58 protein-coding genes and 1 tRNA gene (1 of these 59 cut by a window edge) are annotated in these 54,949 nt (G+C 64.4%); 21 read left to right on the top strand and 38 right to left on the bottom strand.

The window, feature by feature from the left end; genetic code table 11:
• Both C7449_RS10435 and C7449_RS10430 read left to right on the top strand, forming a co-directional pair.
• Positions 1–107 carry the end of a bifunctional 2-C-methyl-D-erythritol 4-phosphate cytidylyltransferase/2-C-methyl-D-erythritol 2,4-cyclodiphosphate synthase gene (locus C7449_RS10435; protein WP_108002761.1) on the top strand. 1,105 nt of this gene lie to the left of the window's left edge, so the window shows 107 of its 1,212 coding nt (coding positions 1,106–1,212); its start codon lies beyond the left edge, outside the window; the stop codon is at positions 105–107.
• Positions 108–109: 2 nt separating this feature from the next.
• Positions 110–604: a CinA family protein gene (locus C7449_RS10430; RefSeq protein WP_108003178.1), complete on the top strand. Its 495-nt coding sequence runs from the start codon at positions 110–112 to the stop codon at positions 602–604.
• 47 nt (positions 605–651) lie between these two features.
• On the opposite strand, the gene C7449_RS10425 is transcribed toward C7449_RS10430, so the two are convergent.
• The 18 genes from C7449_RS10425 to C7449_RS10340 all read right to left on the bottom strand — a co-directional run bounded on the left by C7449_RS10425 (position 652) and on the right by C7449_RS10340 (position 19,233).
• Entirely contained in the window at positions 652–1,101 is a 450-nt protein-coding gene (locus C7449_RS10425; protein WP_108003177.1) for a type II toxin-antitoxin system RatA family toxin, read from the bottom strand.
• Between the two features lie 70 nt (positions 1,102–1,171).
• Positions 1,172–2,581, bottom strand: coding sequence for a pyridoxal phosphate-dependent decarboxylase family protein (locus tag C7449_RS10420; RefSeq protein WP_108002760.1), 1,410 nt, complete (start codon positions 2,579–2,581; stop codon positions 1,172–1,174).
• A gap of 150 nt (positions 2,582–2,731) precedes the next feature.
• Positions 2,732–3,703: a lipoyl synthase gene (gene lipA / locus C7449_RS10415; RefSeq protein WP_108002759.1), complete on the bottom strand. Its 972-nt coding sequence runs from the start codon at positions 3,701–3,703 to the stop codon at positions 2,732–2,734.
• 38 nt (positions 3,704–3,741) lie between these two features.
• Complete coding sequence (locus tag C7449_RS10410; RefSeq protein WP_108002758.1) at positions 3,742–3,987, bottom strand: GlsB/YeaQ/YmgE family stress response membrane protein; 246 nt, start codon at positions 3,985–3,987, stop codon at positions 3,742–3,744.
• A 340-nt stretch (positions 3,988–4,327) separates the two neighbouring features.
• Positions 4,328–5,773 (bottom strand): dihydrolipoyl dehydrogenase, encoded by a 1,446-nt coding sequence (gene lpdA / locus C7449_RS10405; RefSeq protein ID WP_108002757.1) that lies wholly within the window; start codon positions 5,771–5,773, stop codon positions 4,328–4,330.
• Between the two features lie 229 nt (positions 5,774–6,002).
• Positions 6,003–6,644: an SGNH/GDSL hydrolase family protein gene (locus tag C7449_RS10400; protein ID WP_108002756.1), complete on the bottom strand. Its 642-nt coding sequence runs from the start codon at positions 6,642–6,644 to the stop codon at positions 6,003–6,005.
• A complete protein-coding gene (locus C7449_RS10395) occupies positions 6,641–7,078 on the bottom strand; it encodes an endonuclease domain-containing protein (protein ID WP_108002755.1) in 438 nt (145 codons plus the stop codon). Before C7449_RS10395 ends, C7449_RS10400 begins: the two co-directional genes overlap by 4 nt.
• 79 nt (positions 7,079–7,157) lie before the next feature.
• Positions 7,158–8,510: a pyruvate dehydrogenase complex dihydrolipoamide acetyltransferase gene (locus tag C7449_RS10390; protein WP_108002754.1), complete on the bottom strand. Its 1,353-nt coding sequence runs from the start codon at positions 8,508–8,510 to the stop codon at positions 7,158–7,160.
• 15 nt (positions 8,511–8,525) lie between these two features.
• Positions 8,526–9,881, bottom strand: coding sequence for a pyruvate dehydrogenase complex E1 component subunit beta (locus C7449_RS10385; RefSeq protein WP_407070386.1), 1,356 nt, complete (start codon positions 9,879–9,881; stop codon positions 8,526–8,528).
• 58 nt (positions 9,882–9,939) lie between these two features.
• The gene (gene pdhA, locus C7449_RS10380) at positions 9,940–10,986 is read right to left on the bottom strand and encodes a pyruvate dehydrogenase (acetyl-transferring) E1 component subunit alpha (RefSeq protein ID WP_108002752.1); all 1,047 of its coding nucleotides are present in this window, start codon (positions 10,984–10,986) and stop codon (positions 9,940–9,942) included.
• A 148-nt stretch (positions 10,987–11,134) separates the two neighbouring features.
• Complete coding sequence (locus C7449_RS10375) at positions 11,135–11,443, bottom strand: FtsB family cell division protein (protein WP_108002751.1); 309 nt, start codon at positions 11,441–11,443, stop codon at positions 11,135–11,137.
• A gap of 326 nt (positions 11,444–11,769) precedes the next feature.
• Positions 11,770–13,044: a phosphopyruvate hydratase gene (gene eno / locus C7449_RS10370; RefSeq protein ID WP_108002750.1), complete on the bottom strand. Its 1,275-nt coding sequence runs from the start codon at positions 13,042–13,044 to the stop codon at positions 11,770–11,772.
• A gap of 130 nt (positions 13,045–13,174) precedes the next feature.
• Positions 13,175–14,014, bottom strand: a complete 840-nt coding sequence (kdsA, locus tag C7449_RS10365) for a 3-deoxy-8-phosphooctulonate synthase (protein WP_108002749.1) — start codon at positions 14,012–14,014, stop codon at positions 13,175–13,177.
• Position 14,015: 1 nt separating this feature from the next.
• The gene (locus tag C7449_RS10360) at positions 14,016–14,906 is read right to left on the bottom strand and encodes a VOC family protein (RefSeq protein ID WP_108002748.1); all 891 of its coding nucleotides are present in this window, start codon (positions 14,904–14,906) and stop codon (positions 14,016–14,018) included.
• A 270-nt stretch (positions 14,907–15,176) separates the two neighbouring features.
• Positions 15,177–16,805 carry a CTP synthase gene (locus C7449_RS10355; protein WP_108002747.1) on the bottom strand — a complete coding sequence of 543 codons (1,629 nt, stop codon included), beginning with the start codon at positions 16,803–16,805 and terminating at the stop codon, positions 15,177–15,179.
• 146 nt (positions 16,806–16,951) lie between these two features.
• Positions 16,952–17,401 (bottom strand): preprotein translocase subunit SecG, encoded by a 450-nt coding sequence (gene secG, locus C7449_RS10350; RefSeq protein WP_108002746.1) that lies wholly within the window; start codon positions 17,399–17,401, stop codon positions 16,952–16,954.
• 97 nt (positions 17,402–17,498) lie between these two features.
• Entirely contained in the window at positions 17,499–18,269 is a 771-nt protein-coding gene (gene tpiA, locus C7449_RS10345) for a triose-phosphate isomerase (RefSeq protein WP_108002745.1), read from the bottom strand.
• A 79-nt stretch (positions 18,270–18,348) separates the two neighbouring features.
• Complete coding sequence (locus C7449_RS10340) at positions 18,349–19,233, bottom strand: dienelactone hydrolase family protein (RefSeq protein WP_108002744.1); 885 nt, start codon at positions 19,231–19,233, stop codon at positions 18,349–18,351.
• A 229-nt stretch (positions 19,234–19,462) separates the two neighbouring features.
• On the opposite strand from C7449_RS10340, the gene parE reads away from it, so the two are divergent.
• Complete coding sequence (gene parE / locus C7449_RS10335) at positions 19,463–21,526, top strand: DNA topoisomerase IV subunit B (RefSeq protein ID WP_108002743.1); 2,064 nt, start codon at positions 19,463–19,465, stop codon at positions 21,524–21,526.
• Positions 21,527–21,598: 72 nt separating this feature from the next.
• On the opposite strand, the gene C7449_RS10330 is transcribed toward parE, so the two are convergent.
• On the bottom strand, positions 21,599–22,726 hold the full coding sequence (locus tag C7449_RS10330) for a DUF2336 domain-containing protein (protein ID WP_245414349.1): 1,128 nt from the start codon (positions 22,724–22,726) through the stop codon (positions 21,599–21,601).
• Here C7449_RS10330 and C7449_RS10325 point away from each other — a divergent pair.
• A complete protein-coding gene (locus tag C7449_RS10325; RefSeq protein ID WP_170115853.1) occupies positions 22,719–23,540 on the top strand; it encodes a hypothetical protein in 822 nt (273 codons plus the stop codon). The two genes, C7449_RS10330 and C7449_RS10325, sit on opposite strands and share 8 nt — an antisense overlap.
• On the opposite strand, the gene C7449_RS10320 is transcribed toward C7449_RS10325, so the two are convergent.
• Both C7449_RS10320 and C7449_RS10315 read right to left on the bottom strand, forming a co-directional pair.
• A complete protein-coding gene (locus tag C7449_RS10320) occupies positions 23,537–24,142 on the bottom strand; it encodes a flavin reductase family protein (protein ID WP_108002740.1) in 606 nt (201 codons plus the stop codon). The genes C7449_RS10325 and C7449_RS10320 overlap by 4 nt on opposite strands.
• A 12-nt stretch (positions 24,143–24,154) precedes the next feature.
• A complete protein-coding gene (locus C7449_RS10315) occupies positions 24,155–24,739 on the bottom strand; it encodes a nitroreductase family protein (protein ID WP_108002739.1) in 585 nt (194 codons plus the stop codon).
• 102 nt (positions 24,740–24,841) lie between these two features.
• Here C7449_RS10315 and C7449_RS10310 point away from each other — a divergent pair, with 102 nt between their 5' ends.
• Positions 24,842–25,831 carry a hypothetical protein gene (locus C7449_RS10310; RefSeq protein ID WP_108002738.1) on the top strand — a complete coding sequence of 330 codons (990 nt, stop codon included), beginning with the start codon at positions 24,842–24,844 and terminating at the stop codon, positions 25,829–25,831.
• 238 nt (positions 25,832–26,069) lie between these two features.
• Here the strand turns inward: C7449_RS10310 and thrS are convergent, their stop codons facing one another.
• The 4 genes from thrS to C7449_RS10290 all read right to left on the bottom strand — a co-directional run bounded on the left by thrS (position 26,070) and on the right by C7449_RS10290 (position 30,477).
• A complete protein-coding gene (gene thrS / locus C7449_RS10305) occupies positions 26,070–28,049 on the bottom strand; it encodes a threonine--tRNA ligase (RefSeq protein ID WP_108002737.1) in 1,980 nt (659 codons plus the stop codon).
• Between the two features lie 222 nt (positions 28,050–28,271).
• Positions 28,272–29,354 (bottom strand): hypothetical protein, encoded by a 1,083-nt coding sequence (locus tag C7449_RS10300; protein ID WP_108002736.1) that lies wholly within the window; start codon positions 29,352–29,354, stop codon positions 28,272–28,274.
• A gap of 155 nt (positions 29,355–29,509) precedes the next feature.
• On the bottom strand, positions 29,510–29,902 hold the full coding sequence (yidD, locus tag C7449_RS10295; RefSeq protein ID WP_108002735.1) for a membrane protein insertion efficiency factor YidD: 393 nt from the start codon (positions 29,900–29,902) through the stop codon (positions 29,510–29,512).
• A 131-nt stretch (positions 29,903–30,033) separates the two neighbouring features.
• On the bottom strand, positions 30,034–30,477 hold the full coding sequence (locus C7449_RS10290) for an iron-sulfur cluster assembly scaffold protein (RefSeq protein WP_108002734.1): 444 nt from the start codon (positions 30,475–30,477) through the stop codon (positions 30,034–30,036).
• 334 nt (positions 30,478–30,811) lie between these two features.
• Here C7449_RS10290 and folE point away from each other — a divergent pair, with 334 nt between their 5' ends.
• The 3 genes from folE (at position 30,812) to C7449_RS10275 (ending at position 33,202) form a co-directional block, all read left to right on the top strand.
• Positions 30,812–31,429 (top strand): GTP cyclohydrolase I FolE, encoded by a 618-nt coding sequence (gene folE, locus C7449_RS10285; RefSeq protein WP_108002733.1) that lies wholly within the window; start codon positions 30,812–30,814, stop codon positions 31,427–31,429.
• 29 nt (positions 31,430–31,458) lie between these two features.
• Positions 31,459–31,905, top strand: coding sequence for a phosphoribosyl-AMP cyclohydrolase (gene hisI, locus C7449_RS10280; RefSeq protein WP_108002732.1), 447 nt, complete (start codon positions 31,459–31,461; stop codon positions 31,903–31,905).
• A 400-nt stretch (positions 31,906–32,305) separates the two neighbouring features.
• On the top strand, positions 32,306–33,202 hold the full coding sequence (locus tag C7449_RS10275; RefSeq protein WP_374828303.1) for a patatin-like phospholipase family protein: 897 nt from the start codon (positions 32,306–32,308) through the stop codon (positions 33,200–33,202).
• Between the two features lie 170 nt (positions 33,203–33,372).
• Here C7449_RS10275 and C7449_RS10270 read toward each other — a convergent pair whose 3' ends face one another.
• Positions 33,373–33,801: a CBS domain-containing protein gene (locus C7449_RS10270; RefSeq protein ID WP_108002730.1), complete on the bottom strand. Its 429-nt coding sequence runs from the start codon at positions 33,799–33,801 to the stop codon at positions 33,373–33,375.
• Positions 33,802–33,981: 180 nt separating this feature from the next.
• The gene (locus C7449_RS10265; protein ID WP_108002729.1) at positions 33,982–34,740 is read right to left on the bottom strand and encodes a rhomboid family intramembrane serine protease; all 759 of its coding nucleotides are present in this window, start codon (positions 34,738–34,740) and stop codon (positions 33,982–33,984) included.
• A gap of 287 nt (positions 34,741–35,027) precedes the next feature.
• Between C7449_RS10265 and C7449_RS10260 the strand changes: the two genes are divergently transcribed.
• The 6 genes from C7449_RS10260 to C7449_RS10235 all read left to right on the top strand — a co-directional run bounded on the left by C7449_RS10260 (position 35,028) and on the right by C7449_RS10235 (position 40,498).
• Positions 35,028–35,648: a PAS domain-containing protein gene (locus tag C7449_RS10260; RefSeq protein WP_170115856.1), complete on the top strand. Its 621-nt coding sequence runs from the start codon at positions 35,028–35,030 to the stop codon at positions 35,646–35,648.
• 105 nt (positions 35,649–35,753) lie between these two features.
• The gene (locus C7449_RS10255) at positions 35,754–36,365 is read left to right on the top strand and encodes a PilZ domain-containing protein (RefSeq protein WP_108002727.1); all 612 of its coding nucleotides are present in this window, start codon (positions 35,754–35,756) and stop codon (positions 36,363–36,365) included.
• 411 nt (positions 36,366–36,776) lie between these two features.
• Positions 36,777–37,376 carry a transglutaminase-like cysteine peptidase gene (locus C7449_RS10250; RefSeq protein WP_108002726.1) on the top strand — a complete coding sequence of 200 codons (600 nt, stop codon included), beginning with the start codon at positions 36,777–36,779 and terminating at the stop codon, positions 37,374–37,376.
• 327 nt (positions 37,377–37,703) lie between these two features.
• On the top strand, positions 37,704–38,474 hold the full coding sequence (locus C7449_RS10245; RefSeq protein WP_108002725.1) for a hypothetical protein: 771 nt from the start codon (positions 37,704–37,706) through the stop codon (positions 38,472–38,474).
• Between the two features lie 118 nt (positions 38,475–38,592).
• Positions 38,593–40,071, top strand: a complete 1,479-nt coding sequence (locus C7449_RS10240; protein ID WP_108002724.1) for an SPOR domain-containing protein — start codon at positions 38,593–38,595, stop codon at positions 40,069–40,071.
• A gap of 160 nt (positions 40,072–40,231) precedes the next feature.
• Positions 40,232–40,498, top strand: coding sequence for a hypothetical protein (locus C7449_RS10235; protein ID WP_108002723.1), 267 nt, complete (start codon positions 40,232–40,234; stop codon positions 40,496–40,498).
• 2 nt (positions 40,499–40,500) lie between these two features.
• Here the strand turns inward: C7449_RS10235 and C7449_RS10230 are convergent, their stop codons facing one another.
• The 6 genes from C7449_RS10230 to C7449_RS10205 all read right to left on the bottom strand — a co-directional run bounded on the left by C7449_RS10230 (position 40,501) and on the right by C7449_RS10205 (position 44,624).
• Positions 40,501–41,388 (bottom strand): SDR family NAD(P)-dependent oxidoreductase, encoded by an 888-nt coding sequence (locus tag C7449_RS10230; RefSeq protein WP_108002722.1) that lies wholly within the window; start codon positions 41,386–41,388, stop codon positions 40,501–40,503.
• Positions 41,385–42,161 (bottom strand): hypothetical protein, encoded by a 777-nt coding sequence (locus C7449_RS10225; protein WP_108002721.1) that lies wholly within the window; start codon positions 42,159–42,161, stop codon positions 41,385–41,387. Before C7449_RS10225 ends, C7449_RS10230 begins: the two co-directional genes overlap by 4 nt.
• Positions 42,162–42,171: 10 nt before the next feature.
• The gene (locus tag C7449_RS10220; RefSeq protein WP_374828304.1) at positions 42,172–42,765 is read right to left on the bottom strand and encodes a protein-S-isoprenylcysteine O-methyltransferase; all 594 of its coding nucleotides are present in this window, start codon (positions 42,763–42,765) and stop codon (positions 42,172–42,174) included.
• 59 nt (positions 42,766–42,824) lie between these two features.
• Positions 42,825–43,415: a hypothetical protein gene (locus tag C7449_RS10215; RefSeq protein WP_108002720.1), complete on the bottom strand. Its 591-nt coding sequence runs from the start codon at positions 43,413–43,415 to the stop codon at positions 42,825–42,827.
• Positions 43,416–43,560: 145 nt separating this feature from the next.
• On the bottom strand, positions 43,561–43,692 hold the full coding sequence (locus C7449_RS10210) for an ABC transporter (protein WP_108002719.1): 132 nt from the start codon (positions 43,690–43,692) through the stop codon (positions 43,561–43,563).
• 347 nt (positions 43,693–44,039) lie between these two features.
• Positions 44,040–44,624 carry a L,D-transpeptidase gene (locus tag C7449_RS10205; RefSeq protein ID WP_108002718.1) on the bottom strand — a complete coding sequence of 195 codons (585 nt, stop codon included), beginning with the start codon at positions 44,622–44,624 and terminating at the stop codon, positions 44,040–44,042.
• 208 nt (positions 44,625–44,832) lie between these two features.
• Between C7449_RS10205 and C7449_RS10200 the strand changes: the two genes are divergently transcribed.
• Positions 44,833–45,588: an SDR family NAD(P)-dependent oxidoreductase gene (locus C7449_RS10200; RefSeq protein WP_108002717.1), complete on the top strand. Its 756-nt coding sequence runs from the start codon at positions 44,833–44,835 to the stop codon at positions 45,586–45,588.
• An 82-nt stretch (positions 45,589–45,670) separates the two neighbouring features.
• Here C7449_RS10200 and C7449_RS10195 read toward each other — a convergent pair whose 3' ends face one another.
• Positions 45,671–46,108 (bottom strand): DUF1489 family protein, encoded by a 438-nt coding sequence (locus C7449_RS10195; RefSeq protein ID WP_108002716.1) that lies wholly within the window; start codon positions 46,106–46,108, stop codon positions 45,671–45,673.
• Positions 46,109–46,196: 88 nt separating this feature from the next.
• A complete protein-coding gene (locus tag C7449_RS10190) occupies positions 46,197–47,597 on the bottom strand; it encodes an L-serine ammonia-lyase (RefSeq protein WP_108002715.1) in 1,401 nt (466 codons plus the stop codon).
• 625 nt (positions 47,598–48,222) lie between these two features.
• Between C7449_RS10190 and C7449_RS10185 the strand changes: the two genes are divergently transcribed.
• On the top strand, positions 48,223–48,912 hold the full coding sequence (locus C7449_RS10185) for a DUF599 domain-containing protein (RefSeq protein WP_108002714.1): 690 nt from the start codon (positions 48,223–48,225) through the stop codon (positions 48,910–48,912).
• Positions 48,913–48,988: 76 nt separating this feature from the next.
• Positions 48,989–50,002, top strand: coding sequence for a heparan-alpha-glucosaminide N-acetyltransferase (locus tag C7449_RS10180; protein WP_108002713.1), 1,014 nt, complete (start codon positions 48,989–48,991; stop codon positions 50,000–50,002).
• Positions 50,003–50,021: 19 nt separating this feature from the next.
• On the opposite strand, the gene C7449_RS10175 is transcribed toward C7449_RS10180, so the two are convergent.
• Together C7449_RS10175 and mgtE are read right to left on the bottom strand one after the other, a co-directional pair.
• Positions 50,022–50,408, bottom strand: a complete 387-nt coding sequence (locus C7449_RS10175; protein ID WP_108002712.1) for a MerR family transcriptional regulator — start codon at positions 50,406–50,408, stop codon at positions 50,022–50,024.
• 69 nt (positions 50,409–50,477) lie between these two features.
• Positions 50,478–51,908 (bottom strand): magnesium transporter, encoded by a 1,431-nt coding sequence (gene mgtE, locus C7449_RS10170; protein ID WP_108002711.1) that lies wholly within the window; start codon positions 51,906–51,908, stop codon positions 50,478–50,480.
• 297 nt (positions 51,909–52,205) lie between these two features.
• Here mgtE and C7449_RS10165 point away from each other — a divergent pair, with 297 nt between their 5' ends.
• Positions 52,206–52,703: a peptide deformylase gene (locus C7449_RS10165; RefSeq protein WP_108002710.1), complete on the top strand. Its 498-nt coding sequence runs from the start codon at positions 52,206–52,208 to the stop codon at positions 52,701–52,703.
• Positions 52,704–52,965: 262 nt separating this feature from the next.
• On the opposite strand, the gene C7449_RS10160 is transcribed toward C7449_RS10165, so the two are convergent.
• Positions 52,966–53,050, bottom strand: a tRNA-Leu gene (locus C7449_RS10160).
• A 193-nt stretch (positions 53,051–53,243) separates the two neighbouring features.
• Here C7449_RS10160 and lipB point away from each other — a divergent pair.
• From lipB to C7449_RS10145, 3 genes are all read left to right on the top strand, one after another.
• Positions 53,244–53,957, top strand: a complete 714-nt coding sequence (lipB, locus tag C7449_RS10155; RefSeq protein ID WP_108002709.1) for a lipoyl(octanoyl) transferase LipB — start codon at positions 53,244–53,246, stop codon at positions 53,955–53,957.
• Between the two features lie 201 nt (positions 53,958–54,158).
• A complete protein-coding gene (locus C7449_RS10150; RefSeq protein WP_108002708.1) occupies positions 54,159–54,572 on the top strand; it encodes a helix-turn-helix domain-containing protein in 414 nt (137 codons plus the stop codon).
• A gap of 80 nt (positions 54,573–54,652) precedes the next feature.
• On the top strand, positions 54,653–54,949 hold a 297-nt coding region (locus C7449_RS10145; protein WP_170115855.1), incomplete at its 3' end, for an alcohol dehydrogenase catalytic domain-containing protein.

Raw genomic sequence — 54,949 nt, 5'->3', positions numbered from 1 at the left:
GCTCGGTCAAGGCGACCACCAACGAGCAGATCGGCTTCATCGGCCGGCGCGAGGGGATCGCGGCGATTGCCACCGCCACCGTTGTCTACCGGAACCCGCTGGCATGACGATGTGGCCCGCCGATATCGAGGATCACGCCCGATCGCTGGTGGAGACATTTTCCGACAGAGGGCTGCGGGTCGCCACGGCCGAATCGTGCACCGGCGGCCTCATCGCCGCCGCCCTGACCGAGATCGCAGGCTCGTCAGCCGTGGTCGACCGCGGCTTCGTCACCTATTCCAACGCCGCCAAGACGACGCTTTTGAAGGTGTCCGATGCGACGCTCGCGCTCCACGGCGCCGTCTCAGAGGAGACGGCGATCGAGATGGTGCGCGGCGCACTGGCGGCGTCCGACGCGGAGGTCGCGATTTCGGTCACCGGCATCGCCGGCCCAGGTGGCGGCTCGCCGGAAAAGCCGGTAGGCCTCGTGCACCTGGCGGCGCTGCGCAGCGACGGTCACCTGCGGCACCGGGAGATGCGCTATGGCGACATCGGCCGACACGACATCCGGCTCGCAACGGTTCGCACCGCGCTCGAAATGCTTACGGAACTCGGCGAAGCCTGAGAACCGGGCCGGGCGTTGCCGGACGATAGGTTCGCTCAGGCGTCTACTCAGACGCCGTAGATCTTGTCTGCACGGGTTTCGAATGCTTCCGAGAACATGTGGAAGGCCCGGTCGAACATCGACCCCATCAAGGCCCCGAGGATGCGGCTCTTGAATTCGTAGTCGATGAAGAAGTGCACGTTGCAGCGGTCCTCGCCGACCGCTTCAAAGCGCCAGCGGTTGTCCAGATAGCGGAACGGTCCGTCGATATACTTCACGTCGATCTCAAGCTCGGCATGGTTTAGGAGCACTTGCGTCGTGAAGGTTTCCCGGATCGCCTTGTAGCCGACCGTCATGTCGGCGATCAGGAGCTCCTTGCCGTCACGCTCCTTGCGCGAACGCACGACCAGCCCCTCGCAGAGCGGCAGGAATTCGGGGTAGCGTTCCACGTCAGCCACGAGAGCATACATCTGCTCGGGCGAATGCGGGACGGGGCGGTGCGTTTCGAACTTGGGCATGCGGACCAGATATTCAAACACACGCCGCGAAACAAGATGGTCCGCCTAACAACCGCTCCGCCCGAACCGCTCAGGCCATTCCCGAGGATACCCTTGCATAGGCCCCGAGGATCGCCTCCGCGGCCTGTTCGGCCTGGTCTTCGTCGGTCTGGTAGTTCGACACGGAAATCCGCATCACCTGGCGGCCACGCCACTCCGCACCGCCGACGAAGACCTGCCCCTCCTTCTGCAACAGCGCGATCACGTCCTGCGTCATGCGGTCCTGAGCATCCGGACCAAGGCCATCTCCAAACTGGACGATGGCCTGATTGAGTTGCACCCTGTTCAGCACGCGGATGCCTTTGCGAGCCGCGAGCATGCGGGCAATTTCGCCAGCGGCATGGCAGTTTCGCTCCACAAGCTCGGCAATGCCGCTGCGACCGAGATACTTGATCATGGCCCAGGTGGCAAAGCCGCGGGCGCGCCGCGACAGTTCCGGCACATAATGCGACGGGTCTCGTTCGCCGGCCTGCGCCAGCGGCAGATAGCTCGCGGCAATCGTCATCGCGCGGCGGTGCGCAAGCTCGTCCCGTACGATCGCGTAGCCGCAGTCGTAAGGCGTCTGCAGCCACTTGTGACCGTCCGTCGCCCAACTGTCGGCCAGGTCGACGGCCGCGGCAAGCGGGCGCTTGTCGGGACAGGCGCGCGCCCAAAGGCCGAAGGCGCCATCGACATGCACCCAGGCTCCCCTTGCCTTCGCGGCAGGGATCAGTTCGGCAAAATCGTCGAACGCGCCGGTATTGATCTGCCCGGCCTGCAGGATGGCAATGGCGGGCCCGTCGATGGTTGCCAGCCCCGCCACGAACGCATCCGGCCGGATGCGCCCCTCCCCGTCGGTGGCGATCCTGATCACCCGGTCCCGTCCGAGACCAAGGAACTGCAAGGCGGAAAACACGGTGGTATGCGCGTCGTCACCGATCAGCACGGTGATCGGTGGGGCTCCGAAAAGCCCCTGCGCATCGACATCCCAGCCCTTGTTGCGCAGCACTTCGCCGCGTGCCGCGGCGAGACAGGTGAAGTTTGCGACCGTGGCCCCCGTCACGAAACCGACGGAACTCTCCCGAGGCAAGTCGAGCAGTTCAAGCAGCCACCTGGCCGATATCGCCTCGGCCGCAGAGGCCGCCGGTGCGGCGGAATGGTTGCCGGCATTCTGTCCCCAGGCTGAGGTGAGCATGTCGGCTGCGACACCGACGGGATGCGAGCCCCCGATCACCCAACCGAAGAAGCGGGGGCCCGTCATCAGGTTCAGCCCGGGGTCCGCCCGCGCCACCAGTGCCTCGATGACGGCACGTGGCTCGGAGATGGTTTCTGGCAAGGGCTCCTCGAAAGCGTGCAACGCCGCCGCGTAATCCTCGCCGGGGCGATGCAGGCGATCGGAAACGGAATTGCGGAACCGGGCGGCCTCGTCTGCCGCCTGCCGGAACAGGGCCTCGATATCCATCCGCAGACTCCCTCGCGGACAAACCTGTGCCGCCTGCAAGAGCGACATCCATACCCTACGCCCGCAAACCGGGGCCGACAACCGCATCCACCAAATGGATGCGGGCCGCAGTCCTACAACCACGGCCCGCAGAAATGTCCGGATCGGAACCTATTCAGCCGCGAAGAGCAGCTTCTTTTCACGCGCCACTTTCAGCCGTGCGAAATCGTCGCCGGCGTGATGTGACGAGCGCGTCAGCGGGCTGGCGGAGACCATCAGGAAACCCTTGGTGTAGGCGACGGTCTCGTAGGACTTGAACTCCTCCGGCGTGACGAACCTCTCCACCTTGTGGTGCTTGCGGGTCGGCTGCAGGTACTGGCCGATCGTCAGGAAGTCGACGTCGGCCGTGCGCAGGTCGTCCATCAGCTGCAGCACTTCGTTGCGCTCCTCGCCGAGGCCGACCATGATGCCCGACTTGGTGAACATGGTCGGGTCCAGTTCCTTCACCCGCTGCAGGAGCCGGATCGAATGGAAGTACCGCGCTCCGGGGCGGACCGTCAGGTAATTGCCGGCAACGGTTTCCAGGTTGTGGTTGAAGACGTCCGGCTTGGCGGCGACGACGCGCTCCAGGGCGCCGGGCTTCTTCAGGAAGTCGGGGGTCAGGATCTCGATCGTCGTCGCCGGGGAAGCAGCACGGATCGCAAGGATCACCTTCTCGAAATGCTCGGCGCCGCCGTCGTCGAGGTCATCGCGATCCACCGAGGTGATGACGACGTGCGACAGGCCCATCTGCTTGACGGCCTTGGCGACGTTTTCGGGCTCGTCCTGATCGAGCGCGTTCGGCTTGCCGGTGGCAACGTTGCAGAAGGCGCAGGCGCGGGTACAGATCTCGCCCATGATCATGAAGGTGGCGTGCTTCTTGTCCCAGCACTCGCCGATATTGGGGCAGCCCGCTTCCTCGCAGACCGTCACCAGCTTGTTTTCCTTCACAATCGAGCGCGTCTCCTGATAGCCCTTCGAGACGGGCGCCTTGACGCGGATCCATTCGGGCTTGCGCAGCACTTCGGTGTCGGGGCGATGCGCCTTCTCCGGATGCCGCACGCGCGGCTCGCCGCCGTTAGTCCTGTCGAGAATGGTGACCATGAAAACCTGCCTTCAACCGCCAGTGCTTGCGGAAATCGTCAGCGCCTGACGAGTTTCGCGAGGAATAACAGAATGCAGGAGCCGACGAAACCCTGCACGAGGTAACCCAGCCAACCGCTGGCAACATGGATTCCGGCGCGATCAAAGATCGCGTTCGCCAGAACCGCGCCGACCATGCCGATGACGACGTTCATGAACACGCCAAATCGGATGTCCATCAGCTTGCCGGCAAGCCAACCGGCGACGCCGCCGATGATGATCCCCGCAATCCATCCCACCTGCATTCGAGCCTCCCTTCCCGTTCGTCCGTGCTGTGGGCGACTGCCCTTGCTAGTCGCGGTGAGGGAACACATTGGCACGCCGTGCCGCATCTCATCCTTCAGCCCGCATGTTGCACCAGCCAGCAACCCACCCACCGTCATGCCGGACTTGATCCGGCATCCAGACCGCGCAAGTCCTTGCGCGAACAGAGTACTTTCCGCGCCGCAGACGCGGCGCCGCTGGATCCCGGATCAAGTCCGGGATGACGGGAGCGATCGGGCCATCGCCATGCCCCTTCGCACGACTCTGGCAAGAAAGCTGCAGCCGACCAAAGGCGCAACCATCTCACCGGCCGCCCCCGCCTCAGGCGTTCAGCGCCCGCCCATAGGCGTCGAGCACGCTCTCCTTTATCGTCTCCGAGATCGTCGGGTGCGGGAAGATCGTGTGCATCAGCTCTTCCTCGGTCGTCTCCAGGTTCATGGCGACGACGAAGCCCTGGATCAGTTCGGTCACTTCGGCGCCGACCATGTGGGCGCCGAGCAGTTCACCGGTCTTCTTGTCGAAGATCGTCTTGACCATACCCTGGTCCTCGCCGAGCGCGATCGCCTTGCCATTGGCGGCGAAGGGGAAGCGGCCGACGCGGATGTCGCGGCCCTGCTCCTTCGCCTTGGCCTCGGTCAGCCCGACCGAGGCGACCTGCGGGTGGCAGTAGGTGCAGCCGGGGATCTTCAGCTTGTCCATCGGATGGACATTCGGCAGGCCGGCGATCTTCTCGACGCAGATCACCGCCTCGTGCTCGGCCTTGTGCGCCAGCATCGGCGGGCCGGCGACGTCGCCGATCGCGTATATGCCCGGCACGTTGGTCTTGCCATAACCGTCGATGGCGATGAAGCCGCGCTCGGTCTTGATGCCGAGCGCCTCCAGTCCGATGTTCTCGATGTTGGCCTGCACGCCGACGGCGGAGATCATCCGGTCAGCCAGGATCTTCTCGACCTTGCCGTCCTTCATCTCGACATGGGCGGTGATGGAATTTGCGACCTTCTCCACCTTGGTGACCTTGGCCTCCAGATGGATCTTCATGCCCTGCTTCTCGAACTGCTTCCTGGCGAACGCCGAGATTTCCGCATCCTCGACCGGCATGACGGTGGGCATCACCTCGACCACCGTTACGTCGACGCCAAGCGTGCGGTAGAACGAGGCGAACTCGATGCCGATCGCACCGGAGCCCATGACGAGCAGCGACTTCGGCATCTCCTCAGGCTTCATCGCCTCGAAATAGGTCCAGATCAGCTTGCCGTCCGGCTCGATGCCGGGCAGCGCGCGCGGGCGAGCGCCGGTGGCGATGATGATGTGCTTGGCGCTGTAGGTGCCTTCCGGCAGCACGTTCTTCGGTAGCGGCGCCTGCGGCTCGACCGGCTTCTTCGAGGACTTGGAGACGACAATCTCGCCGGGCTTCGTCAGCTTCGCCTCGCCCCAGATAATGTCGATCTTATTCTTCTTCATCAAAAAGCCGACGCCGCCATTCATCCGCTGGGCGATACCGCGCGAGCGGGCGACGATCGCCTTCAGGTCCGGCGTCACCGTGCCGTCGATCTTGATGCCGTAATCGCCCGGATGCCGGGCGTAGTGGAAGATCTCCGCGGAACGCAGCAGCGCCTTGGTCGGGATGCAGCCCCAGTTGGAGCAGATGCCGGCCAGGTGCTCGCGCTCGACGATCGCCGTCTTGAGGCCGAGCTGGGCGGCGCGGATGGCGGCGATATAACCGCCCGGACCCGAGCCGATAACAATGACGTCGTAGGCATTCGCCATGAGCGCTTCCACTCCTCTTGTCGTTTTGCGCGGCTGCATCCCGAGAGAAAACACCCGCTGTTGTCTTCAGGAGCGGAAAGCGTGATCTCCGTCCCTTGGGGGGCGTTTCCGCGGCTTGCGCCCGCGTCCGCATCCCGTGGTTTTCATCCTTGAGCCGCAGCCGCTGCTTTGCGCATTTCCGTCATGCGAAAGGCATCGGCGGGTTCAAACTCCATCTCGGCCTGATAGATCAAAGCCCGAGCATCATGCGAACAATCGGCTCCAGCCCGCGACCGATCGCCCGTGTGTTCTCCGCATCCAGATGCACGCCGTCGAGCGGTGTCGTCCGCGCCACCGAGCCAGCATCGAAAAAGCCGCAGCCCTTCTCGTCGGCCAGGTCGGCATAGAGCGTCGCCAGCATCGCCGACTGCTCGACGCCGCCGGCAAACATTGCCGCAAAGGCGGTGTTGGCCGTTTCGCAGAGCGGCGGCGGCGCGACGATCAGGATGTCCGGACGTTCCTCGCTGTCGAACGACCAGGCATGATGACGCACCAGCTCAACCAGCCGCTCCATGCCCTGCACCGCACCGAAGGCCGTCCCACAGAGCGCAGGCTTCATGTCGTTGGTGCCGAGCAGGATGATGACGAGGTCGATCGGGTCATGACTGTGCAGGATGGTCGGCAGGATGCGCGTGCCATTGCGGTCGCAGTCGGCGAGATGATCGTCGTAGGCGGTGGTCCGGCCGTTCAGCCCTTCGGCGATCACCTGCACGTCCGGCCCGAGCGCCTTCTGCAAGACGCTCGGCCAACGGTCCTGCGGCGCGTGGCGACCGAGCGTCTCCGCGTCATAGCCCCAGGTGAGGCTGTCGCCATAGCAGAGGACCGTTTTCATGCAGAGGCTCCTCGTACCCCTCCCCCTTGCGGGGAGGGGCTAGGGGTGGGGGTGTATCGCCCGAGCTCGACCGTTATCGTTCTAAGAACGGCTTTCATATCCAGCATCACATCACGGTTCTTGATTCGAATGACCCGAAACTCCTGAGCCCGAAGAAAGGCATCACGTTCGGCATCACGCCTCTTTTGTTGTGGGTCCGCATGAACCTCGCCATCCACTTCAATGATGAGACGTCTGCCCATGCAAACGAAATCCGCTACGTAACCACCTATCGGCACCTGACGTCGGAAATGCGTGCCCGGCACCTCCGGCAATTCTTTACGAAGGGCAGTCCAGAGCCGACGTTCAGCGGCAGTCAAGGACCGGCGCAAGTGCGGCGCGTTCCTTATGGCCTCGCGGCTGGCTGGCTTCGGATTCTCACGATTCCACGCCATGGCGGCAGTCTCACCCACGTCGGCACCCCCACCCGTCCGCTGCGCGGACACCCTCCCCGCAAGGGGGAGGGAAACGGCATTAGACCAGCATCCCCATCGGGTTTTCGATGTAGCGCTTGAAGGCCTGCAGCAGTTCGGCCCCGAGCGCGCCGTCGACGCAGCGGTGGTCGGTCGACAGCGTCACCGTCATCGCCTGGACGATGGCCATCTGGCCGTTCTTCACGACGACGCGCTCCTCGCCGGCGCCGACCGCGAGGATCGTCGCATGCGGCGGGTTGATGACGGCGGCGAAATTCTTCACGCCCATCATGCCCATGTTGGAGACCGAGGTCGTGCCGCCCTGGTACTCTTCCGGCTTCAGCTTGCGTTCCTTGGCCCGCTTGCCGAGGTCCTTCATCTCGTTGGAGATGGCCGAGAGGCTCTTCGTTTCCGCGTGGCGCACGATCGGGGTGATCAGCCCGCCCGGGATCGACACGGCGACGCCGACATCCGAATGCTTGTGCTTGACCATCGCGGACTCGGTCCAGGAGACGTTGGCGTCCGGCACGTCGCGCAACGCCAGCGCCATGGCCTTGATGACCATGTCATTGACCGAGAGCTTGTAGGCCGGCTTGCCGTCCTTCTCGAGGGCGGCGGCATTGATCTGCGCGCGCAGCGCCATCAGCGCGTCGAGCTCGCAATCGACCGAGACGTAGAAGTGAGGCACGGTCTGCTTGGACTCGACGAGGCGGCGGGCGATCGTCTTGCGCATGCCGTCATGCGGCACGAGCTCGTAGGAGCCTTCCTCGAACAGCTTGAGCACCGCCTCGTCGGACGGTCCCTTGGCGAGCGCTGCCGGTGCAGCGGCTGGCGCCGCGGCGGCCTGCTTTACGCCACCACCGGCGACGGCAGCCTCGATGTCGGCCTTGACGACGCGGCCATGCGGACCTGAACCAGCGACGGCTGCAATGTCGATGCCGGCTTCCCTGGCAAGACGACGGGCCAGCGGCGAGGAGAAGGTGCGGTTGCCGTCCGACTTCGCCGGAGCGGCAACGGGCGCCGCAGGCGCAGAAACCGCGGCCGGTGCGCTCGGTGCGGCCTTTGCCGGGGGCGGCGCGCTCGGTGCCGGGGCCGCCGCGGGTGCGGCCGCTTCCGCCTTCGGTGCCGGAGCTCCGCTGCCGGCAGCACTGGCGGCTGCCTTGACGTCCTCGCCATCGGCGGCAAGCACCGCGATCAGCGAATTGACCTTGACGCCTTCGGTACCGGCCGGAACGACGATCTTGGCAATCGTGCCCTCATCAACGGCTTCCACTTCCATGGTCGCCTTGTCGGTCTCGATCTCGGCGATGACGTCGCCGGACTTGATCTTGTCGCCTTCCTTGACGAGCCACTTGGAGAGGTTGCCCTCCTCCATGGTCGGCGACAGGGCGGGCATGGTGATGTTGATCGGCATGTCTCCGCCCTCCCCTTACCTGTAGCAGACGGTCTTGACCGCCTCGACGACTTCGCCGACGCTCGGAAGCGCCAGCTTCTCGAGGTTGGCGGCATACGGCATCGGCACGTCCTTGCCGGCGATCGTCAGGATCGGCGCGTCGAGATAGTCGAAGGCCTGCTGCATGACGCGGGTGGCGATCTCGGTGCCGACCGAACTCTGCGGGAACCCTTCCTCGACGGTGACGAGGCGGCCGGTCTTCTTGACCGATTCAATGACCGTCGGCAGGTCCATCGGCCGGATGGTGCGCAGGTCGATCAGTTCGACGTCGATGCCTTCCTTCTCCAGTTCAGCGACAGCCTTCGTGGCGTAGGTCATGCCGATGCCGAACGAGACGATGGTGGCATCCTTGCCGGGGCGATGGATGCGGGCCTTGCCGATCGGCAGCACGAAATCATCAAGCTTCGGCACATCGAAATGCTGGCCGTAGAGGATCTCGTTTTCGAGGAAGATGACCGGGTTCGGGTCGCGGATCGCAGCCTTCAGCAGGCCCTTGGCGTCAGCCGCAGTATAGGGCATGACGACCTTGAGGCCGGGGATGTGGCTGTACCAGGCGGCATAGCACTGCGAGTGCTGGGCGGCGACGCGCGCAGCCGCGCCGCTCGGACCGCGGAACACGATCGGCGCGCCCATCTGGCCGCCCGACATGTAGAGCGTCTTTGCCGCCGAGTTGACGATCTGGTCGATCGCCTGCATGGCGAAGTTGAAGGTCATGAACTCGACGATCGGCTTCAGCCCGGCAAAGGCCGCACCGACACCGACGCCGGCGAAACCGTGCTCGGTTATCGGCGTGTCGATGACGCGGTTTGCGCCGAATTCCTGCAGGAGCCCCTGCGTGATCTTGTAGGCGCCCTGGTACTCGGCCACTTCCTCGCCCATGACGAAAACGTCGGCGTCGCGGCGCATCTCCTCGGCCATCGCGTCCCGAAGCGCCTCGCGCACGGTCATCGAGACCATTTCGGTGCCGGCAGGAATGTCCGAATCGGCGGCAACCGACGTGACCGGCTGCGCTGCAACGGCAGTTGCTGACGCAGCCGGCACGGCCTTGGGGGCAGCCGGCGCGTCGTCGACCTTGACCGGCTGCACCTTTTCCTCGCCGACGCCCTTGCCGAGCTGATCGACGTCTTCGCCATCAGCCGCAAGCACGGCGATCAGCGCATTGACCTTGACGTTTTCGGTGCCTGCCGGAACGACGATCTTGGCGATCGTCCCTTCGTCGACGGCTTCCACCTCCATGGTGGCCTTGTCGGTTTCAATCTCGGCGATCACGTCGCCGGCCCTGACGGCGTCGCCTTCGTTCTTGAGCCACTTGGACAGCGTGCCCTCTTCCATCGTCGGCGACAGGGCGGGCATGAGAATATCGATCGGCATGTTGGTTCCTCCGCCCGGATCAGATCAGAATGTCGGTGTAGAGCTCGGATGCATCCGGCTCCGGATCGGACTGGGCGAAGTCGGCGCTGTCGGCAACGATGTCGCGCACTTCCTTGTCGATCTGCTTCAGTTCGTCCTCGGTGGCCCAGCCCTTCTCCAGCAGGCGCGCACGCACCTGTTCGATCGGGTCGTGCTCGGAGCGCATCTTCTGCACCTCGTCCTTGGAGCGGTATTTCGCCGGGTCGGACATCGAGTGGCCGCGATAGCGGTAGGTGAGCATCTCGAGGATGATCGGACCCTTGCCCGAGCGGCAATGTGCGACCGCCTCGTCGGCCGCGGCCTTGACCGCGCGCACGTCCATGCCGTCGACCTGGTAGCCCGGGATGTTGAAAGAGGCGCCGCGCTGGGAGAAGTCGGTCTGGGCGGAAGCGCGCGAAACCGAAGTGCCCATGGCGTAGCGGTTGTTCTCGATGATGTAGACCACCGGCAGCTTCCACAACGCCGCCATGTTGAAGCTCTCGTAGACCTGGCCCTGGTTGGCGGCGCCATCGCCGAAATAGGCGAGCGAGACGTTGTCGTTGCCGCGGTACTTGTTGGCGAAGGCAAGACCGGTGCCGAGCGACACCTGCGCGCCGACGATGCCGTGGCCGCCGTAAAAATGCTTCTCCTTGGAGAACATGTGCATCGAGCCGCCCTTGCCCTTGGAAAGGCCGCCGCGGCGTCCGGTCAGCTCCGCCATCACCCCGCGCGCGCTCATGCCGCAAGCCAGCATGTGGCCGTGGTCGCGGTAGCCGGTGATGACCTGATCACCTTCCTTCAGCGCCAGCTGCATGCCGACGACCACGGCTTCCTGGCCGATATAGAGGTGACAGAAGCCGCCGATGAAGCCCATGCCGTAAAGCTGGCCGGCCTTTTCCTCGAAACGCCGGATCAGCAGCATCTCGCGGTAGGCTTGAAGGTCGTCTTCCTTGGAAAATTCGGCGATGGTGCCGCCGTTGAAGTCTTTCTTGACAGGCTTTGCCGCACTCTTGCGGCTCGATACGGACGCGGTCTTGCGCGGAGCCATACAGTCCTCCCCGGGTTATGCCTTTTGACAAACCATAGGGGAACGGAGGCGCGGGAGCAATGCCATAAATGCATGGCTCGCATTCCGCGCAAGCAGTTGATACTACGTGTCTATTCTAGATTAACCTGATTTCGGTTAATTGAGCAGATCAATGGAAAATGACGATCTCGTCGCTTCGCGACATGTTGAGCGCAAAGCGTGCCTTCTCGTCCAGCATGTCCCGTTCGAGCGAGCCGTCGCTCATCAGCGCGACCTCACGTTCCAGCCGCTTGCGCTCTTCGACGAGCACATCCAGGCGCGCCTGGCGGGTGATCCGAGTGCGCTCGAACCGCTCCATCGCCCGCAACCCGAAGTCGCCATGCACCGAATGATAGCTGAAATAGGAGAGAAACGCGACGGTGATCGCCGGCACGACGAACCGGCCGAGCCGGCGTTTCTTGTGATGTTTGGTCCACATGAAGGAGCCCCGATACGCAGTACGGGCTCACTGTAGCGCCGATCAGTTAACCGAGCGTTGACCATGACGGCGAGGAAGCGGGGAGACAGCGCCCTCATCCGCCTCTGCGGGCACCGCTGCAAGCCGGGCAACACCGGCAAGCTGCGTCGGGCATCCGACGCCGAAAGCTGACGAGAAACAATTGGCTCTCACCGGATCTGGGTCAGGCCGCCAAAGAACCGCGACCCGCCCATGAAGATCGAATCCTCTCTCCCCGTCGGCCAGGAGAGGGTTCAGGCACGGGGCTGGCCGACCGCCTCCGGGGTCGGCCAGCCCCGACTGAAGAATCAACCGCGCAGGATCGAGCGGCCGGCGTACTTTGCCTGCGGCCCCAGCTGCTCCTCGATGCGGATCAGCTGGTTGTACTTGGCGGTGCGGTCGGAGCGGGCGAGCGACCCGGTCTTGATCTGGCCGCAGTTGGTGGCGACGGCGAGGTCGGCGATCGTCGAATCCTCGGTCTCACCCGAACGGTGCGACATGACCGCGGTGTAGCGCGCCTTGTGGGCGGTCTCGACCGCGTCGAGCGTCTCGGAGAGCGAGCCGATCTGGTTGACCTTGACGAGGATCGAGTTGCCGACGCCCATCTTGATGCCGTCGCGCAGGCGGGCGGAGTTGGTCACGAACAGATCGTCGCCGACGAGCTGCACCTTGCCGCCGATCTTGTCGGTCAGCAGTTTCCAGCCGTCCCAGTCGTCCTCGGCCATGCCGTCCTCGATCGAGAAGATCGGGTACTTGGCGCAGAGTTCGGCAAGATAGTCGGCCATGGCGCCCGGCTCGAGCGTGCGGCCCTCGCCTTCAAGCATATACTTGCCGTCCTTGAAGAACTCGGTCGAAGCGCAGTCGAGCGCGATGTGGATGTCATCGCCGGGCTTGTAGCCGGCCATCTCGATCGACTTCATGATGAAGTCGAGAGCGGCGGGCGCAGATTCCAGATTGGGGGCAAAGCCGCCCTCGTCGCCGACATTGGTGTTGAAGCCGCCGGCGGAAAGCTGCTTCTTCAGCGTGTGGAACACCTCCGAGCCCATGCGGACGGCGTCGCGGATCGTTTCGGCGCCGACCGGCACGATCATGAACTCCTGGAAGTCGATCGGATTGTCGGCATGGGCGCCGCCGTTGATGATGTTCATCATCGGAACCGGAAGGACGCGGGCGTTCGGACCGCCGACGTAGCGGTAGAGCGGCAGGCCGGCCGCTTCGGCGGCAGCCTTGGCGACGGCGAGCGAGACGCCGAGGATGGCGTTGGCGCCAAGCCGCGACTTGTTCGGCGTGCCGTCGAGCTCGATCATCGTCTGGTCGATCTGGATCTGGTCCTCGGCGTCGAGACCGCCGATCGCCTCGAAGATTTCGCCATTGACCGCGGCGACGGCGTTTTCCACACCCTTGCCGAGATAGCGGCTGCCGCCGTCGCGCAGTTCCACGGCCTCATGGGCGCCGGTGGAGGCACCGGAGGGAACGGCGGCGCGGCCAAAGCTGCCGTCTTCAAGGTGGACGTCCACTTCGACCGTCGGGTTGCCGCGGCTGTCGAGGATTTCACGGCCGATGATGTCGATGATTGCGGTCATGGTTCTCTTCCCTGGTTAGGAGCTGTGTCAGCGATAATCCAACGATCAGGTCTGCCTGATCGACCAAATGAAATTGCGCGATCACGTGCCGGGATTACCGCGGCCTCGTGACACCCTGTTGATGCGGCGCTCAGGCCTTTGCCACGGCGTCGAACGCCAGGAGTTTCTCAAGCAGCCGTGGCATGTCCTGCAACGGCACCATGTTCGGACCGTCCGAGGGCGCATTGTCAGGATCCTGGTGCGTCTCGATGAACACGCCGGCGACCCCCACGGCGACCGCCGCGCGTGCCAGCGTCTCGACGAATTCGCGCTGGCCGCCGGAAGAGCCGCCCTGCCCGCCCGGCTGCTGCACGGAATGGGTCGCATCGAAGACGACCGGGGCGCCGAGCGAGGCCATGATCGGCAGCGAGCGCATGTCGGAGACCAGCGTGTTGTAGCCGAATGAAGCGCCGCGCTCACACAGAAGCACGTTCGGATTGCCGCTCTCGGTGAATTTCGCCAGCACGTTCTTCATGTCCCATGGCGCCAGGAACTGGCCCTTCTTGACATTGATGACGCGGCCGGTCTTGGCGGCGGCAACCAGAAGGTCTGTCTGCCGCGACAGGAAGGCGGGGATCTGCAGGATGTCGACGACCGACGAAACCAGATCGCACTGCTCCTCGGTGTGGATGTCGGTCAGCACCGGAAAGCCGAATTCCTTCTTAAGGTCGGCAAAGATCTCCAGGGTCTTCTCGAGCCCGATGCCGCGCTTGCCGGACAGCGACGTCCGGTTGGCCTTGTCGAACGAGGACTTGTAGACCAGCCCGATCCCGAGCTTGCCGCAGAGCTGCTTCAACGTGCCGGCGATCATGAAGGCGTGATCGCGCGTTTCCATCTGGCAGGGGCCGGCAATCAGCGTCAGCCGTTCCGTCTGTGAAAACGTGACCTTGCCCGCGCCTTCTCCGGCGGTGACGACTGCATTGGCTTCCATGTCATTCTCCAAACACGAAGAGGGCGCCCTGCCCCGGCGCGGCAGCGACGATCAGGCGACCGAGCCGTTCCGAGAAGTCGATTGCATTATCTTCCAGATGCCGGCGGCAGCGGTTGAGGTCGGCAACCTTGAAGACCACCGCCTCTCCCTTGAGTCCGCGATCACCGGCTTTCGGCTCCACGCCATAGAAGGACCGCATCCCGGCGGAATCGAGCACGCTGATGCGGCCCCGCGGGGTGTCCACGCTCATGCTGAACGAGTGGGCCTCCACCTCGCGCTCGTCCGCCGCGGCCTGCAGCAGATACTGGAAATCGGTAGGGTTCTGCTCGGAAAGCACGACCTCGGCCAGCGCGACGACACCGTTGGCATGCTGCTGCAGAGAGGCCTCCCCGGCTGGCAGCGCGACGAGGCGCTGCGAGGCGAAGAAGAAGAAATCGGGGGCGCGCTGGTCGGCCGCAAAGGCCAGTCGGAAGCTGCCTGCGGCCCTGCCGCCGTCCGGCAACAGCATGTCCCGGGAAAATTCAAGAATTGGTCCGGCGGAAAAACCCTCCGCCGTGTAGCGCGCTTCGTCGCTGCGGGCGTCGTCCGTCGCCATGGCAATCGCCGAAAACCCGTCCGGGCCGCGACGGAAGCGGAAGGCCTGATCGCGCGCGACGAACACGTTACCTTCACGGGCCGCCGCCTCGCATTCTTCCCGGTTGGCAACGCCGAGCGGCTCCAGGTAGCTGCCATCCGGCAGAAACACGCAGCAGTTCTCGGTTCCGAACGGGTGGCGTGCGTCGGGGGCAACGGTAAAGCCCAGCCGCGACAACCGCGCCCTCGCCACGGCCAGGTCACAAACCGGCAGAACCAGATGGTCGATCGGTCGGGGCGTCCTTCGCGTCGCGTTCATGGCGGAGATCCGGGTATAGTCATCTGCCGGTGCTTTGCCCTTTTTGACCGGCCTTTGCAAGGGCGGGAGATTCGTGTCTCGGGTTCAGCGCGGCCGCACCATCTAAGCCGGGCACCGAAAATCGACGGGTCATCAGACCGTGTGTGCAAAGGCAACGTCCTGACGGGCGTCGTTCTATCGGCGGCCAGTTGAGGCCGTCCGGACACCGCCAACGTCAAAAAAAATCAAAAAACCCGGCATTGCGCCGGGTCTTCTTGCCTTGAGATAGGCTCACACCAGACGCGACTGCTCCAGCGCCGCCGCGATGAAGCTTGCAAACAGCGGATGCGGATCGAGCGGGCGGCTCTTGAGTTCCGGGTGGTACTGCACGCCGATGAACCAGGGATGGTCCGGATATTCGACCGTCTCCGGAAGCACGCCGTCCGGCGACATGCCGGAGAAGACCAGCCCACAGCTTTCGAGCCGGTCCTTGTAGTCGACGTTCACCTCGTAGCGGTGGCGATGCCGCTCGGAAATTTCGGTGGTCCCGTAGATGGCGGCGATCTTCGTGCCCGCCTTCAGCGCCGCACGATAGGCGCCAAGCCGCATCGTGCCGCCGAGGTCCCCCGAGGCCGAGCGCTTCTGCAACTCGTTGCCCTTCACCCACTCGGTCATCAGCCCGACGACCGGTTCGTCGGTCCGGCCGAACTCGGTCGAGGACGCCTTCTCGATGCCGGCGAGATTGCGAGCGGCCTCGACCACCGCCATCTGCATGCCGAAGCAGATGCCGAAATAGGGGACCTTGCGCTCGCGCGCGAACTTCGCCGCGCGGATCTTGCCTTCCGAGCCGCGCTCTCCGAAGCCGCCGGGAACGAGGATGCCGTGCACCTTCTCCAGATACGGCGCCGGATCCTCCTTCTCGAACACTTCCGACTCGATCCAGTCGAGCTTGACCTTCACGTGGTTGGCGATGCCACCGTGGTACAGCGCCTCGATCAGCGACTTGTAGGCATCCTTCAACCCGGTGTACTTGCCGACGATCGCGATCGTCACCTCGCCTTCCGGGGTCTTGATGCGGTCGGAAACCTCCTGCCAGGGCTCAAGGCGCGGCTTCGGTGCCGGTTCGATGCCAAAGGCAGCCAACACCTCGTCGTCGAGACCTTCCTTGTGATAGGCGAGCGGAACGTCGTAGATCGACGAGACGTCCAGCGCCTGGATAACGGCGGAGGGCCGCACGTTGCAGAACAGCGAGAGCTTCGTGCGCTCAGCCTCGGGAATCTCGCGATCGGCGCGCACCAGCAGGATGTGGGGATGGATGCCGAGCGCCTGCAGTTCCTTGACCGAATGCTGCGTCGGCTTGGTCTTCAACTCGCCCGCCGCCGGAATGTAGGGCATCAGAGTCAGATGGACATAGACGGCAGTGCCGCGCGGCAGATCGTTGCCGAGCTGGCGGATCGCCTCGATGAACGGCATCGCCTCGATGTCGCCGACCGTGCCGCCGATCTCGCAGATGACGAAGTCGTAGTCCTCGTTGCCGTCGGTGACGAAGTCCTTGATCTCGTTCGTGACGTGCGGGATGACCTGCACCGTCGCGCCCAGGTAGTCGCCACGGCGTTCCTTATCGATGATGTTCTTATAGATGCGGCCGGTGGTGATGTTGTCGGACTTGGTCGCCGAGCGCCCGGTGAAGCGCTCGTAATGGCCGAGGTCGAGGTCGGTCTCCGCGCCGTCGTCGGTGACGAACACCTCGCCATGCTGCGTCGGGCTCATCGTGCCCGGATCGACGTTGAGATAGGGGTCCAGCTTGCGAAGCCTGACCCGGTAACCGCGGGCCTGCAGCAACGCTCCGAGGGCAGCCGCTGCAATTCCCTTTCCGAGGGAGGAAACCACGCCGCCTGTGATGAATACATATCGCGCCATGGGAGTCACCGGATACCTTTTCACTCATGATTCCGCCACCGAAAAATTGCCCTGTGGAGCGATTTCGGTGAGGAACGTTTCTGTTCTGCACAAGAAGAAGGCCGGCGGGCTTGGCGCCTGCCGGCCGCGTCACGTCGTTACGTTCTTTACTGACCGGTCGGAACGTCGGTGCCCTGGCCGGTCGGCGCAGGCGCCTGGCCGCTCGGGGCGCCGGTGGAGGCTCCACCTTCGGTCGGCACCGCGTTGTTGTTCGCCGGTGCCGGTGCCGGAGCCGGCTGGTTCGTCGACGGCTTCGCTTCGCCGCCGAGCGAATCGAGCACGCCGTTGCCGTTACCGGTCGTGCCGGGGATGCGATCGAGAATGTCCGTCGGCTTCGACTCGTAGCGGGAAAGGATGCCCATGCCGAGCGCGAGCACGAAGAAAAGCGTGGCGAGGATTGCCGTGGTGCGAGTGAGCGCGTTCGCAGCACCCCGGGCCGACATGAAGCCGGAACCGCCGCCGATGCCGAGACCGCCGCCCTCGGACCGCTGGATCAGCACGATGCCGATCAGCGCCAAGACGACCATGAGATAGATGACAAGCAAGACGGTCTGCATTTTTCGAGAACCTTGCCCGGAGGCACAATTAAGGAGATTGGCGGCTCAATATACCAAGCCGCCGGTCATTCCAACCCCTTGCCGGCAATTCCCGGCGTCAGGCCGTCAATTCATCGTATGCGCGGTAGATGGCGAGGAAGTCTTCGGCTTTCAAGCTGGCGCCGCCGATCAGCGCGCCGTCGACATTCGCAACGCCCATCAACTCCCTGGCATTGCCCGGCTTCACCGATCCGCCGTAGAGGAGGCGCATCTTTGCGCCCTCGCCGCCGAACCGCGCCGTCAGTTCGCCGCGCATGAAAGCGTGCGCCTCGGCGACGTCGGCGGCCGTCGGCGTCAATCCGGTGCCGATCGCCCAAACCGGCTCGTAGGCGATCACCGTGTTTTCCGCCGTCGCGCCGTCCGGAACCGAGCCTGCAAGCTGGGTCTTGAGCACCTCGAGGGTCCTGCCCTCCTTGCGCTCGTCGCCCGTTTCGCCGATGCAGACGATTGCGACCAGATCGACAGCATGGGCGGCTTCCGCCTTGGCGCGGACCAGGGCGTCGCTCTCGCAGTGATCGGTACGGCGCTCGGAGTGGCCGACGATGACGTGGGTGCCGAAGCAATCGGCGATCATCTCGGCGGAGATATCGCCGGTATGGGCGCCCGAGGTCTTCTCGTGGCAATCCTGCGCGCCGATCATCAGCGGACTGTCGTCGCACAATGCGGTGGCGACATAAAGCAGCGTCGCCGGCGGACAGAGCAGCGTCTCGACCTTCTTCGAAAGCGGGCCCTTCACGCCTTCGGCCATCGCCTTGATCTGGTCGAGCGAGGCGCGGGTGCCGTTCATCTTCCAGTTTCCGGCCACGAGCGGGGTAACATCCGGGGTCATTTTGCCTCCCAAGGTAGGATCAGTGTGCTGCGACTAGCAAATCGCAGCGGAGTTTGTAAGGGCGATGCGCCGATTGACCTCACTGGGCGAAGATCCAGTTCAGCGTCTCGCGCCAATCGGTCATCCGCACCGGCGTTCCATGCGAGCCTGTCCGGAAAAGCACGAACTGGGTCGGCACCCCGGCCTTCAGAAGCGTCCTGAACAAGGCGATCTGCGCGTCGGCGGCATAAACCTTGTCCCGCTCGCCGTGCGTGAAATAGATCGGTAGCTTCGCCACGTAGGCGGCACTTTTCGTGTAGTCCGGATCGGTCGCCCCGCCCATCACCACCATGCCGGCAAGGTTAGCCACCGCCTGCGGATCCCGCGCGATCTGCCAGCAGATAAAGCTGCCCATCGAGGCGCAGGACAGCACGACCGGGGCGCCGGGCGCACGCTTGCGGGCTTCCGCGATCAGTCCGGCGATCGGCGCGGCGCCCGGTGCGTCGAAGCTCTTCACGCTTGCGGCGTAATAGACGCCGCCGTTGCGCATCGCCAGGTTCTTCAGCCGATTGAAGTTGCCGCCGAAACTCCAATCGTTGTTGCCAAGCCGCCGGTCGCCGCCGCGGCCGTGGATGAAGATGACCGTGAAGGCCGCTCCGTCCCTGCGTCCGGTCACCGCCACATCGAGCGGCCCGGCAGGTGTCTCGATCGTCAGGTTCTCCTGCTCGCGCTTGACGGCGGTGGAAACATAGGTCGCCTTGGCGCGTCGTTCCGGCACCTGGTCCCGGCCGTTTATGTCACGGAGTTCCTGGTAGTCGACGACGCGCAGCTTACCTCCATCTGCCGTTTCCAGGACCGATGGGTAGGCGAACAACTCGTCCTTCCACGGCTGCAGCGGCGCAGCAGCGGCGGCAGCCGGCAGCAGCAGCATGAATATTGCGGACAGAAGAAGCCAGGCGCGGCAATGAACTGTGGACTGAGGCATGTGGACCAGATCCCTTCGGGCGGGAAGTCTTGCCATCGCCGGTACGGCGGCGCAATCCTCGCCCCGGAAATTTGTCGGTGCAGCCATGGCCCCGCACGGGAACGAATCGCGAAAGCGGCCGAAGTCTGCCAAACTTGCACCGATTCGCCGCCCAGCCACGAAGGCTTGAAATTGCCCGCCGTCTCGGCCTATTCGGAAGGCCAAACCAGAACAAAGTCTGAACCGCTCGATGGACGACAACAACGACCTTTTCGCCAGCATGGCCAGTGCCTCCAATCCCGCCCCCGCCCAAGCCGAGACAAAACCGGCAACGGCGAGCGTCGAGCGTGCGCCTGCTCGCCCTGCCCAGGCGCCCGGCGAGGGCGGCAACTATGATGCGTCGGCAATCCGGGTTCTCGAAGGCCTGGAGCCCGTTCGGATGCGTCCGGGCATGTATATCGGCGGGACGGACGAAAAGGCCCTGCACCACCTCTTCGCCGAAGTGATCGACAACTCGATGGACGAAGCGGTCGCCGGACACGCCAACTTCATCGAAGTCCATCTCGATGCCGAAGGCTTCCTGACCGTCACCGACAACGGCCGCGGCATTCCGGTGGAAAACCATCCGCAGATGCCCGGCAAGTCGACGCTGGAAGTGATCCTCACCGTGCTGCACGCTGGCGGCAAGTTCGACGGCAAGGCCTATGAGACCTCCGGCGGTCTGCACGGCGTCGGCGTCTCCGTCGTCAACGCGCTGTCTGACCACCTCGAGGTCGAGGTCGCCCGCAACCGCAAGCTTTACCGCCAACGCTTTTCACGCGGGATTCCGCAGGGGCCGCTGGAAGAGGTCGGCGACATACAGAACCGGCGCGGCACGAAGGTCCGCTTCCATCCCGACCCGGAGATTTTCGGCCCGCACGCCCGCTTCGACCCGGCCCGCGTCTTCCGCATGGCGCGCTCCAAGGCCTATCTCTTCGGCGGCGTCGAGATTCGCTGGAGCTGCGATCCGTCGCTCTTGCAGGAAGGCTCCGAGACGCCGGAGAAGGCGGTCTTCCACTTCCCGGGTGGGCTCAAGGACTACCTGCAGGCCAACCTTGGCAAGGAATTTACCGTCACGCGCGAGATCTTTGCCGGCAAGACCGAAAAGTCCGGCGGCCACGGCGCGCTCGAATGGGCGGTGACCTGGTATGGCGGCGATTCGCTGATCCACTCCTATTGCAACACGATCCCGACGGCAGACGGCGGTACCCACGAGGCCGGGCTGCGGATCGCCCTGACCAAGGGCCTGAAGAATTATGCCGAGCTGACCCAGAACAAGCGCGCCTCGATCATCACCACCGACGACGTGATGATCTCTGCCGTCGGCATGCTGTCGGTCTTCATCCGCGAGCCGGAATTCGTCGGCCAGACGAAGGACAAGCTCGCCACCGTCGAGGCCCAGCGCATCGTCGAGAACGCACTGCGCGATCCCTTCGATCACTACCTGGCCGACAATCCGGCCGAGGCCGCCAAGCTGCTCGAATGGGTGATCGAGCGCGCCGAGGAACGGCTGCGCCGCCGCAAGGAGAAGGAAGTCAGCCGCAAGACGGCTGTTCGCAAGCTGCGCCTGCCCGGCAAGCTCGCCGATTGCTCGCAGAATTCCGCCGAGGGTGCCGAACTCTTCATCGTCGAGGGCGATTCGGCCGGTGGTTCAGCCAAGCAGGCGCGTAACCGCGCCAACCAGGCGATCCTGCCGCTGCGCGGCAAGATCCTCAACGTCGCCAGCGCCGGCCGCGAAAAGCTCGGGGCCAACCAGCAGATCGCCGACCTGGTCCAGGCGCTGGGCTGCGGGACCCGGTCGAAGTATCGCGAGGAAGACCTGCGCTACGAGCGCGTCATCATCATGACCGACGCCGACGTGGACGGGGCCCACATCGCCACCCTGCTGATCACCTTCTTCTATCAGGAGATGCCGGAACTGATCCGCGGCGGCCACCTCTATCTTGCCGTGCCGCCGCTCTACCGCATCAGCCAGGGTGCCAAGGTCGGCTACGCCCGCGACGACGCGCACCGCGAGGAACTGATGCGGACCGAATTTTCCGGCCGCGGCAAGGTCGAGATCGGCCGCTTCAAGGGCCTCGGCGAGATGCTGCCAGCGCAGTTGAAGGAAACGACGATGGACCCGGCCAAGCGCACGCTGCTGAAGGTTGAGATCGACGACATTGATTTCGAGGGCACGCGCGAGGCTGTCGACAATCTGATGGGCACGAAGGCGGATGCGCGCTTCCGCTTCATCCAGGAACGGGCGGCCTTCGCCGAAAACATCGACATCTGATCCGCACCGAGACGAGCCAGGCCATGGTGCCTGGTTCGGGAGGAAACCTGCGGCTTGGCGCTTTCGAAGGGCTCAGGCGGCGTCGCGGGCGGCCGTAAGCGCATAGCTGCGCGCCGACTGTCGGCGCTCGGCGATCGCCAGTCCTTCGATCATGTCGAGCAGGGCCTGCTGCGCACCGTCGCCGGCCAGGCGGGTGCGCGCCGCCAGCCGCGCCGTAACGCTGAGGCGATGCTCGCCCCGCTTCGCATCCTTGCGCCAGAGCAGGATCGCATCGGCGAACAATGCGCTGATGTCGCTCCCCAGACCCGCCGCCTCGAACAGCGCCCGCACCGACGGTTCTCGCCCGTCTGCCAGGATCGAGCGAACCCGCCGTTCGCCCTGTCCGGAAAGATCGACCATGGCAGCGGCGAAGAATTCGATCCGCCCCGCACACAGCGCCTGCATCAGGAAGACGGGCGTCAGCTTGCCGCGCACCCGGAGATGCTCGACCAGGCGGACGACCTCGTCGCCGTGGGTATCAGCCGCAACGCCGATCGTCGCCACGTCGCAGGCTTCGCGAGTGACCCGCTCCAGGCGTTGCCGGCCGACGGCTGCCTGCACGAGCGCGTCGCTGGCAAGCGCCGACCCGACCTTCTCGACGAGCGCGTGGCGGGCGTCGCTCGGCAGATCGTCGCGGTCCAGCAGAAGGGCGCGAACCTCTCCGTCGTCGCCGAATCGCTCGGAGAGCTGCTTCAGGCTCCGGCGCGTCAGTCTGGCGCTCCCGTTTGCGAGCAGGGTCAGGGCGTCGCAGACGCTGCCAACCTCGACAAGGGCCGCGCAGACGGCCGGGGACAAGGCGGCTCTGTGGGCGATCAGCGAGCGCGTCAGGCCGCTTCCGCCTGCGGCGAGATCGACCAGATCTCGATCGGTCAGGACGGGCGACCGCAGGATCACCTGGGCTGCGATTTCCGGCTGGTCCTCGGACAGCGGCAGGATGACGGTGCGCGGTGCATCCGGATTGTCGGCAAGAGCCTCGGCCAGTGCCAGTCGCACCTTCGGCGCCGGGTCGTCGAGGAGGAAGACCATCGCCATTTCCGCCGCGTGGCGCTCGTCAACGCCGATCGAGCCACTCGACCAGGCCCGGACGAGCGCAGCAGCAGCCCGCGCCCGGTCGCTGGCTTTCGCGGTTTCTATCCATCGGAGAAATGCGTGGATGATCAAGTGGCGCCCCAAGGTCCCGATTCTGCTGCGTTCAGAAAACGCTAGTCGCAAATGGTTTACGATTGGTTCACCATATTTCTTAACGCCCATGGCCTGTTACAGGAGACCGATCGTCCTGCTGGCGCATTGCAGCGATCGACCGGCCGCCATACAAGGAAGCATGGCGCCCTTGATCCATTCGCTGCTGTTTCTCACCGAACGGGGATTCGCGCCCGGCGGCGAGCCGGATGCACTCCTGTGCCATGCCTCCACACCGGTGCTGCCGGATATTGATTTGCCGGTATTCCTGGAACCTGCAAACGGCAGCGAGGCGGCACTGCGCTCGCTCATGCAGCGTGCACCGGCCGGAGTGGTCTTGTCGGACTGCCGGACCGGCGCCGACGTCCAGAGGTTAGACGTACTGCTATCGGTCGCCGAAGCCGAGGAAGGGATACCGCTCGGCCAGACCCGCATTCTCGCCACCACCGATGGACTGCTACCGTTGCCGTTTTCCGAGGCAGCTTTCGGCCGCAAATCGCGAAGGCTGGCTGGCCTCGTGTGGGATTGGCGGCTGCTGGCGACAACGCTCGGGGCAACCCGCCTTCGCGCCGACGGCCGCTGGACCGACGCCTTCGCGCTGGCGCGGGCGACAACCCTTCTGACGGCGAAGGCGTCTGGCATTGCCGTCTACGACGTCTCTCCGCCATTGCCCGAATCCGACTTCGCCGCCGATTGCATCGGCGCCCGCCACGACGGCTTCGACGGCCGCATGACCGACAATCCGGAGCAGGTCGCCGCGATCAACGCCGCGTTCAGGACGCGTGCGCCAGCCTAGCGCCGCTGCGGCCGCATCATCTCGAAGACGTCGCCGGCGTCGCAATAGTCCATGTAGCCCATCCGGCCGACCGGCCTGGCGACCGCCATGTCGAACCGTCCGTCACGCACGGCCGCGTCGTGAATATGGATGCCGACCACCTGGCCGAAGACCACCCAGCTTTCCGAAACACTCCCGTCCAGCGCCTGCGGCCGCATGATCTCGGTCAGGCGGCATTCGAGCGCGGCCAGGCTCTCGGCAACGAATGGCGCATCGACGAGCCGCCCCTGCTGCGGCGTCAGCCCGGCGATCGCAAATTCACTCTCACCGTGCGGCGCGGCGACCGAGGTCAGGTTCATCCGTTCGGCGATATCGCGACCCACGAAGCTGCAGGTGAAGACGCCGGTATCCTCGATGTTCCTTACGCTGTCCTTGTGGCCGCTGGAGGCGAACATCACCAGCTTCGGCCGGTCGCTAACGGCATTGAAGAACGAATAGGGTGCGAGGTTATGACTGCCATCGGCACCCTTCGTGCCGATCCAGCCGATCGGACGCGGCGAGACGATCGCCTTAAAGGGATCGTGACTGAGCCCATGTGCGTTCGTCGCCGTGTCGTAGAACATCCGCCCCTGCCCTCAGTCCGGCGCCCCGACCCAGGAGACGATCTCCTTCAGGTCCGGCCGCGGGCGCTCGGTAGGCGGCACCATGGCCGTGCCGATATGGATGAAGCCGGCAATCCGCTCGCCGGGCCTGACGCCGAGCAACGGATAGGCGCGTTCGTCGAAAGCATACCATTCCGTCAGCCAGTTCGACGCGTAGCCGTGCGCGTTCGCCGCCATCAAAAGGTTCAGGCAGACCGCGCCGGCCGACATCAGTTGCTCCCATTCGGGAATCTTCGGATGCGGCGCCGCCGTGCTGACGACCGCCACGACGACCGGCGCTCGGGCCAGTCGGGTATTCTCCACCGCGATCATCTCCGCCGAAAGATCAGGTTTGTTGGCGATCGCGATCTTCGCCAGCTCGGCGCTGATGCGTTCCCGCTCGGTGCCCTGGTAGACGATGAAGCGCCAGGGAGCGAGCTTGCCGTGGTCGGGCACGCGCGTTGCTAGCCGCAGCATCGATTCGATATCCGCCCGGCTCGGACCCGGCGATCCCATCTGGAAGGCGGGGATCGAGCGGCGGCTGGAAAGATAGTCGATAAGCCTGATGTCGGTTTTCATTCGGCAAGAGTTCCATTAACTTGCAGGCCGTCGGGCGGCCATCAAAATGCCATTAGCCGGGCCTCCAAGTGGAGCCAACGAGTCAGGAAGTCAACCTTCGCCATGTCGACCCCAAGCCTTTCCGCCTTTGCCGGGACGCTCTGTCTTTGCGCCGCGATCAGCGCGGCCGGCGCCGCCATGGCGCAGAACCCGCTGGACAGCTATTCGCAGATCGGCACCCCAAAAAAGAGCGGCAAGATCACTTCCTTCAACCCGCTCGTCACCGGCGAGGTGCAGCCGAAGAACCTGCGCGAGGTGATCTGCGAAGCGCTGCTGACAAAGGACGACAAGCCGATGCAGCACGGCCTGAGCTGGCGCGTCTTCTCGCCGATCCCGGGCGCTGACGGCAAACTGCCGCTGCTGGCGACCTCGGAGGGAGGATCGGCGGCTTTCCGGCTCGAGCCCGGCGAGTACTTCATCAACGTCGCCTTCGGTCGCGCCGCGGCGACCAAAAAGCTCGTGGTGCCCGAAAACGCCCCGGTCGAGAAGCAGACCATGGTTCTGGATGCGGGCGGCATCATGCTGAACGCGGTGTCCGGATCGGACGTCCGCATTCCGCCGAACGAGCTGACCTTTTCGGTATATTCCTCGGAAGTCGGCGAGGACGGCGAGCGCAGCCTCGTTGTGCCGAACGTCAAGGCCAACACCGTCGTGCGCCTGAACGCGGGTACCTATCACGTCGTTTCCGACTACGGCACGGTGAACGCGGTGATCCGCGCCGACATCCAGGTCGAGGCCGGAAAACTGATCCAGGCGACCATCCAGCACCGCGCCGCAAAGTTGACGCTGAAGCTCGTTTCCGAAGAGGGCGGCGAGGCGATCGCCGACACCGCCTGGTCGATCCTGACCTCCTCCGGCGACGTGGTCTCCGAGAGCGTCGGCGCGTTTCCGACGCTGGTCCTGGCAGAGGGCCAGTACACCGCCATCGCCCGCAACAAGAACAAGATCTACCAGCGTGACTTCACCGTGACCGCCGGCCAGAACACCGACGTGGAGGTGCTGCTCGCCGAGGCTCCGGAACAGCAGGCGCAGGTCGCGACCGAGACGGATTGACCGGCGAGCAGCTCTCCCGATGGAGGCGCGCTCGGTCTGTACATAAGGTGGCGTTGAAGCAGGCATTGGCGCGCTCGCCTGAGCGAGCATGCCGGCCTGGAACCGCCGCGGACGGTCGACGAACTACACACCCCCGCACCTAGTCCGAACCGCACCTGGCAACGATTGGAAATGCCAACCGCGCCTATGCGGCCGATCCGGCTCGAGCGCATCCGCTCAAGCCGGCCATGTCAGGCAATCAGGCGATCCCGCGCGCTGCCTTCCGCTTCAGGTCGGGCGGCGTGGCTTCGTCGATAAGGGCCGCGATCGCGGCATCCAGCGACATCGGCGTCTGGTTCTGCGAGCCGAGGCGGCGGATGTTGACCGAGCGCTCCTCCGCCTCCCGCTTGCCGCAGACGATGATGACAGGCACCTTCGTCACCGAATGCTCGCGGACCTTGTAGTTGATCTTCTCGTTGCGAAGATCGGTCTCGACGGTCATGCCGGCGTCGCGCAGCTTGTCGGCCACCTCGCGGGCATAGTCGTCGGCCTCCGAGGTGATCGTCGCGACGACGACCTGCAGCGGCGAGATCCACAGCGGCATGTGGCCGGCGAAATTTTCAATCAGGATGCCGAGGAAGCGTTCCATCGAGCCGCAGATGGCGCGGTGGATCATCACCGGCTGGCGCTTTTCCGAAGCCTGGTCGATGTAGAAGGCGCCGAAGCGCTCGGGCAGGTTGAAGTCGACCTGGGTGGTGCCGCACTGCCATTCGCGGCCGATCGCGTCCTTCAGGGTGTATTCGAACTTCGGGCCGTAGAAGGCGCCCTCGCCCGGCAGGATGCCGGTCTTGATGCGGCCGCCCGACTGCGCCTCGATCGTCTTCAGCACGTCCATCATGACGCTTTCGGCGCGATCCCACAGTTCGTCGGAACCGACGCGCTTCTCCGGGCGGGTCGAGAGCTTCACCACGACCTCCTGGAAGCCGAAGTCCTCGTAGACCGACAGGATCAGGTCGTTGATGCGCAGGCACTCGGCCGCCATCTGCTCGTCCGTGCAGAACACATGCGCGTCGTCCTGCGTGAACCCGCGCACGCGCATCAGCCCGTGCAGGGCGCCGGATGGCTCGTAACGGTGGACGTTGCCGAATTCGGCAAGGCGGACCGGAAGTTCGCGGTAGGATTTCAGGCCATGCTTGAAGATCTGGATGTGGCCGGGGCAGTTCATCGGCTTCAGGGCGAAGACGCGGTCGTCATCGGTCTCGTCGCCGGCGACCGTCACCTTGAACATGTTATCGCGGTACCAGCCCCAGTGACCGGAGGTTTCCCATAGCGACTTGTCGAGGACCTGCGGCGCGTTGACCTCCTGGTAGGTGTTGGCGAGGCGGCGGCGCATGTAGGCGACGAGCGTCTGGAACATCCGCCAGCCCTTGCCGTGCCAGAATACGACGCCCGGGCCTTCCTCCTGGAAATGGAACAGGTCCATCTCGCGGCCGAGGCGACGGTGGTCGCGCTTCTCGGCCTCGGCGAGGATGTGGAGGTAATTGTCGAGCTCTTCCTGGGTATGCCAGGCGGTGCCGTAGATGCGGGTCAGCATCGGGTTGTTGCTGTCGCCGCGCCAATAGGCGCCGGCCACCTTCATCAGCTTGAAGGCGGTGCCGATCTGGCCGGTCGAGGCCATGTGCGGACCGCGGCAGAGGTCGAACCAGTCGCCCTGATAATAGATCTTGAGGTCCTGCCCCTCGGGAATCGCGTCAACCAGCTCGACCTTGTAGGCCTCGCCCTTGGCGGCGAACACTTCCTTGGCCTTCTCCCGGGACCAGACCTCCTTGGTGAAGGGTTTGTTACGGGCGATGATCTCCTTCATCCGCTTCTCGATCTTCGGCAGATCGTCGGGCGTGAAGGGCTCGTCCTTGGCGAAGTCGTAGTAGAAGCCGTTCTCGATGACCGGGCCGATGGTCACCTGCGTTCCCGGCCACAGCTCCTGGACGGCCTCGGCCATCACGTGCGCCGCGTCGTGGCGGATCAGCTCGAGGGAGCGTGCGTCCTCGCGGGTGACGATCTCGATGCGGCCGTCTGCGACCGGGTCGGACAGATCGCGCAACTCGCCGTCGAGCGCAATCGCAACCGCCTTCTTTGCCAACGACTTGGAAATCGATTCGGCAACGTCGCGGCCGGTCGCGCCGGCAGCAAATTCACGTACGGAACCATCGGGGAAAGCCAGGGAGACGGCATTCGACATTATGAACTCCTATCCAGTCCCGCCAACGAATGCGGGTGGTATGATGCTTAGCAACGGCCGGTAAATTGTCGCTGGCCTGATAAAGGGTTTTCGGGGTGGAGTAAAGGCGGGGCTGACGGCCTCGCAAATGGCAGGATCGCAACAACAGGATCGGCGAACGGAAGCGCTGCCCGCACACCGAGTCAGCTAGTGCGGTAGAGTTCCTGTTCGCCGAAGAGCTGCTTAGATCGAACGGATGGCAAGCGAGTTCAGCAGCCAAGCCGAGTCGATGGAAATATCGATACTCACATCATTCAAGAAAGCCCAGATCCGATCGGACAAGCCAACATAAACCCATAGCTTGCGACCGGCGGGAAATGCCATGTCCGTAAACATGTTGATTATTCTGCGCTCACCCGGAACCGCCTGGAAGCTTGTGCCGGGGAAGCTCTCGCCATCACCGGCGCAATCAAGACCCGACACGAACCATTGGTGACTGACCTCGCTCGCAGGGTCGACGTCCTCCCAGTTCCAGAACACTGCCAGCACCAGGCGTCCCTGCGTCGTCGCATGGAAGTCTGACCAGCCCCATTCGTCCCGGGTCGAGATGTGATGGCGGCAGAAGAGCGCCTGCAAATCGACCTTGACTTGAAGTATTCCGGTACGAAGGGTCTTGAACTGGACGAGGTAGCCGCTTTCCCGATAGGCGCAGAGGAGATCCACGTCGGAAGCATCGTGGTTGCGGGCGACCAGCTTGGATCCCAAGCAGCCCGTGCCATCCAGATAGGAGCGGCTGTCAACGATCGTTCCATCCCCGGAGGCCTGGCTCTGTTCAAACCGGTCCCACGAACCGTGGAACGGCGGGTAGAACAGCTTCTCCTTGCCAGGATCGGGTGGGGCGTAGAAAATGGGCGGCTGCTTGAGGACGTCGAAGCCACTCCCGATCACCGTTTCATGCGTGCGAAAGCCGCCGTCAATTTTCACGATGTCGCGAAATTCTGCATGGGCACGGCTGCGCAGCCCTTTGAGGGTAGGCAAATCTACCTTGGCGTTCCTGGCCGCCAGAAGCGACTGGTAACGAAGTCCTGGGCCACGCATATCTTCGCGGGCCTCGCCCTTGGCCGCGTTTACGATCCGTTCGCGCAGCTTAGGTGAAAGAACCGCTCGCTGCTGCTCCGCCAGCGACTGGCGCAAAGCGTCAATTTTCCTTGCCGTTGCGCGCCACTCGTCTTTTTGCCGACGCTTGTGGGTGGCTCGAAGTCCATCCGGGATTTGGGGCGCAACGCGATCAGTTTTTACCTGCTCAATGTCGTCCGCTGTCCTCATGACTTTCTCCTGAGAACGTGAGACCCGGCAAGGTTATGATAGCAGCCCCGACTTGCTACCGCAAGTTATCCACCCGCAATCGACATAACCCAGGATGGCCGACCTCCATTTTGCACGCGCCGCAAGGCGCTGCCGTGCAATGGTGGAAGAGGGAGTTATGCCTTTGGGCCACGACACGCCTTTCCGCCGGCCTCCGCGGACACCCGCCACAACCGCCAAGGCGCCCACCAGGCGAAGCGGCGCGCCAGCTCCTCCGGCACCGGATCAAACCCCGCCGTGCCGCCGGGCCCGCAGCGTACCACGCGAAACAGCGTCATCAAGCCGCCGAACCACAGCCCGTGCCGTGCAATCGCTTCATAGCCGTATTCCGAGCAGGTCGGCAGGTGGCGGCACGAATTGCCGATGAAGCCGGACAGCGTAAGCTGGTAGAGGCGGATGAGCGCCATGCCGAACAGCCGACCCGGCGTTTTCGCGAACGGTCCGGACCAGTTGCGGCCGCTATTCCGGGGGCATTCGGGGGCGTGGTCGCAGTGGGGGGCGTTACACATGCCGCGACGGCTCCGTCATGCCGGCCGCGAGCCGGCATTCTGGCGCCCCGCCTTTACAGCGCTGCGCCCTCGCCTGCGCTCGACGCGAGCGTACCGGCTTCCGTCTCCCCGGGCAGGATGAAAAGCCCCTTTCACCCCGCTGTCTCCAACCGCTTGGCCTCGATCTGGCCGATCGCGTCGACGACGGCGTCGAACGTCAGCATGGTGGAGGCGTGGCGGGCCTTGTAGTCGCGCACCGGGCGCAGGAAGCGCATGTCCTCGAAGCGTCCGGTCGGCCCCTCGCCGTCGGCCTTGAGCATCGCCAGCATGTCCTCGCGCGCCTGCCGCACTTCCGCGGCTGTGGCGCCGATCACGTGCCGCGCCATGATCGAGGAGGATGCCTGGCCGAGCGCACAGGCCTTCACCTCGTGGGCGAAGTCGCTGACCCGCTCGCCATCCATCTTCAGCCAGATTCTGACGCGCGAACCGCACAGCTTCGAATGCGCGCTCGCCTCGGCATCCGCATCGCTCAGCATGCCCGTACGGGGGATGTTGCCGGCGAACTCGAGGATGCGGCTGTTGTAGATGTCTTCCATCGGGCTCATTTTCGATTTTGCCGTTGTTTTCAGGATTTTGCCTGTTGCGGGCACAATATTCCAGGGCGGCCGCGAAAAAAGCACCGGGTGTCGCCCCCGGCCTCTTCCACAGTCGTCCGGCGATATTATATGCTATGTCGTGTTGGGGCGACCGTTTTGCAATGTCGGATCGGTCGCTCTGTTGTTTGGGAAACCGTGCCGGACGATCGAGTGCACTGAGAAGCCGCGATCGGAAAGCCCCGGAGCCCGCCAACGGAACCCAAGCCTGCAGGGTTAGGCGAATGGCCAGTGGCGAGTCCGAATATCAGTCGACCTGCAGAAAGGCCATGGATCCATGGACGCCGTAATCAAGAACTTCCCCATTGGCGACGACAAGTCCGGCCGTCCTTCGCAGAAGGAGGCCGAGGACGCCGTGCGCGTTCTGCTGCGCTGGGCCGGGGACGACCCGGAGCGCGAGGGCCTGCTCGACACGCCGGCGCGCGTCGCCAAGGCTTACCGCGAACTGTTTTCCGGCTACGACCAGGACCCCGAGGACGTGCTCGGCCGCACCTTCGAGGAGGTGGCCGGCTATGACGACATCGTCCTCGTCAAGGACATCCCATTCTATTCGCATTGCGAGCACCACATGGTGCCGATCATCGGCCGCGCCCACGTTGCCTATCTGCCGAACGGCCGGGTGCTCGGTCTTTCCAAGATCGCCCGCGTCGTCGAGATCTTCGGCCGTCGCCTGCAGACCCAGGAGACCATGACCGCCCAGATCGCCTCTTCCATCGACGAGACGCTGCGGCCGCGCGGCGTCGCCGTGATGATCGAGGCGGAGCACATGTGCATGGCGATGCGCGGCATCCAGAAACAGGGCTCGACAACGCTTACAACGACCTTTACCGGTGCCTTCAAGACCGAACCTGCCGAGCAGGTTCGCTTCATGACGATGATCCGGGGCCGCGGCTGATCCGCCGGCTCCGAGGCACGGAGCCGACGATGGCGATCGCCTTTCAGCCCCCTTCCTCCGACAAGGCCGAGCTCGAGTCCGGCGCGGCGTTCACGCCGCGCTTCGACGAGCACGGCCTGGTGACGGCCGTCGTCACCGATGCGCGCGACGGCGAACTGCTGATGGTCGCCCACATGAACGCCGAGGCCTTGGCGCTGACGATCGAGACCGGCATCGCCCATTACTGGAGCCGCTCGCGCAAGGCGCTGTGGAAGAAGGGCGAGACGTCGGGCAACCTGCAGACGGTGGTGGAACTGCGCACCGACTGCGACCAGGACGCCGTCTGGCTGAAGGTGTCCGTCGCCGGCCATGATGCGACATGCCACACCGGCAGGCGCTCCTGCTTCTATCGCTCCGTCGCCCGCGACGGCGATGCCGCCCGGCTGACGACCGAGGACGACAACGTCCGGTTCGATCCGGCCGCTGTGTACAGCTGAGGGTGACCTTTTCGAGAAGCCGCGTCGATCCGGGGCGGATTCACCACTTGGAAAGGAAGCGACTGTGTAATGCCGCATGAGGGAGACTGGGGACGCCATGACAGATCGTTTCCATCGTGCTTTCGGGACATCGGCGACGGCGGTTCAGGCTCTTTCTATCCCGTTTGCCACGACTACTTCCTATTGATGAGGCAGATCGGAAGACCTTGATCCATCGATGAGGATCGTTCCGCTCCGGGGGCCGATGCCAGAATGCCGCTAACGCATTATTGTTCGTAAAGGGGCGGTAGGCTCGCGGAACTGACGGTGCGAATGCAAGTTCTCTCCACGTCGGAGGCCTGATATGCTGAACTGGAGTTTCAACCGAAGCGCGGATACAGCCGATCCGGGTGGCCCCTCCATGAATCACGTAGCGCTGCCCACGCCGCCCGAGATCACCGGGCGCCCACGGATCGCCCTTGCGCTTGGCGGCGGTGCGGCGCGTGGCTGGGCCCATATCGGCGTCTTGCGCGCGCTCGACGAGGAGGGCATCGAGGTCAGCATGATCGCCGGCACCTCGATCGGTGCGCTGGTGGGCGGATGCTATCTCGCCGGCAAGCTCGACGAACTCGAGAGCTTCGCCCGATCGCTGACGATGCGCCGCATCGCCAGCCTGCTCGATTTCACCATCCGCGGCAGCGGCCTGTTCGGCGGCATGCGCCTGACCCGCCGGATGCAGGAGCATCTGGAGCACCTCTCGATCGAGGATCTCGACCGCCCGTTCGTGGCCGTCGCCACCGAGGTCAACAGCGGCCATGAGGTCTGGATCGCCGCAGGTTCGCTGATCACCGCCCTCCGCGCCTCGTATGCGCTGCCTGGCATTTTCGAGCCGATCAAGTGCAATGGCCGCACGCTGGTGGACGGCGCCCTCGTCAATCCGGTGCCCGTTTCGGTCTGCCGCGCCTACGAGGAGCCGCTGGTCGTTGCCGTCAACCTGAACTACGACCTCTACGGGCGCTCGGCGGTGATCAAGCACACGGCGAGCATCCAGGATCTCGACCGCGGGCGCCAGGAAAACGGTGCAGCGCGACTCGGGCTGACCGGCGTCATGGTACAGTCGTTCAACATCATCCAGGATCGCATCGCCCGCGCCCGGCTGGCCGGCGATCCCCCCGACCTGGCGCTGCATCCGCGGCTCAGTGACATCGGCCTTTCGGAGTTCCATCGCGCCGGCGAGGCGATCGAGCGCGGCTATGCCGAAGCAAAGGCCAGGATCCTTGAAATCAGGCGCATGCAGGAAGCCGTGATAGCGCGGTAAAAGAAAAGAGAGGCACAGGCAGATTTCTTGAAGAGGCTGGCCCGATCTGCTTCTTCTGCCTGCTTTTGGCACATCCTGCCCTGTAGCCACCCCACAGCTATACGACCGGACCGGGCATTCCCCGCGTCCATGCCAACCAGGAACAGGGGTCACGCCGCCGACCAGAACGCTCAGCTTGCGATGTATGCCTTGATCTCGGCCGCCTCACGCTCGATGGAGCGGATATGCGCCTTGACGACGTCGCCGATCGAAATGATGCCGACCAGGCGACCGTCGCGCTCAACGGGAATGTGCCTGGCGCGGTGCGTGCTCATCATTGCCATGACTTCTTCCACTGTCGCATCCTCCCCGCACCGGTGGACATTGCCCCACATCAACGCGGAAATCGGCTTGTCCAGGCAGTCTGCGCCGCTCTTGGCGATCGCGGCGACGATGTCGCGCTCGGCGATGATGCCTGCGATCCTGTCGTTGCGATCGACGATGACGATGGCGCCGATATGGTTGTCACGCAGATAGCCGGCCGCTTGCCGCACAGTCATCTGGGGCCCGCCGGTCACGACATTGCGGCCCTTCTCCTCCAGAATCGACTTTACATACATGCATTCCTCCCGGGTGCGACATGACGCAGAGAGGCAGGGAACCCGACAGGTGCACCCTGCCAACCGGAACGGCTGTCGCTCGACATCCGCTCCATCCGTCCCGGCGGGGCATGCGCGAACCGGAACATCGTGATCGTGCGCCGCCGGACACATGAATGCAAGTCCGGCCAGGGGTGGCGCCTATCCGCGCCCGCTCTCCTGGGCCGCGGCGGCCGGGTGTCTGTCGAAGAGCGGAAGGCAGAAGAAGCCGAAAAGGAAGCCGCCGATATGCGCCTCCCAGGCGATCGTCGCCCCCTCGGACCCGGCAAACATCTGGCCGAAGCCGATCGCGAGGTTCGTCAGGAACCAGACCGCACAAAAGACCAGCACGGAACGGTTCGACAGGGCCTCACGCACCGTTAGACGCCGGTTGAGATGGGGTTGACGCCGCGCCATTTCGCCCCCCGACGAGAAGACGAACCGCGTCGCGGCTCCCATGAGACCGGAAACGACGCCGGACGCGCCTATGACGACGGTCACCTCGCCCCAGTGAAAGGCGCAGTGCAAGGCAGCTGAAGCCGCGGCCGAAAGGCACCAGAAAAGCACGAAACGCCGCGTGCCGATGCGGCGGACCACCGGGGCGCCGAAGGCCACCATCCAGAAGCTGTTGAAAAGCAGGTGCTCCCAGCTGCCATGGAGCAAGGAATAGGTGACCGGCGTCCAGAGCCAGACCCAGTCCGCTGCCATGTACTCGGGCAGGTAGCGCGCTGCGATGAAGGCGAAGTTCAGAAGCACCCATTCGTCGGCGTCGGCCGAAATCAGATAGGTACGCACCACATGGATAAGCGCCAGCAGTGCCAGCGCCGCGACGAGACTGCCCGGCAGGTTGAACGCCGGTTCTCGCTTGCGAGGCCCGTCCGGTGCCGCCACGGGGGCCGCGTCACTGCCCGTATCATCCATGCTGACCGCCACTTCCGAAAAATTCCATGCCGGGCTTATACAGGTAAAAGAAAGGCCGTACAGCTTTCGCCGTACGGCCCGCGGCCACAGACCTGGCCGAAATCGGTGCTGAAGGTCTTCCCTTCGTGAAGTGATGACGAACCGTGTCACGGCGGCACGCGGCACACAATCGAAACCAGCGATTAACCTTAATGCCCGGCTGGCACGATCCTCGCATGTAAGCCTGCGACCGGCCGAGGCCTCGGCGCATGACGTGCCGTTCCGGTACAACATTGAGCGGAATTGTGATGCAGACGACCACCACACGAGCGATCCACGCCTATTGGTCGGGCGTGCGAGGAGCAAGGGATGTTCCTGACCGGCGCGACATAGAGCCGGCCGCGCTGCGACAGTACCTGCCCGACCTCTTCATCCTCGAACAGGTCAGCGGTTCCGCGCCGTTGTTCCGGCTCGCAGGAACGCGACTTTGCGCATTGTTCGGCCGGGAACTGCGGGCTACCGCCTTCGATCGCCTGTTCGCCGCGGAGGTGCGTGACCGCATCGGGCGGATCTGCGGCGCGGTCGCGGCGCAGCGGCGGGCTGCCGTATTGCTGGCGAGCGCCTGCGGGCAATCCAGCCGCCTGGCCGCTGTCGAGATCCTGCTACTGCCGATCACCTCGCAATCGTCGCATGCCGACCGCATTTTCGGCGCCCTGGTCCCGCTAGAGCCCGTCCCTCCGCTGGCCCTGCCGCTTCGCCCCATGACACAGGTGTCGTTCGAATCCGTCGCCCCGCAGCAGGAATTCGAACCTTGTCCCGAGCCAAGCCCGGCCGCCCTGCCCGCCACTGTTATCAGGGTCGGGGCCCGGGACTTCGGCCAGCGCCTGCGGCGCATGCTGAACCTTCGGGTGTTCGACGGCGGGAAGTAGGTGCGGCCGCCACAAAGCTAAAGAAGGCATCCGCGCCGGGAACGAACTGTTAACCTCGAACAGTTAGAAGTTTGAAAGACAAATTTGATTGGCCCCAGTCTGTCCATGTATTCGTTTCAGCAAGCATCGCCAACAGTCCGCAGACCGCAGCCCGACGAACGCACCTTCCAGCGCGTCTCTGTCAACCTGCCCGGCCGGCTGATGTTGCCGAACCACGACGAATACGAATGCACCGCCATCGACATGTCGCCGGGCGACGTGTTCTTTGCCTGCCATGCCCGCCCGCGTGCAGGCGAGCGGATCATCGCCTATGTCGACCACCTCGGGCGTATCGAGGGCTCGGTGACCAGGAGCACCGAAGACGGCTTCGTCATTGCGGTCAATGCGACCGAGCGCAAGCGGGAGAAGCTGGCGGCGCAATTGACCTGGATCGCCAACAAGCACGAGCTGGGCCTGCCGGAAGACCGGCAGCACGACCGGCTGACGCCGCGCAACACCCGTACCGAACTGGCACTCGACGACGGACGCCACTATCCCTGCCGCATCATCGACCTGTCGCTCTCGGGTGCCGCCGTCGATATCGACGTCCGCCCGGCGATCGGCACCCCGGTGCAGCTCGGCAACATGCGCGGCCGCGTCGTACGCCACTTCCAGGAAGGCGTCGCCATCGAGTTCTCCAGCGTGCAGTCGAAGGAAGCGCTCACCGAATTCCTTTGAGCCGTGGCCAAACAGGCCAGGAACGGATCACCTCAGGGGGCCACAGGGCCCTCTTTCAGTTTGGCCGCCCCGGATTTTCTCCCCTCCTACCGGCACGGCAAGGCCTGAGACCCATCGCCAGCCCCGACCACGTCCACAAGCCCTGATTGATTGCCTGCGCGACCGAGCCGGCCACACGGGCATCCTCTCCGCCGAGCAGTGTTCAACACCTGTGCGCACCGCCGCAGCCAACGGCGGGCCTCAGATCATTAGCATTTTAATCAAATCAGGCTCAAATCCGATTAAAATTATCGTCGACTTTTATTCTTATTTTATTCTGATGCTCTGAAATTTTGCTCTTAATTATACTTCGCTCTTTCGCGTCAGGTAAAAACATATCTGTCATTGTCCTTCCAGAACAGGGACAGGACAATGAAGAAGAACACCATCTGGACGGGGACCATCGGGCTACTGCTCGCTCTTGTATTCGCCCAGGCCGCACACGCACTTCCGGCCAACATGACCGTTGCAGGGCCGACCAACCAGCCGATCGGGCACTACGAGTTCTGCAAGCAGTACGCCGACGAATGCGGCGCGACGGACGCCGGCGGCCCGCTCGTCCTCAACGAGGCAAACTGGCGGCAGATTCTTGAGGTCAACTATACCGTCAACAGCTCGATCGAGCCGATGACCGACAATGAGATCTATGGCGTCGAGGAGCGCTGGGTCTATCCGGACACCGTCGGCGATTGCGAGGACTATGTCCTGCAGAAGCGCAAGATGCTGATCGAAGCCGGAATTTCGCCCTCCGCCCTCCTGATCACCGTCGTGCTGCAGCCCAACGGCGAGGGCCACGCCGTGCTCACCGTACGCACCGACCGTGGCGACTTCGTGCTCGACAACATGCGAGACCGGGTCCTGCTCTGGTCGGAGACGGAATACCGCTTCCTAAAGCGACAGTCCGAACGCAACGCCGGCAAATGGGTCAAGCTCCAGGACGGCCGAACCACTGCGGTGGGTAGCGTCCGCTAAAGCAGGTCGCACGACCGACTTTTATGCCCAGCGCGGCTTCGGCCATGACGGTGGCATACTTCGGAAAGACAGGCATCAGGCATTTCCCATCCGGGATGCCCATGACACTGCCCTCTACCTTACGGCCGCGGTCACTCTGTCCCGATCGAGGCCACCTTGCGGCCGGCTCACCGTCCCGGAGCCGGCCGCACTCTTTCTATCCGCCGGATGGCGGCCCCTGTTTACCCGATATTAACCACGCGCTCACACTCTCGGCGCAATCATGCGGGGGCCGGCCGGACCGGTGCCCGTGCATGCGAGAACGAAGCCGGGGCGGCGACCGAAGCCATGCAGGCAGCATCGAAGCAACATCCACGCGAGCCGGCAACCGAAGCACTGCTTTGCCCGCGCTTCCTGAGGCGCCTGGCCTTCGCCATCGCGGTGCTTGCTGGCGCGACGATCGCCCTCAGCATCGGCGGCCGCATGCTCGGCGAGCGCATCGCCCTGGCCGGGCACAGCGAGAGCAGTGAAATACAAGAGATCCTGATCGGCGAGGACCATCTTCGCCTGCCCGCAAACGTCATCCGCTTCGACGAGCAGCGCCGCAACGGCCAGACCGACCGGCTTGACCTGTATCTCACCTGGCCGGAGATGGAGGGCTACTCGAACCGCAATCGCCTCCGCTTCAACGATGTCGGCCAGCCTGAAAGCCTGCTGTTCCTGCAATTGTCACAAAGCACGATGTCCCGGGACATGTCGGGCCGCGTCCAACCGATCTACACGCACCTGTTCGCCGGCGAGCCGGAAGCGGGACCGGCCGGCCTGACGCTGCGGCGTCTCAGGCCGGGCTCCGGCTACGAACAGGAGGCCCTGCTGCTCGGCGCCCTGCCGGATGGGGCGACCTATGCCGTACGCTGCCTGATACCCGGGTCGGACCAAGCCTCGACCGGCGCCGACTGCCAGCGGGATATCCACATCGGCGACGATCTGTCGCTCCTCTACCGGTTCTCGAGCAGACTTTTGCCGCAGTGGCAGGCGATGGAGCAATCCGTTCGCTCCTACATGCAGCATGCTCTGACGGAGCGCGAGAGTCCCCTGCCCCGCACGAACAGACGATAAAAATCCGCCGATCTCCGCAACCAATGATTCATCATAAACCGATTGGTAACCGTGCCCCGATAGTCTCGCTCCAATCATCGTTCGCCAATCGCGACCGAACGACAGCGCAATCCGAGACTTGAAGAGTACCAGCGTGTTCCGTTCCATTTTCTCCGATCTTTTTTCGCGCACAGCAAAGTTCGCAGCGGCCGCGTCAAGAAGCCTGTTGCTCGCGGGCGCTATCGCAGCGGCGGCAGGCGGAACGGCGCATGCGAACCCCAAGTATGCCGGCATCGTGATCGATGCGAAGACGGGCAAGGTGCTCTACAACGAAGACGCCGACGATTTGCGCTATCCGGCATCGCTGACCAAGATGATGACGATCTACCTGACCTTCGAGGCGCTCGAGGCCGGCAAGATCAGCAAGAACACGCTCGTTCCCGTATCGAAGAACGCCGCGAGTGAGCCGCCTTCCAAGCTCGGCGTGCGTTCCGGCAGCAAATTGACGGTCGAGCAGGCGATCCAGGCGCTGGTGACGCGCTCAGCCAACGACGTCGCCACCGCGCTCGGCGAATTCCTCGGGGGCTCCGAAGAGCGCTTCGCCCGAATCATGACCCAGAAGGCCCGCGCACTCGGCATGACGCGCACCGTGTATCGCAACGCGCACGGCCTGCCGAACACCGCTCAGGTCACGACGGCCCGCGACCAGGCGCGGCTCGGCCTGGCGCTGCGCCAGCACTTCCCGCAGTACTACGATTATTTCAACACCCGCAGCTTCCGCTACGGCAACCAGACGATCGGCAACCACAACCGCCTGCTCGGCGTGGTCCGCGGCGTCGACGGCATCAAGACCGGCTATACCCGCGCATCCGGCTTCAACCTGGTCACCTCCGCCCAGGCGGACGGCCGAAGCGTGGTTGCTGTCGTCCTCGGCGGCCGGACTGGCGCCTCCCGCGACCAGCAGATGAAGAAGCTGATCGCCAGCTACATGCCGGCGGCGTCGCGCCGCGGTTCGGGCAACCTGATCGCCGAGACCCGCGATGCTCCGACCTTGTCCGCCGCTGCGGCTGCGAACTCCGTTGCCGCAAGCGTCGCGCCGACCACCACTGCCGGTCCTCTGGAACTGCCGGAGAACGGCCCCGTCCCGTCCTATCGCTACGAGGAGTCGCGTATCGAGATGGCCTATGCCGCCACCTCTGTCGCCAGCGCCTCGAACGTCGTCGGCAAGGAAGCTCTTGCTGCCACACTGAGAATCCAGCGCAATGTCGCCGCCCCGGCTTCGGCAGCCGACGTCGAACAGGGTGATGCCGACCCGGCTGTTGACGCGCTCACGACCGCCTCGACCGCGGCATCCGCCGGCAAGTCGGTACCCTCGGGCTGGGTCATCCAGATCGGTGCGACGCCGGATCGCGGCCAGGCCCAGGCGCTGCTGGATCGCGCCAAGGATCAGGGCGGCAAGGCCTTGCGCAATGCCGAGCCTTTCACCGTCGCCTTCGCAGATGGCGGGACGCAACTGTACCGCGCCCGTTTCGGCGGCTTCTCCGGCCAAGACAGCGCCGTCAATGCCTGCAAGGCTCTGAAGAAGAAGGGCTTCGCCTGCTGGGCGAGCCAGCAGTGAGCTTGGCAGCCGTGCGGGTCGCCACGGACCGGCACGGCATTCAGTTTAGCCTTGACCGATGCGAGCACCGGCACAGAACGGTGCCCGCGGCGGCAAGGCGGGCGGTGCCGGTCAGCGGCATCCGTCGTCCTCGATAGAGTAGTGCGTACGAGGGAATATCATGGCGATGAACGAGAACGTCACCGGCGCGCCGCCGGATGCCAGCATCAGGCGCGGGATCCGCAGCGGACTGCATCCTCTGCACGAGGCAGCGCTTCGAATCGCCGATATCGGCCGCGGCCGGCCTCGCACCAGGACGAAGGACCTGGTCAGCATGTTGCTTGCCCATGGCGCACGCGCCTGGCGCACGGGTCAGCCGCCGGCAGGCATCCACCTGCACATCGGCCGCAGCGGCCGCTGCCACCCGGTCCGGCTGCGGCTTCGTTGACCTCAGCTGGCGGCCCGGTCGGACGATCCGGGTGTGCGCCAATGCTTGCCGCAACAATCGGCGTATTTCAGGCCGGAGCCACACAGGCACGGATCGGCGCTGCGCCGTTGCAGCCGCCCGATCAGCGGAACGATGACGGCCGAGGGCAGCATCCGCGCGACGAGCGCCACGATCTTGGCGGAGACACCGGGCACCGCCAGCCGCCGACCAGACCTGTAGGCACGCCAGGCTCGCTCCGCCACCCGGTCCGCGTCCAGTCGCGGCAAGACCTTGAAAAGCATCGCCCGACCGGCGCCCGAGCGGGAGAGGAATTCGGTTTCCACCGGCCCGGGTGCGACACAGGTCACAGTGACGCCGGTATGGCGCAGTTCCTCGTGCAAGGCCTCCGAAAACGAGCGTACGAAGCTCTTGCTGGCATAGTACAGAGCCATGTTCGGGCCGGGCGTGAAGCCGGCAATCGAGCCGATGTTGAGGACGCCGCCTCGCCGGCGCTTCACCATTGCCGGCAGGAAGGTCAAGGTCAGGTCGGTCAATGCCCGGACGTTCAGGTCGATGATCCCGAGTTGGCCGTCGAGCGGAAGCCCGGTAGCCGGCCCCCGCAGCCCGTATCCGGCGCTGTTGACCAGCGTGTCGCAGTAGAGACCGTTGTCCGTCAGAAAGTCCTGCAGGCGCAGCGCCGCCTTGGGCGAGACCAGGTCGAGCTCCAGGGCAAACGTCTGTCCGCCAACCGCCTGCACGTCGCGGGCCGCGCCTGCCAGTTGCTCGGGCGCACGGCCGACAAGCACCACCGGGCTGCCCTCCTGGGCGGCGACTTTCGCGATCGCCCTGCCGATGCCGCGTGAAGCACCGGCGACGACCACCGCCGGCTTGAGAGCCTCTTCCGCCGTCATCCAGCCGTCCTCGCAGCCACAAGTGCTGGACGGTTCGACAGCCCGTTGACCTCGTCAGCGACTTTGCTGTTCAAAATCCGCTCGAAGCGCTCCAGTGCGCGTGCGACGTTGGCGCCGTCCATCACGCGGTGGTCGTAGAGAATGCGCACGTCGACGCAGCCGTCCTCGTCGATGGGACCCCAGTTGAGCAGTGTCGTCAAAGGCGTGAGAGGATTGAACGATTCTGCGCCCAGACCCGAGTAGACCGACAGCTGAAAGGTCCCGAACCGACGAGCCCGCTCGCGCGCGATGTTCAGCCCGAGCCACATCAGCAGCCGCCGGACCGGTGCTGGCGCCCGGGCGAATTTCAGCGCGCGCCTGAACTCCTTGATTTCGAGCACCGGACGTGTGCGCGCCGCAGCAATGGCTCCCTGCAGCTCGGCAATCGAGCGGCGCTCCGGTCCCTTGATGGAGCCGAGCAGCACGACACGCTCACCGTCGTGTTCCCGCTCGTGCGCCACCGAGGCGACGCTCATCGGATACTCGTAGAAATGCGGCCAGGGGAACTTCAGATAGGCACGACGGAGTTCCGGCGTCTCCTGGCAAAGCAGTCCGTAGCCTTTGAGGAACAGCACGGTCCAGGACGGACGCTGCGGCTGCGAGGCCCGCGCCGCAAGCAGCGGACCGAGGTTCATCCGTCGTTGCACCGTCACCCGCGGTATGCCGATCGAAAACCGCATGAGGTCACAGACCAGCCGGCGGGGTGGCGATATCTTCAATGCCCGGCCTCGCATGGCGGCACCTCTAATAAAGATAGGGAATGAGCCGCTTGGTCCGGTCCATGTAGTCGCGATAGGTCGGTCCGAAGCTGTCCATCATCATCCGCTCCTCCTTGTCGACGCGGAGGAAGAAGAGAAAGGCAAAGCCGACCAGGCCGGCCAGTCCGGCGATCCAGTTGGACAACAGGAATGCCTGGCCGAGCGCCATCAGCAGGAAGGAGGTGTACATGGGATGCCGGATCAGCGCGTAGGGACCGCCGCTGACCAGCTGGTGCTTGTCGCGGATCTCGAGGCTGATCGACCAGTTCTTGCCGAGTTCCTTGTGGGTCCTGCGAAACAACCACACGGCTCCGAAGAACAAAAGCGCCCCCGCGCCGACTGCCCAGGCCCGTGCCGGATAGTCGGCTGCCGCGGGCCAGTCGGTTGCAAGATAGACGAATGGAATTACCGCCATCCCCAGCACCGCCATGACGAGGCCGCACATATCGGACGGCGAGCGACGGTTGTCGACAACCCGGACGCGCCTGGCGCGGCGTTCGAACGGGTAGCGAATGACGGTCCACGCCACAATGCCGAGTACCCAAAGGATTTCGCCGAGGGAGGCGAGGGTCAGATTCATATTGGTTCACCGCTGCTGTTCGTCGTTACTTGGCATCCTTGATGCAACGAGTCCAGCGCTCATCCGCCGTTCATCTCGCGCAATTCAGTGACGAACTGTTGCGGCCGCAGCCAGATGGAGGGCGTTTTGTAGCCCATCGACTTCGCAATGTCGGCGACGAAGGCGTTGCAGTTGTAGACCGACGCCTGCCAGAAGCGGGACTTGGCCTTCAACTGGCGGATATAGGCCACGGTCTTCCGGTATTCGGCCTCGGTCAGCATGACCCGCCAGCTGGCAGACCGATACTCCTCCTGGAGATCGCCGTCGCTTGCTCCGGTCTCGGCGGGAACGGGTATGAAATGGCCGATCACATAGGGCCCCGGATCGAGGGTCGCAGGCGCCAGTCCGGCAACTTCGGGATTGATCATCCGGCCGGACTTGTCGGCACGTCCGAACACCACATAGGTGTGGCCGTAGCTGAGCGCGTAACGGGATCGGAACTCGATGAAATAGCCGCCATTGCGCCGCTGGCTTTCCGCTTCGGCGGTTCCGGGATAGCCGCGGTAGTCTGAAACGAACCGCGGCTGCGGCGGTTTGTCTTCAGATTGGCAAGATGCGAGCGTGAGCGCAAGAAGAACCAACAGCGATGCCTGACTTCTTCCCAGCATCATGGGCATTCTCCATTTCCCGCCACGGTGTGAGCAGCGTACTCCTGTCTTAAGATCACGCCACGGATCGGACGAGACGCGGTTCCAGCAGGCAATTTCCTCTGGACGGGGGAGTACCGTCGGGCACTCCCCCGATCCAGGTCAGGCGCTACTTGTATACGGGCGCCGGTGCTGCGGTCTCCGCCGGAGGCGGAGCCTTGCCCTTGCCCTTGCCGACTCCGCAGCCGCTGAGACCGGCCACGGCAAGTACTGCTACTGTCACGATTAGAAGTCTGCTCATCAATATGTCCTTTCCTTAGCACGGAATAGGTTATTAGAAGGCAACGACTCTAGTAATAGCCGTAAACTTCACAAAGGCCTAGTGCATAAGCGCCACAAAGTTAATCGTCGAGAAGAGCTAGCAAGATCAGTTTTTTCAACGGTTTGTATCATTCGTGTGATGAGCGGCGATCGCCCACGGCGAAAGCGGCGCGCGAAGCGGTGCTTCGCAACGCGTTGAACTGCCGCGGTTGCCGCATTCCAAGTGAATGGTCCCACTTAGAAAGAAGATCGAGCGCCGGTGCTTCTGGCATCCTTCGAACATCGCAGGCGATACGAAGCCGCTACCGGAGCTGAGTAGAAATACTGTCAGATGACCTTCACTCTGGTTCCGATGGGAGCGCGGCTGTAGAGATCTATGATGTCGTCATTGGTCAGGCGCACGCATCCGTTCGAGACCGCGTGGCCGATCAACCAGGGTTCGTTGGTGCCATGCAGCCGATACATCGTGTCCTTGCCCCCGCTATAGAGGTAAAGCGCGGCGGCGCCCAGCGGGTTGTGCGGTCCACCGTCGACACCTCCGGCAAATTCCTGCAGCCGAGGCTTGCGCCGGATCATGTCGGCGGTCGGCCTCCAGGAGGGCCATTCAGCCTTGCGACCGATGGAGGCCACGCCCTTGAAGTTCAGCCCCTCCTCGCCGACGGCAACTCCGTAACGCAACGCCGTTCCGCCACCCTCGACGAGATACAGGTACCGCTCCGCCGTGTTGACGACAATCGTGCCGGGTGGCTCGGCGCCGGAATACGCTACACGCGTGCGCCGGTAACGCGGCTCGACGCGGTAGGTGGTGTAGGCGTACGGAGATGACGACTGGGTTGTTGATACGCAGCTGGACAGCACCAGACCGAGGCTGCCCATCAGAAGGCTGCGGCGTGAAAAGACGTTCCTGTCCATTTGCACCTTCGAGTTGCTACACGAAGCCCCGCCGGAAAAACTACCATCGCTGCGCGCTACGGCCAAGTGTCCCCCACCTATGATTTAGCAGTAGGCAGCCTCAGTCGAAACGGCAGACAGAGGAGAAGCTCTGGATTGCTTTCGAAACACCTTGCTTCCACCCCTGCCCTCTGTTCGACTGTCGAAAAACGATACAGGAAGGGACGCAATGACATTCGCCTTCGACGGAAAAGTTGCGATCGTAACCGGCGGCGCCTCCGGGATCGGCGCCGCCATATCACGGCGCCTTGCCCGTGAGGGCGCCGAAGTCGTCATCGCCGATCTCGATGCCGGTGGGGCGCGCGATCTGGCAGCAGCGATCTGCGCGGAGGGCGGCACGGCGCACGACGCTGCGGTCGACGTGACGGATGCCGCCGCCGTGCAGACGTTGGCCGAGACGACCATGCAGCGATATGGCGGACTGCATCTGGCCGTGAACAACGCCGGCAGCCCCGGGGCGCGATCGCTGACGGCAGATTGCCCGCTGGACGAGTGGCGCGCGCTTCTGGACGTCAACCTGAACGGTGTCTTCTACTGCATGAAGTATCAGATTCCTGCCATGCTGAAGTCCGGCGGCGGCGCCATCGTCAACATTGCCTCCATCCTCGGCTGCGTGGGCCTGCCGACGACGGCCGCCTATACGGCGGCCAAGCACGGGGTGATCGGCCTGACGAAGACCGCCGCGATCGAATATGCGAGGTTCGGCGTGCGGATCAATGCGGTCGGACCTGGCTGGATAGAGACGCCGCTGCTGTCGGAGCACGACAAGCTCGCGAGCAGCCGGCGCATGGAGGCACTTCAGCCGATGGGGCGGCGCGGGACGCCCGAAGAGGTCGCTGCCCTCGTGTGCTTCCTGCTGTCCGATCAGGCCAGCTTCATAACCGGAAGCTGCCACATGGTCGACGGCGCCTACACTGCGCACTGAAGTCCGGACTGGCCCGGCGCGTCAGGGCGGTGCCGGTATGCGTTGCCATCGCCTCGGAAGGGGCGCCGCAAAAGCCAAAAGGCTACAGAAGCCCCAGTTCCGCCAATTCGCGCCGGAGTTCGAGCGGCAACTCGCCTCCCTCCGCGTCGAGGCTCATCAGGTCGCGGGGCGCGTCTTCGCCCTTCAGATAGCGCCATCCCTGGAACGCCCGCTTCGGCTGAAGCTCGGTCTCCACGACTTCGGGCCCGAGCACCAGTTCGCAGCGGGTGATGCCGTCGGCGTCCTTGAAGGTCTTGAGGTCGATCAGCCGCTGACGAGCCTGTACCTGCCCCTTGATCACCCAATAGAGCGAACCGCCGTCCAGCAGTTCCTCGGTGCGCTTCGGAATCATTCGGGTGGTATGGGACGAGCACGGCTCGAGACCGGCGGCAATGGCGACCAAAGCACGCTTGGCAACCCAGCCGCGCAGGTCTTCGATCGAATCCGCACCGACGCAAAGTTTGATCAGGTGGAGGGCCATGGCCTCTTCAACGCCTTTCTCCCGCGCCAGTCAAGTCGCACGCTGGCGCCTCACGTCCGATGCCCGGGCATATGCGCGGAGGGTCCTCTTAACACTCGACAACGTTGACGGCGAGGCCGCCGGTCGAGGTCTCCTTGTAGCGCTCGTTCATGTCGACGCCGGTCTGGCGCATCGTCTCGATGCAGGCGTCGAGCGGCACGAAATGGGTGCCGTCGCCCTTGATGGCCAGCGATGCGGCGGTCACCGCCTTCACCGCGCCCAGGGCGTTGCGCTCGATGCAGGGCACCTGCACAAGACCGCCGACCGGATCGCAGGTCATGCCCAGATGATGCTCAAGTGCGATCTCGGCGGCGTTCTCGATCTGCTCCGGCGTGCCGCCCATCACGGCTGCGAGCCCCGCCGCTGCCATCGCTGATGCGGATCCCACCTCGCCCTGGCAGCCGACTTCGGCGCCGGAGATGGAAGCGTTGTGCTTGATGATGCCGCCGATCGCAGCCGCCGTCAGCAGGTAGTCGCGAATCCCCGCGGCATCGGCGTCCTCGTGGAAATGGAGATAATAGCGAATGGTCGCCGGCACGACACCGGCCGCCCCGTTGGTCGGCGAGGTCACGACCCTGCCGCCCGAGGCGTTTTCCTCATTGACGGCCATCGCATAGACGCTCAACCAGTCGTTCGCCAGCAGCGGATTGGTCTTGTTGGAGCGCCACTCCTCCTGCAGCTTGTCGTGGATCATGCGGGCGCGCCGCTTCACCTTCAGGCCGCCGGGCATGATGCCTTCGCCTTTCAGGCCGCGGTCGATGCAGTTCGTCATTGCCGCCCAGATCTGGTCGAGCCCGGCATCGAGCTCTTCGCGCGACATGGCGGTCTCCTCGTTGGCGCGCTTCATCTGGGCGATCGACAGCCCGGAGCGGGCGGCCATCTCGAGCATCTGCTTCGCCGACGAGAACGGGAACGGCACCTTGCGTTCGCTGGCCTGCGCCTTCGAAGCCCGCATCGTTTCCAGTTCGGTATCGGTGACGACGAAGCCGCCGCCAACGGAATAGTAGATGCGCTTCAGCAGCAGGCGGCCGTCCCGATCGTAGCCGGAGAACATCATGCCATTGGCATGCCCGGGCAGCGGCGTCTTCTTGTCGAGGACGAGGTCTTCCTTCGGCTGGAACGCATAGGACGGGTGACCGGCAGGCGTGATGCGGCCGGTCGCCCGGACCAGACCGACGATCTCGTCCATGCGGTCCGGATCCACCTTGTCCGGGCGTTCGCCCATCAGGCCCAGGATCACGGCGCGATCGGAGCCATGGCCGACGCCGGTGAAGGCCAGCGAGCCGTGCAGGCTCACCCGGATCGAGGCGATCGCCGCCCCCTTCGGGCGCGGCCAGTCCGGCGAAAGGATCAGATCCAAAAAGCGGTTGGCGGCCGACATCGGCCCCATCGTGTGCGAACTGGACGGCCCGATGCCGATCTTGAAGACGTCGAATACAGAGAGAAACATGCCTGGAACCCATCCGATGCAGACCGGCAGCGGTCGCGGCCGATCATGTGCCTTGCCGCGCGTGGCTCAGGGCCAGGAACGGCGGCTCAGCCGTATGTAGGGTGAACCTTAGGTCATTGCACCCACCGAGCACGGTGACGCCCCGACATGGTATGATGCCCCAGCGACATTGCATCACAGTGGGCTGCCGGAGGTGTCGCGGCAGGGCGCCGCGCTCACCTGATCACTCGCGCCGTCAGGCGCCGTTTACGAGATACAGCAGGGCAAGAACGCCGGCAAAACCCAGGACGATGCGAAGGGTGACACCCCAGCAGGACTTCTGAGCAGTACTATCCATGACTTCCTCGATTAAGAGCCCTGCACCGGCAGGAGCTCGTCGACAGCAAGCCTCCCAATAGTGAATCAAATCTGAAAAGGCAATCACCGAAAAAGGCGAAAACAAGGCAGCCACCCGAGACGGCCGGTCGAGATCACGGGAATATGCTGTGCTGTCAAACATTTGCTAGATGGGACAGTCAGTTGAGCCGCGGCCGGAGATCACAGTTCCGCCCAAACGGTAAACAACTCCCTGAAGCGCGGCCGGAACCGGTTTGCAAATCAGGCAAACCGTGGCAAACCTGCGGTCATGTCAGTCGCCGATCCGATCGCCTTCGCCGTCTTTCTTGTCCTGTGGCTGGCCTATGCCTGGATCACGGACAAACGGCATCTGGGCTCGCGGGTGAGCCTGACGCGGGCGATGAACATCCAGCGCGCCGTCTGGATCCGCAACGCCATGAAGCGCGACCTGCGCATGATCGACACCCAGATCATGTCGGGGCTGCAGAACGGAACGGCGTTCTTTGCATCAACCTCGATTCTCGCGCTCGGCGGCTGCTTTGCCTTGCTCGGCGCCACCGAAAAGGTCTTCATGATCTTCGGCGACCTGCCAAGCGTCTTCCAGGCGGGGCGCGCCGGGTTCGAGATGAAGGTCGGCGGCCTGGCCTGCATCTTTGGCTACTCGTTCTTCAAGTTCGGCTGGTCGTACCGGCTGTTCAACTATTGCACGATCCTGCTCGGCGCCGTGCCGATGGCCGGCGACGTCCACAAGGATCCGGCGGGTGCGGAACGCGCCTGCGAGCGGGTCATCCGCATGAACATCCTGGCGGCCGGCCACTTCAACGCCGGCCTGCGCGCCATCTTCCTGTCGATCGGATATCTCGGCTGGTTCGTCAGTCCCTACCTGTTCATGGTATCCACCGTCTTCATCATCTTCGTGCTCGTCCGGCGCCAGTTCTACTCGGAAGCCCGGCGCACGGTTCTCGAGAGCGTCGGATAGCGCCACCATTAAGCCATCTGCCCGGCACAAGGTCGCGCCCGAAAGTCGACCTGAACGATTCGCTGCAAGCTGAAACATGACAACAGAAACGATAGGCACCGCCGGCCACGAAGGCACCGGCACCATTGCGGCAAAGCGCCTGGTCTGGCTCGACGCGGCGCGCGGGCTGGCACTGGTTGCCATGGCGATCTATCACTTCACGTGGGATCTCGACTTTTTCGGCTATCTCGCGCCGGGAACGGCGGCCATGGGCGGCTGGAAGATCTTTGCCCGCCTGATCGCCGGCACCTTCATCTTCCTCGCCGGCTTCAGCCTCGTCCTCGGCCATCGCGTCGATATCCGCTGGCAACCCTTCTTTCTGCGCTTTGCCCGGATCGCCGCGGCCGCCCTTCTGATTACCGTCGCCACCTACTTCGCGTTTCCGGAGAGCTTCATCTTCTTCGGCATCCTGCACCTGATCGCCGCCGCGAGCGTGATTGGTCTGCTGTTCCTGCGGGTGCCGGTCGCTGTGATCCTGTTGTGCTCGGCCGCTGCCTTCGTCGCGCCGCACTGGCTGCGCTCTCCGTTCTTCGATCAGCCGGCGCTATGGTGGGTGGGACTCTCCCAGACGTTGCCGCGCTCGAACGACTACGTGCCCCTGCTGCCCTGGTTCGGCGCCTTCCTTCTCGGCGTGGCCGCCTGCCGGCTCTACCTGTCGCAGAGTGCTGCTGTCCGGAGCCCCGCGAAACCGGCGACTGAGAGCCGGATGATGTCGCTGCTTGCCACCGGCGGACGCCACAGCCTCGCCGTCTACCTGCTGCACCAGCCGATCCTGATCGCCCTGGTCTATCTGTTCACGATCGTCATGCCGCCCGAAAGGCCGGACCCGGTGGTCAGCTACCGCCAGAGCTGCGTTGCCGCGTGCGGCGCAGAGATGAGCGCCGCGTTCTGCCGCTCCTTCTGCGACTGCGCGCTCGATCAGCTTTTGGATCAAAACTTGTTCGACGGCCTCAACGACGGCACGATTAAGGCAGGCAGCGACCCACGCATTGCCGCCATCTCGCGGCAATGCACGGCCGATGCACAATCCGGCCCGGGTTCAAGCGAATAGCCGGGAGCGGCAGGGCCTGTCAGGTCCCTACCCCGATCTCCGCAAGCCGCGTCAGGCAGGCTTCCTCGACATTGTCGAGCTCGGCCAATGTCTCGTCGATGTCGCGGCGCTTCTGCCGCAGTTCGTCGCGCTTCTCGCCGACCTTGCGCATCAGCAGCTGCAGCTGGCCCATTTCGCCGGGCGGATCCTTGTAGACCTGAATGATCTCGCGGATCTCGGAAATGGTGAAACCGATGCGGCGGCCGCGCAGGATCTCCTTGATCAGGTGCCGGTCGGCCGCCCGGAACAGGCGGGTGCGGCCGCGCCGCTCGGGGTGGATCAGCCCTTCGTCCTCGTAGAACCGCAGGGTGCGCGTCGAGACGCCGAATTCGCGGGTGAGTTCGGTTATGGTGTAGTACTTATCCACGCAGGCTCCGAAGATATGATCGACCGTAAATTTTATTAACTTTTACGTGAAAGTCAATTTTTTTGCCGATCACCTGATCGCGAACCACCAGGTCGCAAGGCCGAGGAACGAGAAGAAACCGGTCGTGTCCGTCACGGCCGTGACGAACACCGCCGAGGACACCGCCGGGTCGGCCCCGACCCTGTCCAGCAGCAGCGGTATGAGGATGCCGGCGAGCGCGGCCGCCATCATGTTGATCAGCATGGCCGTTGCGATGATGCCGCCGATATCGGCGCTATGGAACCAGAGCCCGGCGACGCAGCCGATCAACGTCCCCAGCAGCATGCCGTTCAACAAACCGACGCCCGCCTCGCGGCGCACGACACGCCAGGCGTTGTGGATGTCGAGGTTGCGGGTCGCAAGCGCGCGCACCGTCACGGTCATCGTCTGCGACCCGGCGTTTCCGCCCATGCCGGCGACGATCGGCATCAGGATCGCCAGTGCCACGATCTCCTCGATCGTCGTCTCGAAGAGCGAGATCACCGAGGCGGCGATGGCAGCTGTGAACAGGTTGACGAGCAGCCACGGCACGCGCGAGCGCGAGGTCTCGAGCACGGTGTCGGAGAGTTCTTCGTCACCGACGCCGCCGAGGCGCATCAGGTCCTCCTCGGCCTCCTCCTGGATCACGTCGACCACGTCGTCGATCGTCAGCACGCCGACCAGCCGGCCGTTCTCGTCGACGACGGCGGCGGAGAGAAGGTCGTACTGCTCGAAGAGCTGCGCCGCCTCCTCCTGGTCCATCAGGGCCGGAATCGGATGGCTGGTCTGGCGCATCACCGTTTCGACCTTGATGTCGCGCTTCGAGCGCAGCACCCGGTCGAGGTCGACGACGCCGAGCAGCCGGAAGGTCGGGTCGATGACGAAGATCTCGGTGAAGCTGTCCGGCAGGTCCTCGTCCTCGCGCATGTAGTCGATCGTCTGGCCGATCGTCCAGAACGGCGGCACCGCGACAAATTCCGAGCGCATGCGCCGGCCGGCGGTGTCTTCCGGGTAGTCCAGGGCGCGCCGGAGACGGATCCGCTCGGTGAACGGCAGTTTGGAGAGAATCTCCTCCTGGTCGGCGTGGTCGAGGTCCTCGAGGATGTAGACGGCATCGTCGGATTCCATCCCGCCGATGGCAGCTGCGATCTGTTCGTTCGGCAGATGCTCGACGATGTCGAGGCGGATCGCCTCGTCGACCTCGGTCAGCGCGGCAAGATCGAAGTCGGCGCCGAGCAGCGACACGAGCGCGCGGCGCTGCTCCGGCTGGATCGCCTCGAGCAGGTCGCCCATTTCCGATTCGTGCAGGTGGGCGACGTGGCGGCGCAGGAACAGAAGATCGCGGTCGGCGATCGCCGCGCCGACATGCATGAGGAAGTCGGAGCGCACCGATCCGTCGGGCGCGTAGATGTCGCCGCCGTCGAATACGGCCGTCTCGGCCGCCGGGGCGCGCTCGCGATCGTCTTCGCCAGTGTCGCTCATCCGCGCGCTCCTCGAACCCAAGGACCACTCGCATGGCGCGAGCGGGAATAAGAATAAGATTGCCGTGCCGCTTACGGGCAACCGCCGCTCGTCCGCCGTGCCGCCCGGTTCCCTGCTAACTGAAAGCATCACCCGGGTCCATCGCCAGTCGCGGCAAATCCATGTATCCGGACGGCAAATTCTTCCAACTGTTGCGCAATGGAACGAGCCGGCGCCGCGCGCCATGACCGAATGGCGACTGTGCAATCGCCCCTGGAACCGCTAGGACGTCGGCGCGAGCCCTCGAGGATTGGACCGATGCCGATACGCCCCATTTTACGCTTTCCAGATGAACGGCTTCGGACGCGCTGTGAGCCGGTGACCCAATTCGACAGCGAACTGGCCGTACTCGCCGCCGACCTTGCCGCTACGATGCGCGCCGCGCCCGGCATCGGCATCACAGCGGCCCACATCGGCCACCTGGTCCGTCTAGTCGTCATCGAACTCGACGGGCCTACATCGTCCCGGATCTACGTCAATCCGGCCATCGAATGGACGTCGACGGAGACGCAGCGGAACCCGGAAGGCAGCGTGTCCATGCCGGGCGTGACCGCCGAGGTCGAACGCCCCGGAACCGTCAGATTGCGTTTCCAGGACCTTTCCGGCAATCCGCACGTCGAACAGGCCGAAGGCCTGCTGGCCGTCTGCCTGCAGCACGAAATCGACCAGATCGACGGCATCTTCTGGCTCGACCGCCTGTCGCGGCTGCAGCGGGACAGAACGGTGAGGAAGTACAGGAAGCTCGACAAGGGCTGATGCGTGCCCGGGCCATATCTAGGGTTCACTCTGACGGGCCAACCAAGCCGCCCCTCACCCGCAACGGCTGCAGTGCTGCGGCGAGGCAACGCATTCTGTAACGTCTTCAAAGCAGGCCGACATAAGAGCTGCCTGACGGTGCCGCACCGCCGACGCGACGCCGCCGCGGCGTGGCGGCAACAAGGCCGGGGCGCATCATCGCAATCAAATTAGAGACTTGGACGGAGAATCAAAAAAACCCGCCGAAGCGGGTTTCTTTAGATGGTGCGGTCGAGAAGACTCGAACTTCCACGGGTTGCCCCACAGCGACCTCAACGCTGCGCGTCTACCAATTCCGCCACGACCGCATCGTGGTAGGTGCCGATTTGCGCCGGCGGGGCTGCATGTAGCAAAAGCCTTTTGGGTGCACAAGGCCATCGCAACAGAAATCTGACGAGAAAAACAACAATTTCGCCAGGCCCTGTGAACAGCCGCTTTAACCCCTCAAATCCTTGCGTTGGCCCGCCTATATTGGCAAAGAGATGCCAAAAAGGACGCATCATGCAACGCGCTGAACTTCAAAGGTCGATGTTCGCCGCTCCCGGTTCGCGGCCGGCGCGCTGGCGGATCGAACCCGGCCTCACCCCTTACGATGCCGCCGTGGAGACCATGGAACGCGAAGCCGCGGCGATTGCCGCAGGCGAGGCCGACGAACTCGTCTGGCTTGTCGAACATCCGCCGCTCTACACGGCCGGCACCAGGGCCGATGCCGCGGACCTGGTCGATCCGGATCGCTTTCCGGTGTTCCAGACCGGGCGCGGCGGCGAATACACCTATCACGGCCCCGGCCAGCGCGTCGTCTATGTGATGCTGGACCTGAAGCGCCGCCGCCAGGACGTGCGGGCCTTCGTAGCGGCGCTGGAGGACGTCGTCATCGCGACGCTGGCGGAGATGAACGTCAGGGGCGAGCGCCGCGAGGACCGGGTCGGCGTGTGGGTGCAGCGACCGGAGCGGCCGCCGCTGCCGGACGGCTCGCCGGCCGAAGACAAGATCGCCGCGATCGGCATCCGGCTGCGCCGCTGGGTCAGCTTCCACGGACTGTCATTGAACGTCGATCCGGACCTCGACCACTTCGGCGGCATCGTCCCCTGCGGGATTCGCGGCTACGGCGTCACCAGCCTGGTCGATCTCGGCCTGCCGGTGATGATGAGCGACGTCGACGTGCGGCTCAAGAGCGCATTCGAGCAGGTGTTTGGTCCGGTGGGGGACCGCTAACAGATGCCTGAAGAAAAGTGCGCTCTCACGACACTGGCCGCGGAGCGCGTGCCGTTCGCATGCGGTCGGCCAGACTGACGCCCGAGGGCGATACGAACAGGTCCCGGACGGGGCGCCCCTCCTGCGGCGATGGGCGGCGCAATTGGAGCAGCCATGCGGCTGACGGGCGGCTAATCTCCGTCCGGTGATAAGGGGGCCGACATGGAAAAGTCCGGCGACGACAACACCATCCTCTTTCGATCCGGCCATGCCGATGGCGATACGCTCGGCGGCCGCATCTGGCGGGCACGCGACGCGCTTGATCTGTCGCTTGAGGACCTCGCCGCCCGGCTTGGGCTTCCGGTGGAGACCGTCGGCGACTGGGAACGCGACCATGCCGAGCCGCGCACCAACGCGCTGTTCATGCTCGCCGGCGTTCTCGGCGTATCCCCTTCCTGGCTGATCGCCGGGGTGGGCGACGCGCCGCCCGAGGGCGACAGCCAGGCCTCCACGCACCCGCTCCTCGAACAACTCAACCAGGTGCGCCGCCTGCACGAACAGACGGCGGAGGCGATCGCCGCGCTCGAGTCCGAGATCCTGCGCCTGACCGCGCGGCAGCGCGACACGGATGACTAGAAGCCGCGGGGCTTGAGTGACCGCGCCGGCTCTGCAATGGTCCGCGCCGAACAGATTCTGCCAACTACAGGAGAAAAATCATGGACGTACGCGCCGCCGTCGCCGTTGCCGCCGGCAAGCCGCTGGAGGTGATGACCGTGCAGCTCGAGGGCCCGCGGGCCGGCGAGGTGCTGATCGAGGTCAAGGCCACCGGCATCTGCCATACCGACGACTTCACGCTGTCGGGCGCCGATCCGGAAGGGCTGTTTCCGGCGATCCTCGGCCATGAGGGCGCCGGCATCGTCGTCGACGTCGGCCCCGGCGTCACCTCGGTGAAGAAGGGCGACCACGTCATCCCGCTCTACACGCCGGAATGCCGCGAGTGCTATTCCTGCCTG

Origin of the sequence: Mycoplana dimorpha (genome assembly GCF_003046475.1) — a bacterium.
Taxonomy (GTDB): Bacteria; Pseudomonadota; Alphaproteobacteria; order Rhizobiales; family Rhizobiaceae; genus Mycoplana; species Mycoplana dimorpha.
This window is presented reverse-complemented; position numbering and strand designations above follow the sequence as displayed.

What these genes read in the sequence shown, in the direction of transcription:
- C7449_RS10270 (WP_108002730.1), bottom strand. Translation starts at nt 33,801, where the DNA reads ATGTATGTAAAGTCGATTCTGGAGGAGAAGGGCCGCAATGTCGTGACC.
- C7449_RS10245 (WP_108002725.1), top strand. Translation starts at nt 37,704, where the DNA reads ATGCAGGCAGCATCGAAGCAACATCCACGCGAGCCGGCAACCGAAGCA.
- C7449_RS10185 (WP_108002714.1), top strand. Translation starts at nt 48,223, where the DNA reads ATGTCAGTCGCCGATCCGATCGCCTTCGCCGTCTTTCTTGTCCTGTGG.
- C7449_RS10210 (WP_108002719.1), bottom strand. Translation starts at nt 43,692, where the DNA reads ATGAGCAGACTTCTAATCGTGACAGTAGCAGTACTTGCCGTGGCCGGT.
- mgtE (WP_108002711.1), bottom strand. Translation starts at nt 51,908, where the DNA reads ATGAGCGACACTGGCGAAGACGATCGCGAGCGCGCCCCGGCGGCCGAG.
- pdhA (WP_108002752.1), bottom strand. Translation starts at nt 10,986, where the DNA reads ATGGCTCCGCGCAAGACCGCGTCCGTATCGAGCCGCAAGAGTGCGGCA.
- C7449_RS10375 (WP_108002751.1), bottom strand. Translation starts at nt 11,443, where the DNA reads ATGTGGACCAAACATCACAAGAAACGCCGGCTCGGCCGGTTCGTCGTG.
- C7449_RS10420 (WP_108002760.1), bottom strand. Translation starts at nt 2,581, where the DNA reads ATGGATATCGAGGCCCTGTTCCGGCAGGCGGCAGACGAGGCCGCCCGG.
- parE (WP_108002743.1), top strand. Translation starts at nt 19,463, where the DNA reads ATGGACGACAACAACGACCTTTTCGCCAGCATGGCCAGTGCCTCCAAT.
- C7449_RS10150 (WP_108002708.1), top strand. Translation starts at nt 54,159, where the DNA reads ATGGAAAAGTCCGGCGACGACAACACCATCCTCTTTCGATCCGGCCAT.
- thrS (WP_108002737.1), bottom strand. Translation starts at nt 28,049, where the DNA reads ATGTCGAATGCCGTCTCCCTGGCTTTCCCCGATGGTTCCGTACGTGAA.
- C7449_RS10395 (WP_108002755.1), bottom strand. Translation starts at nt 7,078, where the DNA reads ATGGCGTGGAATCGTGAGAATCCGAAGCCAGCCAGCCGCGAGGCCATA.
- C7449_RS10410 (WP_108002758.1), bottom strand. Translation starts at nt 3,987, where the DNA reads ATGCAGGTGGGATGGATTGCGGGGATCATCATCGGCGGCGTCGCCGGT.
- C7449_RS10325 (WP_170115853.1), top strand. Translation starts at nt 22,719, where the DNA reads ATGATCAAGTGGCGCCCCAAGGTCCCGATTCTGCTGCGTTCAGAAAAC.
- C7449_RS10320 (WP_108002740.1), bottom strand. Translation starts at nt 24,142, where the DNA reads ATGTTCTACGACACGGCGACGAACGCACATGGGCTCAGTCACGATCCC.
- C7449_RS10195 (WP_108002716.1), bottom strand. Translation starts at nt 46,108, where the DNA reads ATGGCCCTCCACCTGATCAAACTTTGCGTCGGTGCGGATTCGATCGAA.
- C7449_RS10315 (WP_108002739.1), bottom strand. Translation starts at nt 24,739, where the DNA reads ATGAAAACCGACATCAGGCTTATCGACTATCTTTCCAGCCGCCGCTCG.
- tpiA (WP_108002745.1), bottom strand. Translation starts at nt 18,269, where the DNA reads ATGACCCCGGATGTTACCCCGCTCGTGGCCGGAAACTGGAAGATGAAC.
- C7449_RS10205 (WP_108002718.1), bottom strand. Translation starts at nt 44,624, where the DNA reads ATGGACAGGAACGTCTTTTCACGCCGCAGCCTTCTGATGGGCAGCCTC.
- C7449_RS10260 (WP_170115856.1), top strand. Translation starts at nt 35,028, where the DNA reads ATGCAGACGACCACCACACGAGCGATCCACGCCTATTGGTCGGGCGTG.
- C7449_RS10290 (WP_108002734.1), bottom strand. Translation starts at nt 30,477, where the DNA reads ATGGAAGACATCTACAACAGCCGCATCCTCGAGTTCGCCGGCAACATC.
- lipB (WP_108002709.1), top strand. Translation starts at nt 53,244, where the DNA reads ATGCAACGCGCTGAACTTCAAAGGTCGATGTTCGCCGCTCCCGGTTCG.
- C7449_RS10275 (WP_374828303.1), top strand. Translation starts at nt 32,306, where the DNA reads ATGAATCACGTAGCGCTGCCCACGCCGCCCGAGATCACCGGGCGCCCA.
- folE (WP_108002733.1), top strand. Translation starts at nt 30,812, where the DNA reads ATGGACGCCGTAATCAAGAACTTCCCCATTGGCGACGACAAGTCCGGC.
- C7449_RS10250 (WP_108002726.1), top strand. Translation starts at nt 36,777, where the DNA reads ATGAAGAAGAACACCATCTGGACGGGGACCATCGGGCTACTGCTCGCT.
- lipA (WP_108002759.1), bottom strand. Translation starts at nt 3,703, where the DNA reads ATGGTCACCATTCTCGACAGGACTAACGGCGGCGAGCCGCGCGTGCGG.
- C7449_RS10200 (WP_108002717.1), top strand. Translation starts at nt 44,833, where the DNA reads ATGACATTCGCCTTCGACGGAAAAGTTGCGATCGTAACCGGCGGCGCC.
- C7449_RS10230 (WP_108002722.1), bottom strand. Translation starts at nt 41,388, where the DNA reads ATGACGGCGGAAGAGGCTCTCAAGCCGGCGGTGGTCGTCGCCGGTGCT.
- hisI (WP_108002732.1), top strand. Translation starts at nt 31,459, where the DNA reads ATGGCGATCGCCTTTCAGCCCCCTTCCTCCGACAAGGCCGAGCTCGAG.
- C7449_RS10300 (WP_108002736.1), bottom strand. Translation starts at nt 29,354, where the DNA reads ATGAGGACAGCGGACGACATTGAGCAGGTAAAAACTGATCGCGTTGCG.
- C7449_RS10180 (WP_108002713.1), top strand. Translation starts at nt 48,989, where the DNA reads ATGACAACAGAAACGATAGGCACCGCCGGCCACGAAGGCACCGGCACC.
- C7449_RS10220 (WP_374828304.1), bottom strand. Translation starts at nt 42,765, where the DNA reads ATGAATCTGACCCTCGCCTCCCTCGGCGAAATCCTTTGGGTACTCGGC.
- C7449_RS10165 (WP_108002710.1), top strand. Translation starts at nt 52,206, where the DNA reads ATGCCGATACGCCCCATTTTACGCTTTCCAGATGAACGGCTTCGGACG.
- C7449_RS10400 (WP_108002756.1), bottom strand. Translation starts at nt 6,644, where the DNA reads ATGAAAACGGTCCTCTGCTATGGCGACAGCCTCACCTGGGGCTATGAC.
- C7449_RS10255 (WP_108002727.1), top strand. Translation starts at nt 35,754, where the DNA reads ATGTATTCGTTTCAGCAAGCATCGCCAACAGTCCGCAGACCGCAGCCC.
- C7449_RS10425 (WP_108003177.1), bottom strand. Translation starts at nt 1,101, where the DNA reads ATGCCCAAGTTCGAAACGCACCGCCCCGTCCCGCATTCGCCCGAGCAG.
- C7449_RS10235 (WP_108002723.1), top strand. Translation starts at nt 40,232, where the DNA reads ATGGCGATGAACGAGAACGTCACCGGCGCGCCGCCGGATGCCAGCATC.
- C7449_RS10215 (WP_108002720.1), bottom strand. Translation starts at nt 43,415, where the DNA reads ATGATGCTGGGAAGAAGTCAGGCATCGCTGTTGGTTCTTCTTGCGCTC.
- secG (WP_108002746.1), bottom strand. Translation starts at nt 17,401, where the DNA reads ATGCAGACCGTCTTGCTTGTCATCTATCTCATGGTCGTCTTGGCGCTG.
- C7449_RS10355 (WP_108002747.1), bottom strand. Translation starts at nt 16,805, where the DNA reads ATGGCGCGATATGTATTCATCACAGGCGGCGTGGTTTCCTCCCTCGGA.
- C7449_RS10360 (WP_108002748.1), bottom strand. Translation starts at nt 14,906, where the DNA reads ATGAACGCGACGCGAAGGACGCCCCGACCGATCGACCATCTGGTTCTG.
- C7449_RS10340 (WP_108002744.1), bottom strand. Translation starts at nt 19,233, where the DNA reads ATGCCTCAGTCCACAGTTCATTGCCGCGCCTGGCTTCTTCTGTCCGCA.
- C7449_RS10385 (WP_407070386.1), bottom strand. Translation starts at nt 9,881, where the DNA reads ATGGAAGAGGGCACGCTGTCCAAGTGGCTCAAGAACGAAGGCGACGCC.
- C7449_RS10190 (WP_108002715.1), bottom strand. Translation starts at nt 47,597, where the DNA reads ATGTTTCTCTCTGTATTCGACGTCTTCAAGATCGGCATCGGGCCGTCC.
- eno (WP_108002750.1), bottom strand. Translation starts at nt 13,044, where the DNA reads ATGACCGCAATCATCGACATCATCGGCCGTGAAATCCTCGACAGCCGC.
- yidD (WP_108002735.1), bottom strand. Translation starts at nt 29,902, where the DNA reads ATGTGTAACGCCCCCCACTGCGACCACGCCCCCGAATGCCCCCGGAAT.
- lpdA (WP_108002757.1), bottom strand. Translation starts at nt 5,773, where the DNA reads ATGGCGAATGCCTACGACGTCATTGTTATCGGCTCGGGTCCGGGCGGT.
- C7449_RS10310 (WP_108002738.1), top strand. Translation starts at nt 24,842, where the DNA reads ATGTCGACCCCAAGCCTTTCCGCCTTTGCCGGGACGCTCTGTCTTTGC.
- C7449_RS10390 (WP_108002754.1), bottom strand. Translation starts at nt 8,510, where the DNA reads ATGCCGATCAACATCACCATGCCCGCCCTGTCGCCGACCATGGAGGAG.
- C7449_RS10265 (WP_108002729.1), bottom strand. Translation starts at nt 34,740, where the DNA reads ATGGATGATACGGGCAGTGACGCGGCCCCCGTGGCGGCACCGGACGGG.
- kdsA (WP_108002749.1), bottom strand. Translation starts at nt 14,014, where the DNA reads ATGGAAGCCAATGCAGTCGTCACCGCCGGAGAAGGCGCGGGCAAGGTC.
- C7449_RS10225 (WP_108002721.1), bottom strand. Translation starts at nt 42,161, where the DNA reads ATGCGAGGCCGGGCATTGAAGATATCGCCACCCCGCCGGCTGGTCTGT.
- C7449_RS10430 (WP_108003178.1), top strand. Translation starts at nt 110, where the DNA reads ATGTGGCCCGCCGATATCGAGGATCACGCCCGATCGCTGGTGGAGACA.